Origin of the sequence: Scytonema hankhaensis NUACC26 (assembly GCF_045865695.1) — a bacterium.
Taxonomy (GTDB): Bacteria; Cyanobacteriota; Cyanobacteriia; order Cyanobacteriales; family Nostocaceae; genus Scytonema.
In genome coordinates this window covers 1-57,671 of record NZ_BAACAP010000216.1, presented here as the reverse complement: position 1 = coordinate 57,671, position 57,671 = coordinate 1, and the positions used below count along the sequence as shown (strand labels likewise).

General features: G+C 41.4%; 54 protein-coding genes and 1 tRNA gene. 29 read left to right on the top strand and 26 right to left on the bottom strand.

Annotated elements, in window-relative coordinates:
* Window positions 1-59 precede the first annotated feature (59 nt).
* A complete protein-coding gene (locus tag ACKTT2_RS28825) occupies window positions 60-1,157 on the top strand; it encodes a DUF3239 domain-containing protein (RefSeq protein WP_407893086.1) in 1,098 nt (365 codons plus the stop codon).
* 149 nt (window positions 1,158-1,306) lie between these two features.
* On the top strand, window positions 1,307-1,657 hold the full coding sequence (locus ACKTT2_RS28820) for a hypothetical protein (RefSeq protein WP_407893084.1): 351 nt from the start codon (window positions 1,307-1,309) through the stop codon (window positions 1,655-1,657).
* Between the two features lie 57 nt (window positions 1,658-1,714).
* Here the strand turns inward: ACKTT2_RS28820 and ACKTT2_RS28815 are convergent, their stop codons facing one another.
* The 5 genes from ACKTT2_RS28815 to ACKTT2_RS28795 all read right to left on the bottom strand — a co-directional run bounded on the left by ACKTT2_RS28815 (window position 1,715) and on the right by ACKTT2_RS28795 (window position 11,756).
* Window positions 1,715-2,305 carry a hypothetical protein gene (locus ACKTT2_RS28815; protein WP_407893082.1) on the bottom strand — a complete coding sequence of 197 codons (591 nt, stop codon included), beginning with the start codon at window positions 2,303-2,305 and terminating at the stop codon, window positions 1,715-1,717.
* A 271-nt stretch (window positions 2,306-2,576) separates the two neighbouring features.
* Window positions 2,577-8,051 (bottom strand): M10 family metallopeptidase C-terminal domain-containing protein, encoded by a 5,475-nt coding sequence (locus ACKTT2_RS28810; protein ID WP_407893080.1) that lies wholly within the window; start codon window positions 8,049-8,051, stop codon window positions 2,577-2,579.
* A 194-nt stretch (window positions 8,052-8,245) separates the two neighbouring features.
* The gene (locus tag ACKTT2_RS28805; protein ID WP_407893078.1) at window positions 8,246-9,583 is read right to left on the bottom strand and encodes a hypothetical protein; all 1,338 of its coding nucleotides are present in this window, start codon (window positions 9,581-9,583) and stop codon (window positions 8,246-8,248) included.
* Between the two features lie 314 nt (window positions 9,584-9,897).
* On the bottom strand, window positions 9,898-10,914 hold the full coding sequence (locus ACKTT2_RS28800) for a trypsin-like serine peptidase (RefSeq protein ID WP_407893076.1): 1,017 nt from the start codon (window positions 10,912-10,914) through the stop codon (window positions 9,898-9,900).
* A gap of 380 nt (window positions 10,915-11,294) precedes the next feature.
* Complete coding sequence (locus tag ACKTT2_RS28795) at window positions 11,295-11,756, bottom strand: hypothetical protein (protein WP_407893074.1); 462 nt, start codon at window positions 11,754-11,756, stop codon at window positions 11,295-11,297.
* Window positions 11,757-12,117: 361 nt separating this feature from the next.
* Between ACKTT2_RS28795 and ACKTT2_RS28790 the strand changes: the two genes are divergently transcribed.
* Together ACKTT2_RS28790 and ACKTT2_RS28785 are read left to right on the top strand one after the other, a co-directional pair.
* Window positions 12,118-12,309 (top strand): helix-turn-helix domain-containing transcriptional regulator, encoded by a 192-nt coding sequence (locus ACKTT2_RS28790; RefSeq protein ID WP_407893072.1) that lies wholly within the window; start codon window positions 12,118-12,120, stop codon window positions 12,307-12,309.
* A 39-nt stretch (window positions 12,310-12,348) separates the two neighbouring features.
* Window positions 12,349-12,921 carry a Uma2 family endonuclease gene (locus ACKTT2_RS28785; RefSeq protein ID WP_407893070.1) on the top strand — a complete coding sequence of 191 codons (573 nt, stop codon included), beginning with the start codon at window positions 12,349-12,351 and terminating at the stop codon, window positions 12,919-12,921.
* A 444-nt stretch (window positions 12,922-13,365) separates the two neighbouring features.
* On the opposite strand, the gene ACKTT2_RS28780 is transcribed toward ACKTT2_RS28785, so the two are convergent.
* Window positions 13,366-13,812 carry a hypothetical protein gene (locus ACKTT2_RS28780; protein WP_407893068.1) on the bottom strand — a complete coding sequence of 149 codons (447 nt, stop codon included), beginning with the start codon at window positions 13,810-13,812 and terminating at the stop codon, window positions 13,366-13,368.
* A 567-nt stretch (window positions 13,813-14,379) separates the two neighbouring features.
* Between ACKTT2_RS28780 and ACKTT2_RS28775 the strand changes: the two genes are divergently transcribed.
* The 4 genes from ACKTT2_RS28775 (at window position 14,380) to ACKTT2_RS28760 (ending at window position 20,240) form a co-directional block, all read left to right on the top strand.
* On the top strand, window positions 14,380-15,438 hold the full coding sequence (locus ACKTT2_RS28775) for a CHAT domain-containing protein (RefSeq protein ID WP_407893066.1): 1,059 nt from the start codon (window positions 14,380-14,382) through the stop codon (window positions 15,436-15,438).
* Window positions 15,439-15,447: 9 nt separating this feature from the next.
* Window positions 15,448-16,449 carry a tetratricopeptide repeat protein gene (locus ACKTT2_RS28770; RefSeq protein WP_407893064.1) on the top strand — a complete coding sequence of 334 codons (1,002 nt, stop codon included), beginning with the start codon at window positions 15,448-15,450 and terminating at the stop codon, window positions 16,447-16,449.
* A complete protein-coding gene (locus ACKTT2_RS28765; RefSeq protein ID WP_407893062.1) occupies window positions 16,446-17,444 on the top strand; it encodes a tetratricopeptide repeat protein in 999 nt (332 codons plus the stop codon). The genes ACKTT2_RS28770 and ACKTT2_RS28765 overlap by 4 nt, the downstream gene beginning before the upstream one ends.
* Window positions 17,445-17,558: 114 nt before the next feature.
* Complete coding sequence (locus ACKTT2_RS28760; RefSeq protein WP_407893060.1) at window positions 17,559-20,240, top strand: CHAT domain-containing protein; 2,682 nt, start codon at window positions 17,559-17,561, stop codon at window positions 20,238-20,240.
* 307 nt (window positions 20,241-20,547) lie between these two features.
* Here the strand turns inward: ACKTT2_RS28760 and ACKTT2_RS28755 are convergent, their stop codons facing one another.
* Window positions 20,548-20,907, bottom strand: a complete 360-nt coding sequence (locus ACKTT2_RS28755; protein WP_407893058.1) for a hypothetical protein — start codon at window positions 20,905-20,907, stop codon at window positions 20,548-20,550.
* Between the two features lie 347 nt (window positions 20,908-21,254).
* Here ACKTT2_RS28755 and ACKTT2_RS28750 point away from each other — a divergent pair, with 347 nt between their 5' ends.
* The 8 genes from ACKTT2_RS28750 to ACKTT2_RS28715 all read left to right on the top strand — a co-directional run bounded on the left by ACKTT2_RS28750 (window position 21,255) and on the right by ACKTT2_RS28715 (window position 30,280).
* Window positions 21,255-21,554: a hypothetical protein gene (locus tag ACKTT2_RS28750; protein ID WP_407893056.1), complete on the top strand. Its 300-nt coding sequence runs from the start codon at window positions 21,255-21,257 to the stop codon at window positions 21,552-21,554.
* Complete coding sequence (locus ACKTT2_RS28745; protein WP_407893054.1) at window positions 21,555-21,710, top strand: hypothetical protein; 156 nt, start codon at window positions 21,555-21,557, stop codon at window positions 21,708-21,710. It abuts the gene before it with no gap.
* Between the two features lie 382 nt (window positions 21,711-22,092).
* On the top strand, window positions 22,093-22,287 hold the full coding sequence (locus ACKTT2_RS28740; protein ID WP_407893052.1) for a hypothetical protein: 195 nt from the start codon (window positions 22,093-22,095) through the stop codon (window positions 22,285-22,287).
* A gap of 9 nt (window positions 22,288-22,296) precedes the next feature.
* Window positions 22,297-22,857 carry a GNAT family N-acetyltransferase gene (locus tag ACKTT2_RS28735; RefSeq protein ID WP_407893050.1) on the top strand — a complete coding sequence of 187 codons (561 nt, stop codon included), beginning with the start codon at window positions 22,297-22,299 and terminating at the stop codon, window positions 22,855-22,857.
* Window positions 22,854-23,534 carry a hypothetical protein gene (locus tag ACKTT2_RS28730; RefSeq protein WP_407893048.1) on the top strand — a complete coding sequence of 227 codons (681 nt, stop codon included), beginning with the start codon at window positions 22,854-22,856 and terminating at the stop codon, window positions 23,532-23,534. The genes ACKTT2_RS28735 and ACKTT2_RS28730 overlap by 4 nt, the downstream gene beginning before the upstream one ends.
* Before the next feature lie 116 nt (window positions 23,535-23,650).
* Entirely contained in the window at window positions 23,651-27,208 is a 3,558-nt protein-coding gene (locus tag ACKTT2_RS28725) for a WD40 domain-containing protein (RefSeq protein ID WP_407893046.1), read from the top strand.
* A gap of 112 nt (window positions 27,209-27,320) precedes the next feature.
* Entirely contained in the window at window positions 27,321-29,495 is a 2,175-nt protein-coding gene (locus ACKTT2_RS28720; RefSeq protein WP_407893044.1) for a carotenoid oxygenase family protein, read from the top strand.
* 188 nt (window positions 29,496-29,683) lie between these two features.
* Window positions 29,684-30,280: a Uma2 family endonuclease gene (locus tag ACKTT2_RS28715; protein WP_407893042.1), complete on the top strand. Its 597-nt coding sequence runs from the start codon at window positions 29,684-29,686 to the stop codon at window positions 30,278-30,280.
* A gap of 13 nt (window positions 30,281-30,293) precedes the next feature.
* Here ACKTT2_RS28715 and ACKTT2_RS28710 read toward each other — a convergent pair whose 3' ends face one another.
* Both ACKTT2_RS28710 and ACKTT2_RS28705 read right to left on the bottom strand, forming a co-directional pair.
* The gene (locus ACKTT2_RS28710) at window positions 30,294-30,542 is read right to left on the bottom strand and encodes a hypothetical protein (RefSeq protein WP_407893040.1); all 249 of its coding nucleotides are present in this window, start codon (window positions 30,540-30,542) and stop codon (window positions 30,294-30,296) included.
* 161 nt (window positions 30,543-30,703) lie between these two features.
* Complete coding sequence (locus ACKTT2_RS28705) at window positions 30,704-30,904, bottom strand: hypothetical protein (protein ID WP_407893038.1); 201 nt, start codon at window positions 30,902-30,904, stop codon at window positions 30,704-30,706.
* Window positions 30,905-30,926: 22 nt separating this feature from the next.
* On the opposite strand from ACKTT2_RS28705, the gene ACKTT2_RS28700 reads away from it, so the two are divergent.
* Window positions 30,927-31,175: a tetratricopeptide repeat protein gene (locus tag ACKTT2_RS28700; protein WP_407893036.1), complete on the top strand. Its 249-nt coding sequence runs from the start codon at window positions 30,927-30,929 to the stop codon at window positions 31,173-31,175.
* 95 nt (window positions 31,176-31,270) lie between these two features.
* On the opposite strand, the gene dnaN is transcribed toward ACKTT2_RS28700, so the two are convergent.
* The 3 genes from dnaN to dnaA form a co-directional block, all read right to left on the bottom strand.
* On the bottom strand, window positions 31,271-32,437 hold the full coding sequence (gene dnaN / locus ACKTT2_RS28695) for a DNA polymerase III subunit beta (RefSeq protein ID WP_407893034.1): 1,167 nt from the start codon (window positions 32,435-32,437) through the stop codon (window positions 31,271-31,273).
* 377 nt (window positions 32,438-32,814) lie between these two features.
* A complete protein-coding gene (locus tag ACKTT2_RS28690) occupies window positions 32,815-33,153 on the bottom strand; it encodes a hypothetical protein (protein ID WP_407893032.1) in 339 nt (112 codons plus the stop codon).
* A complete protein-coding gene (gene dnaA / locus ACKTT2_RS28685; protein WP_407893029.1) occupies window positions 33,150-34,511 on the bottom strand; it encodes a chromosomal replication initiator protein DnaA in 1,362 nt (453 codons plus the stop codon). Before dnaA ends, ACKTT2_RS28690 begins: the two co-directional genes overlap by 4 nt.
* Before the next feature lie 103 nt (window positions 34,512-34,614).
* On the opposite strand from dnaA, the gene ACKTT2_RS28680 reads away from it, so the two are divergent.
* Window positions 34,615-35,892, top strand: coding sequence for an HhoA/HhoB/HtrA family serine endopeptidase (locus tag ACKTT2_RS28680; RefSeq protein WP_407893147.1), 1,278 nt, complete (start codon window positions 34,615-34,617; stop codon window positions 35,890-35,892).
* 89 nt (window positions 35,893-35,981) lie between these two features.
* Window positions 35,982-36,509: a peptide deformylase gene (def, locus tag ACKTT2_RS28675; protein WP_407893027.1), complete on the top strand. Its 528-nt coding sequence runs from the start codon at window positions 35,982-35,984 to the stop codon at window positions 36,507-36,509.
* On the opposite strand, the gene ACKTT2_RS28670 is transcribed toward def, so the two are convergent.
* Window positions 36,506-37,807: a glycosyltransferase family 4 protein gene (locus ACKTT2_RS28670; protein ID WP_407893025.1), complete on the bottom strand. Its 1,302-nt coding sequence runs from the start codon at window positions 37,805-37,807 to the stop codon at window positions 36,506-36,508. The genes def and ACKTT2_RS28670 overlap by 4 nt on opposite strands.
* Window positions 37,808-38,767: 960 nt before the next feature.
* Between ACKTT2_RS28670 and ACKTT2_RS28665 the strand changes: the two genes are divergently transcribed.
* A complete protein-coding gene (locus ACKTT2_RS28665; RefSeq protein ID WP_407893023.1) occupies window positions 38,768-39,430 on the top strand; it encodes a hypothetical protein in 663 nt (220 codons plus the stop codon).
* 17 nt (window positions 39,431-39,447) lie between these two features.
* Here ACKTT2_RS28665 and ACKTT2_RS28660 read toward each other — a convergent pair whose 3' ends face one another.
* The gene (locus tag ACKTT2_RS28660; protein ID WP_407893021.1) at window positions 39,448-40,128 is read right to left on the bottom strand and encodes a hypothetical protein; all 681 of its coding nucleotides are present in this window, start codon (window positions 40,126-40,128) and stop codon (window positions 39,448-39,450) included.
* Here ACKTT2_RS28660 and ACKTT2_RS28655 point away from each other — a divergent pair.
* Window positions 40,076-42,463 carry a CHAT domain-containing protein gene (locus ACKTT2_RS28655; RefSeq protein ID WP_407893145.1) on the top strand — a complete coding sequence of 796 codons (2,388 nt, stop codon included), beginning with the start codon at window positions 40,076-40,078 and terminating at the stop codon, window positions 42,461-42,463. The two genes, ACKTT2_RS28660 and ACKTT2_RS28655, sit on opposite strands and share 53 nt — an antisense overlap.
* A 346-nt stretch (window positions 42,464-42,809) precedes the next feature.
* Here ACKTT2_RS28655 and ACKTT2_RS28650 read toward each other — a convergent pair whose 3' ends face one another.
* Entirely contained in the window at window positions 42,810-43,091 is a 282-nt protein-coding gene (locus ACKTT2_RS28650) for a type II toxin-antitoxin system Phd/YefM family antitoxin (RefSeq protein ID WP_407893019.1), read from the bottom strand.
* A gap of 284 nt (window positions 43,092-43,375) precedes the next feature.
* On the opposite strand from ACKTT2_RS28650, the gene ACKTT2_RS28645 reads away from it, so the two are divergent.
* A complete protein-coding gene (locus tag ACKTT2_RS28645; RefSeq protein WP_407893017.1) occupies window positions 43,376-43,708 on the top strand; it encodes a DUF433 domain-containing protein in 333 nt (110 codons plus the stop codon).
* Entirely contained in the window at window positions 43,708-44,067 is a 360-nt protein-coding gene (locus ACKTT2_RS28640) for a DUF5615 family PIN-like protein (protein ID WP_407893015.1), read from the top strand. Before ACKTT2_RS28645 ends, ACKTT2_RS28640 begins: the two co-directional genes overlap by 1 nt.
* 31 nt (window positions 44,068-44,098) lie before the next feature.
* Here ACKTT2_RS28640 and ACKTT2_RS28635 read toward each other — a convergent pair whose 3' ends face one another.
* Together ACKTT2_RS28635 and ACKTT2_RS28630 are read right to left on the bottom strand one after the other, a co-directional pair.
* Window positions 44,099-44,974, bottom strand: coding sequence for a CPBP family intramembrane glutamic endopeptidase (locus ACKTT2_RS28635; protein ID WP_407893013.1), 876 nt, complete (start codon window positions 44,972-44,974; stop codon window positions 44,099-44,101).
* A gap of 303 nt (window positions 44,975-45,277) precedes the next feature.
* Window positions 45,278-45,748 (bottom strand): AbrB family transcriptional regulator, encoded by a 471-nt coding sequence (locus ACKTT2_RS28630; RefSeq protein WP_407893011.1) that lies wholly within the window; start codon window positions 45,746-45,748, stop codon window positions 45,278-45,280.
* A 1,126-nt stretch (window positions 45,749-46,874) separates the two neighbouring features.
* Between ACKTT2_RS28630 and ACKTT2_RS28625 the strand changes: the two genes are divergently transcribed.
* Entirely contained in the window at window positions 46,875-47,882 is a 1,008-nt protein-coding gene (locus ACKTT2_RS28625) for a succinate dehydrogenase/fumarate reductase iron-sulfur subunit (RefSeq protein WP_407893009.1), read from the top strand.
* Window positions 47,883-47,972: 90 nt separating this feature from the next.
* Here the strand turns inward: ACKTT2_RS28625 and ACKTT2_RS28620 are convergent, their stop codons facing one another.
* The 4 genes from ACKTT2_RS28620 to psbX form a co-directional block, all read right to left on the bottom strand.
* Entirely contained in the window at window positions 47,973-48,482 is a 510-nt protein-coding gene (locus tag ACKTT2_RS28620) for a TolB family protein (protein WP_407893007.1), read from the bottom strand.
* Between the two features lie 45 nt (window positions 48,483-48,527).
* On the bottom strand, window positions 48,528-49,085 hold the full coding sequence (locus ACKTT2_RS28615) for a TolB family protein (RefSeq protein WP_407893004.1): 558 nt from the start codon (window positions 49,083-49,085) through the stop codon (window positions 48,528-48,530).
* 48 nt (window positions 49,086-49,133) lie between these two features.
* The gene (locus tag ACKTT2_RS28610; RefSeq protein ID WP_407893002.1) at window positions 49,134-50,069 is read right to left on the bottom strand and encodes a Ycf66 family protein; all 936 of its coding nucleotides are present in this window, start codon (window positions 50,067-50,069) and stop codon (window positions 49,134-49,136) included.
* A 235-nt stretch (window positions 50,070-50,304) separates the two neighbouring features.
* Window positions 50,305-50,424, bottom strand: coding sequence for a photosystem II reaction center protein PsbX (gene psbX / locus ACKTT2_RS28605; protein WP_407893000.1), 120 nt, complete (start codon window positions 50,422-50,424; stop codon window positions 50,305-50,307).
* 192 nt (window positions 50,425-50,616) lie between these two features.
* Here psbX and ACKTT2_RS28600 point away from each other — a divergent pair, with 192 nt between their 5' ends.
* Window positions 50,617-50,898: a YggT family protein gene (locus tag ACKTT2_RS28600; RefSeq protein ID WP_407892998.1), complete on the top strand. Its 282-nt coding sequence runs from the start codon at window positions 50,617-50,619 to the stop codon at window positions 50,896-50,898.
* Window positions 50,899-50,990: 92 nt separating this feature from the next.
* Here the strand turns inward: ACKTT2_RS28600 and accC are convergent, their stop codons facing one another.
* Window positions 50,991-52,340 (bottom strand): acetyl-CoA carboxylase biotin carboxylase subunit, encoded by a 1,350-nt coding sequence (accC, locus tag ACKTT2_RS28595; protein ID WP_407892996.1) that lies wholly within the window; start codon window positions 52,338-52,340, stop codon window positions 50,991-50,993.
* Between the two features lie 349 nt (window positions 52,341-52,689).
* Between accC and ACKTT2_RS28590 the strand changes: the two genes are divergently transcribed.
* Window positions 52,690-52,770, top strand: a tRNA-Leu gene (locus tag ACKTT2_RS28590).
* Window positions 52,771-52,853: 83 nt separating this feature from the next.
* Here ACKTT2_RS28590 and ACKTT2_RS28585 read toward each other — a convergent pair.
* The gene (locus ACKTT2_RS28585) at window positions 52,854-52,985 is read right to left on the bottom strand and encodes a hypothetical protein (RefSeq protein WP_407892994.1); all 132 of its coding nucleotides are present in this window, start codon (window positions 52,983-52,985) and stop codon (window positions 52,854-52,856) included.
* Window positions 52,986-53,027: 42 nt separating this feature from the next.
* On the opposite strand from ACKTT2_RS28585, the gene ACKTT2_RS28580 reads away from it, so the two are divergent.
* The 3 genes from ACKTT2_RS28580 (at window position 53,028) to ccsB (ending at window position 56,677) form a co-directional block, all read left to right on the top strand.
* A complete protein-coding gene (locus ACKTT2_RS28580; RefSeq protein WP_407892992.1) occupies window positions 53,028-53,657 on the top strand; it encodes a chorismate lyase in 630 nt (209 codons plus the stop codon).
* Between the two features lie 107 nt (window positions 53,658-53,764).
* Window positions 53,765-55,504 (top strand): DUF3352 domain-containing protein, encoded by a 1,740-nt coding sequence (locus ACKTT2_RS28575; protein WP_407892990.1) that lies wholly within the window; start codon window positions 53,765-53,767, stop codon window positions 55,502-55,504.
* Between the two features lie 123 nt (window positions 55,505-55,627).
* Window positions 55,628-56,677 carry a c-type cytochrome biogenesis protein CcsB gene (ccsB, locus tag ACKTT2_RS28570; RefSeq protein WP_407892988.1) on the top strand — a complete coding sequence of 350 codons (1,050 nt, stop codon included), beginning with the start codon at window positions 55,628-55,630 and terminating at the stop codon, window positions 56,675-56,677.
* A gap of 21 nt (window positions 56,678-56,698) precedes the next feature.
* Here the strand turns inward: ccsB and ACKTT2_RS28565 are convergent, their stop codons facing one another.
* The 3 genes from ACKTT2_RS28565 to ACKTT2_RS28555 all read right to left on the bottom strand — a co-directional run.
* Window positions 56,699-57,001, bottom strand: coding sequence for an SDR family NAD(P)-dependent oxidoreductase (locus tag ACKTT2_RS28565; RefSeq protein WP_407893143.1), 303 nt, complete (start codon window positions 56,999-57,001; stop codon window positions 56,699-56,701).
* A complete protein-coding gene (locus ACKTT2_RS28560) occupies window positions 56,907-57,248 on the bottom strand; it encodes a Rossmann-fold NAD(P)-binding domain-containing protein (protein WP_407892986.1) in 342 nt (113 codons plus the stop codon). Before ACKTT2_RS28560 ends, ACKTT2_RS28565 begins: the two co-directional genes overlap by 95 nt.
* 73 nt (window positions 57,249-57,321) lie before the next feature.
* The coding region (locus ACKTT2_RS28555) for a Rossmann-fold NAD(P)-binding domain-containing protein (protein WP_500691405.1) at window positions 57,322-57,671 on the bottom strand (350 nt) is incomplete at its 5' end.

The following is a 57,671-nucleotide window of genomic DNA, read 5'->3' as shown; positions in this document are numbered from 1 at the left end:
AGTTTAAAGTACATCGTCTCAAGAGTCAGAAAGTAGAAAATAAGTAGCTGAGTACAACAATGGTAAAGAAACCACAACGCCCTTTGACTGTAGATGGCAGTACCCACGCCTCAAATCCTGGTAATCTGCTTGTTAATTATTTTTATTGGATTCGTTCATTTCCTAGGAAACCAATTCAATTGATTCTTCCGCTTGCCATTCTGGTTGTCTTAGCTTTTCTTACCAACTGGATTTTTGGGTTTGCCTTGTTTGCAGTACTGCGTGAAGGCAAAAGTTTACATCTTATACCATCTGCATTATTTGGAATTGCCGTATTTAATATTTTTTTCGGCATTGGAATATTTTGGTTTCTTAAAAAACTTATATTTCTAGCAATCCGTATCCGCGAACATTTCTTCTATGGTTGTGTTAATCCTGGTGTTGTTGTTGCATTAAAGCCACCTCTAATTGCAGTATTCACCGATCTCACTACTGGTAAAACACCACATTATACGATCAAAATTCTGCCTCAACCACTTAAGTGGATGAAGAATGGAGTACCACCAGTAGGTACAAGGTTAGCTACAGTTGCTCTGTATGAGGGTAACCTTCGTAAAGGTTACTGGGACGACTTTTACCCAGTGGTGGTTGATTGTGTAACTGGTAATCAAACCGATATACAAAGAGTCTTACAGAGTATTCCGGATTGGGAATGGGAGCACCTAGAAGTTGGGCTTGGATATCTCAGGACAACTAAGCCAGGACTGTACACCATACCTTTTGTTCGTTGTGCATTCTGCCACCAGCTCGTTTTCCTTCCGCTTTACCCCATGCACAAAGACAAGCACACAAAACTGGGAGCAGATGGTCAAATGACAGACCATGTGACTATCCATCCAGAACGCCGTTATCAGGGAGTGCTTGATGTAGTTCCCCAAGCTTACATCCATCCGAATTGTGGTGGTATAACAAGGATGCCAGAGGAAATAATTCGTAGCTATTTAGTTAACCCATTTCTATACAATGAGTACACTTTTTGCTGTGAATGCAATAATTACATTCATCAGAAGGAACTTTATTGGTGTGAAACAGGGCAATGCTTGGCAGATTATTTCCAAGAGTTGCAACAGGATTACATCCGTCAACACGGCGATCGCCCTCCCAATCCATTCGTATAATCTTACAGATACAGAGCTACAGATTTATATTCACTAGTGGAGTTTAAGCTCCAAAATGAGAATTCTTTTGAAAACGACTACATAAAAGGTAGATATGGGGCTATTCCTTGGGGAAAATGTTATCATAAGGCTTTATGATAGTTAAACGTATGACTACAAATATATCTACATTTACCCTACCCCAGTCTGAAACTTTAAAGCTGCATATTGTATTAGAGCGTAAAAATATAGACTTGGTAAAAGCTTCCTTTTTGGAATTTCCTAGTATTCAAATTGAAGCTCCTACTGAAAAACAAGCTCTAGAAGAACTGAATCAGTTACTGTATGCGCGTCTAGAAAATCTAGAAATTATTCCTGTAGAAATAAAATTGTCTCAAGGTGAAACAGGCAATCACTGGATGAAGTTTGCAGGAGTGTTTAAGGACGATCCGGATTTCACGCTTTGCAGATCCCCCCAACCCCCCTTAAAAAGGGGGGCTTTGCGTAAGTTTTGTTCTTGAAGACACCGAGATTCTATATACTATGAGAGGTCTTCTATTTCATGACACCTACATACTTTATGTTGCTTTGAATGTAAACAGTCCGCCCTTTTGAACGGGTAAAGCATAGGCAATCTGATCGCGTCCCGCCGATCCATCACCTGTAAGATTGCTAAAAAATGTGCCTCGATGTTCTGGAGTTACTTGAATAGTTACATCATTTACTCCAGATGGAAAAGAAGGAAGGGAGACTTCTACAAACCCTCTAACTTCAAAATTAGCGTCTTTAAGCAATTCAGGTTTCGAGACGAAATCAGGTTGTAAGAGAAATAAAGCAGTATTTTGTGACACAAGGGGAAGCGGAGAATATATGAATTTATTAGAGTCTGGAACGGGTTGAAGTCTTCCAGGTAGATCGGGTACGTCCCCTCCAGTTGTGTCTAAAAAAGTAATTAAATCATTGATGGACATACCGGAAGGAAGTTTGACTGTGAAGGTTAATGTTAGAAAAATATCGACGGGACTCAGATTTGCAATCGTTAAGAAGTATCCTTGAGTCACTGTACGTCGCAACCTTTCTATTTCTTCCTTGATGGCATTTGGCAAATCTCCTGGTAAATTTTTAGGAAGTTGAGGCTTAACCAAAAGCTCAAAAGTAGAAACGATCATCGGTTATCTCCTTGTAAAGTTCAGTACCTATTTCTTGAAACTTAAGTAAAAAGATGAACAACAGATTGTTGTATTTTTCAAAATGGTTCTCGGCGTCTGCATTTCATCATTTTTTCTAGAATCTGCTTAGAGGATGTTTGAAAAGTGGTTGACTGTGATTTTAGGTACTCATTGATCCCTCCTAGCCCCCCTTAAAAAGGGGGGAAATACTCTTTTTGAGGGGGAAGGCATAATTTCTTCCCCTTGTAAATAAACGAATGAGCAGTAGTTGCTACCCTAGAGGAGTAACGTCCCAGAAACTAAGGGTGTTAGCTTCTATCCCCTTAAGTGTGGCTAGGAGTTCACCACACTTCTGATTGGTGATGAATGTATCGCTAGCATTATTGCCAGTACCTTGTGCAATGGTGAGTTGTTCAAAAGTTAGACCGTTCATCAATCCCAAGTAGTCGCTACCGACTTCAAAGTTGAAAATGGTGTCGCTTCCTGCAGCAACAGCAAGCACAAACATATCGCGACCGCTACCACTGTATAATGTGTCTTGACCGATTCCACCATTCAGAACACTGTCACCGTCGCCACCTGTGAGATAGTCGTTACCAGCACCACCCTCTAAAGAGTTGTTACCAGCGCCCCCGTATAGCTGGTCGTTACCGTCATTACCAAAGAGGTAATCGTCACCATCCTGACCTTGCAAAATATCGTCATTGTCACCACCCTGAAGATCGTCATTGCCATTACCTCCTTCAAGCGTGTCGTTACCTTGTTGACCAAAGAGTTGGTCGTCACCGTCACCGCCTGTGAGTTTGTCATCTCCAACTCCGCCTTCTAAGTAGTCATTACCAGCATCACCATTAAGGAGGTCATTGCCTTCCTCACCGTAGATCTTGTCATTGCCTAATCCAGCAGTCAGTTGGTCATTGCCAGAACCTCCTTTGAGATAGTCATCACCCGCACCGCCATCAAGCGTGTCATTGCCTTCTTGACCGGAAAGAAGATCGTTACCATCGCCTCCCAAGAGCTGGTCATCACCATTGCCACCGTAGAGATTGTCATTGTCCGCACCGCCATCAAGGGAGTCGCTACCTTCCTGACCGTAGAGGAAGTCATTACCATTGCTTCCAATCAACACATCGTTGCCGTTACCACCTTCAAGGTAATCATTACCAGCATTACCATCCAGGGTGTCATAGCCATCCCGACCGTAGAGTTGGTCATTGCCCTCGTTACCATAGAGCTGGTCATCACCAGTACCGCCATCTAAGTAGTCATTGCCAGCTTCTCCTAGTAGTCGATCGCTATCATCACCTCCATACAAGAAGTCATCGCCAGTCCCGCCATCTAAGTAGTCACGTCCCTGCTGTCCGAAGAGTTGGTCATCACCAGTACCGCCCTCAAGCCGATCGTCACCAGTACCTCCATCAAGGTAGTCTTGACCAACTTGACCGTAAAGGCGATCGCTACCTTCTTTTCCATAAAGCCAGTCATCATCCAATCCACCATCTAAGAAATCACTTCCTGCACCGCCATCTAAAATGTCGTAGCCTTGGTGACCGTAAATACGATCGTTGCCATCATCGCCATTAAGTTTGTCATTGTCTGCACCACCATCCAAGTAGTCATCACCAGCACTACCGGAAAGCTTATCATTTCCTTGCTGACCGTAGAGGCGATCGTTACCTTCGCCACCATCCAGTACGTCATTGTCTGCTCCGCCATCCAGGTAATCATCACCAGCTTGACCTAAAAGGGTATCTGCTTCAGTACCGCCATAGAGAGCATCATTTCCTGTGCCACCTTCAAGTTTGTCTTCACCAGCCTGACCGTAAAGTCGATCGTTGTCTTCAGCACCTAATAAATGGTCATTACCATCACCTCCATCTAAAAGGTCATCGCCAGTACCGCCATTCAAAGTGTCTTCACCGATTTGACCGTAAAGGCGATCGCTACCTTCACCACCCATAAGTTGGTCGTTACCGTCACCTCCATCCAAGAGATCGATACCCGTGTCACCATTAAGAGTATCTTCACCGACTTGACCATAAAGTTGGTCATCCCCGTCACCGCCATTGAGGGCGTCATTGCCTAACCCACCATCAAGAAGGTCATCACCTGTTCCTCCATTCAGGATGTCGTAGCCGTCTTGACCGTAGAGTTGGTCGTTGCCATCATTACCATTGAGGAGGTCATCGCCAGTTCCACCTTCGAGATAGTCATTGCCAGCATCTCCATTTAAGGTGTCATTGCCATCTTGACCGTAGAGTTGGTCGTTACCATCGTTACCATTGAGGAGGTCATTGCCAGCTTCACCTTTAAGGAGATCTTCACCAGCTTGACCATCTAACTTGTCGTTGCCATCTCCACCGTAGAGGCGATCGCTTCCCGTTCCGCCATCAAGCCAGTCGTCACCCGCTTCACCGTAGATTAAGTCATGACCGCCCAAGCCACTGAGGATATTATTTCCACTGTCGCCAATCAGCAGATCCTCAAATTGCGAACCTTCTAAGTTTTCAATAGCTTCAAGGCGATCGTCTTCAGCATCTCCAGTCCAACCCGTACCAGTTGTCAGGCTGACGGCTACAGCAGTTGATGAGGTGAAATAGGAAGCCGTATCGTTACCTGTACCACCATTGAGGCGATCGGCATCCGTACCCCCGACTAAGAAATCATCACCGTTCTCGCCGGAGAGAGTATCTTTGCCCCCTTCGCCAAAAATGATATCATTGCCATCTCTAGCTTGAACAATATCATTACCATTACCAGCATGGATGACATTGGCTTTAGCATCACCGACGATTTCATCATTGAAAGCAGAGCCGACAACATTTTCAACATTATATATTTGGTCATTACCAGCATAATTGTAGCTGCCATCATCGTTATAGCCGCCAACGCCAAAACCATCAGTAGCTTGGTTGTGCTCTAAGTTAACTTTAACTGAACCAGGATCGCGGCGATAACTAACAGTATCAGTGCCATCGCCTCCGTCAAAGTAGTCATTCCCCGCATTGCCAACGAACAGGTCATTCCCGGCTAAGCCCAAAATACGGTTATTTAGACCGTTACCAATCAAAACGTCATTAAATCCAGACCCAGTAATATTTTCCAGATTTCGTAGGGTATCTGTAGTGCCAAAACCATCTGTAGCCGTGCCTGCGTTAATGGTAAAGTTTGGTTCTGTATCAGTAGGTATGAGGCTGGTAGAAACTATGGTTGAGTGGAGAGAGCCACCGGGATTTTGATAGTTTTGTGCCTCATCAATATTGACAACTACACCATTTAGTGAATTGTCGTAGCTAACCGTATCAACTTCAGTACCACCGTCAATTAGATCGTTGCCTGCTTCTCCCAGCAATAGATCGTTACCAGCATCCCCAGACAGTTTATCATCGCCAGCCCCGCCGTATAGAGTGTCAGCACCAGTGCCACCTGCTAGCTCGTCATTATTAGCCTCACCTTTGAGAATATCATCGCCGTCTTCACCAAAGAGTTGGTCATTTCCTTCACCGCCATTGAGAGTGTCATTGCCCAAACCGCCGTAGAGTTGGTCAATACCGTCACCACCTACTAGCTCGTCATCGCCAGCCTTTCCATAGAGGAAGTCATTTCCTTCGCCACCTTTTAAGATGTTTGCTCGCTCGTTACCAGTTAAACGATCTCCAAATCTAGAACCAGTGATGTTCTCGATGCTTTTTAGGATGTCTTTTCCTCCGAAACCGTCGGTGGCAGTGTTAGTTTCTAGAGAAACAGATACGGCACTCGGATCGTTAAGATAACCAACTGTGTCAATACCATTACCACCATCTAAGGTGTCATTCCCAGCATTACCAACGAGCACATCATTCCCGTTCAATGCTGAAATTTCATTATTTGAGGCATTGCCAACCAAGATGTCATTAAAGTTGGAACCAATGATATTTTCAAACCCTGCTAGAGTATCCGTAGAGCCAAACCCATCCTCTGCCGAACTTGTTCCATCCTCGGTCGAATTTACAATGCTGACAATAACTCCTTTAGGTGAATTGTCGTAGCTTACAGTATCAACACCAAAACCACCATCTAGTTTGTCATTTCCTGCATTCCCTTGAAGGAAATCATTACCATCTAAACCTCTGCTCTCGTTATCTTTCTCATTGCCGATGAGGATGTCACGATATTTAGAACCTTCTATATTTTCGATTTCTACAAGGGTATCGCCTTGAGCGTAACCTCCAGATGCTGCACCTGTTGCCAGATTAACAGTAACTCCGGCTGTGGAAGCAGAATATGAAGCTGTATCATTACCAGCACCACCTCGAAGGATGTTGCCGACTGGATTAGAAATGAGTATGTCATTTCCACTGCCTCCAATAGCGTTTTCAATCGTGACTCCAAAGGCAATAGCCAAATTATATTTGGCTTGGGGATCTTCGGTTAGCTTCCCTTGAGCGTCCTGTAGATAATCTCCTTTCTTTCCCTCAGAGTTCAATTTCGTAGAGTCGAAAAAGTAGTTATAACCCCGGAAACCAATTGAACTAAATGTCCCTGCATTCAGATTAATCTCAGCCGAAATTGTTTGATTTGAAGCATCAATGGTGTCAGTTCCACCGGCATCCCAAATCGTTGCCATAAAAGGACGACTTGCATCCCATTTATAGTTATCATTACCACTTCGAGTTTTGAAATTAGCTCCATAAAGCGCTTGAATTGCAGCAATATCGTAAAGCATTGGAGTTTGGGGAGCGTATAACTCTCCCTCTTTAACCAATTTTCCTTTTTTATCATATTCTGGAAGTTTAGCAAATCTATGACGTTTAATGTCTTTGTTGCTATCCTTATAGTCGTAAGACATGATACTGTACAAAACAGAATCCTTTTCTTTAGGCAAATATGGTCCAGGGCTAGGAGCACCTCCTGCATCATAGTTGCCTGGGTGCTTTAATCCCAAAGCATGTCCAATTTCATGTAGCAATGTAGCAAAACCATCAAGACCTTTAATTCCAATCTTTTCTGGAGAATTATTGACAGATTGATTATTTATCCAAACATCACCATAAACATCTAGCTTTGCAGTTGCCAAAGGTCCCGTCACCAATCCCCCAGGGGTTAGTGCTATTAGAGAAGCTACTAAATTTTCTCCAGATACTTTAGGAAGATTTGGCGTGAAGGGAGCATCGTTATATTCTTGGATGAGATTATTTATTGGTGAAGTAAGTTCATTGATTTCTTCAATTAAATTTTGTCTGAGTTCATTAAATTTGTTGAATACGTTATTTGGTGGTTCATAAGCTGCACCTGCTGTACCGTCTCCTTGAGCATCTGTACCAAAGCGGATATCGGCTCCTGCTACTAGAGCAAACTTGTCTAAAATTTTATTCAAACCATCTGTTAAATCTTTGGTAAGATTAGTTTTCAAGAAGTAATCGACTATTTTTAATTTATCCGTGATTGGTGAAATATCAATGAAATCAGTAAGTACTAATCCTTTATCATCTCGCCTTTCAAACCTAATGTTTGCAACATCATCCCATAAATCTAAAGCTGCCTGTGCTGCTGCTTTCTGGGAGTTATCAAAAGGTTTAAATTTCTTCCCATTCTCTAGAAAATCATGCCCAACTGCCTCTGTAGCTCTGTCTAATAAATATGCTTCAGGAAGTTTAGGCATGAAGTTATAAGTAATAGTATTTGAAGACCAGCGAAGCTTTCCGGGAAGGAATAAAGCCTGCACGTCACTTGTATTTGCTTGAGGTGGTTTTGAGTTGTTGTCCATTTCTTGCATTCCTTATAGATTTGTTTTTTAAACTCTCAACAGCAATCTGTAATGTATCACTTGCTAAATGTGGCGTTCAAAGCTCCAAAATTTTCATTGCAATGACCAGAATCAAGACGATCGCACTTTCACTGAAAAAGACTTTCTTTGTAGTTAATGGGGAGAATAATAAATTCTCACAGAAGTTTCTTGTATCAAGTCTTCTTCAACTTGATAGCAAAACCGATTCTAGGTTCGGGAATAGGTGGACTACATTTATCTGTACCTGCAACACACATGATTCGATTGACAGGAACATTAACGACGTTAAATTCAACAGAACTGAAACCAGGAATACTTAAACTTCTTGTCGTAGCTAGTTCAAGAAACTTTTCTAACCCAATCTCTGCGCCCGTTTGTACTGCAAACTGAGAGAAAAAGACGAACTCGGATCTAAGCTTTTCCTCAAGTTCTAGCATCAGTTGGCTAGAGAGTGCCCCACCAGTGACAGCAGACAGTACGATATTAGCCGCTAAATTTTTAGTAGAAGCCCACTCAACAAAGGAACGGGATGAGAAATAAGTGAAGGTTTGAGATCCGGTTTCTGCTCCAGATTGCTGAGAGCGAATTTGATCGTAGGTGTCATCCAATTTCTCAGTCACGCCTGGTGGTGTCGTATTGACCGCAAGAAGCACAGAACCCAGCGATGGTATCTCGCCATTGAGTACTCTGGCGATCGCACTAGCATTGATTGTTAAGTTTCCTAATCCACCTTGACCACAACTGAGTGTTGGTGTGGACTCATTTGTGCTCAGGTTGTAGATGTAAGTGAAATTGCAAGTAGCAGACAATGGCGGCGGTTGAACGGTTTTCCATTGCATTTCCACCCCTGGATACGGAACATCTTTCCACTGCATCTCTACGGCTGGATATGGAACATCTTTCCATTGGATTTCCACCACGGGTACTTTAACCTTCACGTCTCGCCACTTATCTACTGGCACGTTTGCTTTTTGAAGACATCTACCTCTGAAACTAGCTACACACCTAGATTCCATCTCAACATACGGTACCCTTTTAGTTTGGGTTTTCATGACTGTAACGGGAACTTTTTCCCTCCGATATTTTGTGACTGTGACAGGAACTTGCTCCTTCCGGTATTTTGTAACTGGAACTGGAATTTGTTCCTTGATCTCACCAAAGACATGCCGTGCTTGAATTAATCCCTCAACTTTGATTTCTTTCCCCGGAATGCTATAGGTTACACGGCTCAACTCATACTTGCCCTCATTCCCAATTTCAGCACCAGACAGGGTAGACAGAGCAGCATTAATTCTTGATGCTACACGAGAAGACAGGTCATTAACTTTTTTCAACTCAGGTATGCAAGCTTCTAGAGTTGAGTCAACAGGTTTCAGCAAATCTAAAGTATCTGGCACTTTTAAGTTGACGCATGAAGCAACATCAAATGCTTCTGCCGATTTGGAGAACATAATTGCAGCGCTAAACACGAAAAAAGAGGTAGCAAAAATGCTCGGGTAAACTTTATTCATGGGTTTCCTTTAGTTTCAGTAATCAGTCGGGAGAAATCAGGAAAAAAAGTCAGAGCCAATCCATTAATAACCTTGTAATACGCCTTTGCTGAGGACTCATAGCTAATTGACGATCGCACCTTTTTTCAAGAAACTTTTTTCTTTACGATCGCCTCTTTCATACCCTGATAATTTTAATAAGAGAGAATCATGATTCAAAGCCATAACTCTCTCCTCCAGATTCAAAAAATTAGTAAGAAAAAACTAATGAACGAATAAGTACCGTTGTTCATAACTGCTATGGCTTAATTAAATGAAAAATTCACCACAATCCTCTAAATTCCTAAGCTTTGCATACGCTCGCGAATGATTGCAGCAGGTACAGCATAATTCTCCACCATAAACTTGCCACCAAAGTGTAATCCCACGGCAGATCCCGATTGCAAGTCTATTACTACCGACCCAGAGTTTCCTCCTAAGGTAGAGCAGTCATGAGTTATCAAGTCAGGACGCACAGATTTTATCTGTCCGGGTTGCAGCCGTTTAACATCGTAAATGTCGCCAAATATTTTGTTCATATCAGGATCGGGAAGTGGGTTCCGTCGGCTATCTTCTGCAGGATACCCAATAGCTGCAACTTCACTTTCATCCTGAACGAGAGTGTTAGTAAGGGGAATCGGAGTAGACGACAAATTTACAACTGCACCACGGACAAGGGCTTTTGTACTGACTTTAAGAAAAGCAATGTCTGGTTTGTCATCTAAATCCTCTTCAATATACAGAACCTCTAAGACCTCAAAGTGCTCTTGGGCATTAACTTGAAATTCTTCACGAAAATCAATATTCACTCCGATGTTCATTCCTGTAGTTGAATTTCTTTTAATCACAAAGCTACCGTCTTGTTTTCTAGCAAAAGCTTCTGCTATATGCCGATTTGTGACAATCACATCAGGAGCAACTAGCCACCCAGTACCTAAATATGACAATCCCCTTGGATGATTAGTCACTTCAATACGTCCTACTGAACGAATTGCTTTCTCAACGTTTGCTCTGGCTGCTTCAAGCCGCTTTGCCCACTCATCAGATACATCAACTTCAAATGTATTATTTTTAATAAGAATAGCAGGACGACCAATTGTCAAAATTATAGCTTCGGCAAGTCTTGCTTTATCCTCGGGAAATTTGTCTAATGCGCTCTTTGAACCTTCTTCACCGGAAACCTTCAAAAACTCTTGAACCTCTGAGGCATTCAGTTTGTGTTGAGGAACTTGCTTTTTTTCAAAAATTGTCGTGGCTCTGTCGAAAATTTCTTCTATTAGTTTTTTATCTTGAAGTAAATTCTTTGGCAGCATAAATTCAAAAATCTCCCAAGGATAGTGGACATCGGTATAAAAGCTTCATCTACACTTTCATACTGTAATCTAGAAGTTTAATACTCCTGTTTGCTGTTCAGATATCAGGCTTACACTATTGCCCAAAAATGAATTGACTCACAATTAAATTCACAAAATTACCCTGAGCAGTGACTAAACCAAACTATTAAGAAATAGCTACTCAAGCCGAGTTCCATTAAATTGGTGTAGACACTTAGCAAGAAATTTTTTCTACTGCTGAGTTAGATGCAATTGCAAATTTTGTAAGTTGAATGCAGCAGACCGAAAACCAAGATTCCGAGCGGTAAATATTACATTGCTACCTTGTAGGAAGCTACCGCTGATGCCTAACGCTTAATTCACCGCGCATTCTGACAGGCTTGAGCAGCAGTAGCTTCGCTGATTTCAGTACGTTTTTGACCATTACCCCACTCATAACAATATCCTGATGGAGTAGCACGTGTACATACTTTTGCTGGTCTATACAATAGTCTTTGAATACAACTAGTGATTCCTTCTGCCGTACCACCACTATTTGGATTTGAATAGGGATAAGGAGGTAAATAAGGAACAGGAGGTTGTTGTACAGGTTGCTGTACGGGTTGTTGCAGTTGAGGTTGAGACGATGATGGACAACCAAACGGTGTACACGCTTCTCCCATTGGTGCTTGAGGACAACCAAATGGATTGCATTCCGCAACACTAGATTGCGAACATCCAAAAGGATTACAACCAGCAATGGCTCGTTCACTATCGATACCAATACAAGTCGCAACAATCGATACAACTCCAACTGTTGCAAGAGCCTTTAATAATTTCATACACTTGTTGTTTAACAAATACTCTAAATTACTGCAGTTTATTGAGTCACTCACAACTGCTAAAATTTGTTGTACGCGACACCTTTGTTTAACTGAGGATTCGAGTAAACACTTTCCCTGTGTTTAATCATCGGGTAGATTGCTGCGTTAAAATCGAATCTTGTAAAGACTCTAACAGATGGTATAGAGTTTCACGGTCGGAAAAGGTCGGAAAAAAAGTCGGCTCTTGTTAGTAAATTTACGTAAACTAAAAAAATAAAGTTATGATGTGAAAATACTGTAGTTAACCGGGAAAGTCTAGCAAACGAACGAAAAATAGGTTAAAGCTCAAAACTGTTATTATGTAAGGATAGTATCAAATATGCGGTTGAAAGATTTGAGCGAGACTTTTCGTGATGAACTTAGAGACCCTGAGTTTGCCGCAGGGTATCTTCACGCAGCAATGGAAGAGAATGATTTGAATACCTTTCTTATAGCACTTAGAGATGTTATACAAGCGAATATAGATAGAATCGATTTGCAAGTTGCAGAAGTAGAGAAGCGAAAACCTTAAATTATTTGTTCGCTAGGATTGTTTCGGGAGTAATTGCTTATGGCACTTTCAACTCAGGTATCTTTCAACAAGACATTAGAGGAGTTTCTGAAACTACCAGAAACCAAACCAGCTAGTGAGTATCTCGACGGTCACATCTATCAAAAACCAATGCCCCAAGGAAAACATAGCATTCTCCAAACAGAGTCAGCATCGGCAATCAATCAGCTTGGTAAACCAAAAAAGTTAGCTTTAGCATTAACTGAGTTACGCTGCACCTTTGGCGGACGATCGTTAGTTCCAGATATTGCGGTATTTGAGTGGTCGCGCATCCCGACTGATGAAGATGGGGAAATTGCCAACAGATTTGAAAGCTACCCTGATTGGACTATTGAAATCCTATCACCTGACCAATCTCCTAACCGTGTCATTAATAAAATTATTTTTTGTGTCAATCAAGGGACAAAACTGGGTTGGTTCATTGACCCTGATGATAAGTCGGTGATGGTATTTCAACCGAATCAATTACCGGAAGTAAAATATGATACTAGTATATTACCCGTTCTTGATGTCTTGAGGGATTGGCAGGTTTCGCCCGCCGATATATTTGCTTGGCTAAAGGTAGTAAAATAACTTTCCTTGGCTCTGTTGAAGCATTTTGTTGATTGAGCTTTTACTGTATGCATGGTAAGACTCACAACTATGGAAATAACAGTACCCGTGTTAAGGTGAACTAAAAAAGAGTACACCCTAACACGGGTAGTGCCATCCCACCTACCTTCTCCCACAAACTGTTGCTAATCCCATCTCTATCAAATCAACAATCGCTCCTAAGCGATTGTTTTTAGTATTTGTAGCCGCATAATTCAGAATTTGATTAAACACTTCATTCGGGATTCCTAGCGTTACCGACTCTAACGCATATGGACAAGGGTGTTTTTGCCATATCTAACAGTACCTAACATTGACTAACACATCGACCTTACCATACAATTAAAAAACTTTTTAAGTGTTACTTTGAATCGACTTTAAAATAGTAATGATTAAGTATTAAATTTAGATGACTCATCCACATGATTAGCGACTAAAACAAACTTTGAGAACCCCTGAATTGTCTCCCAGTGCAACATCACTATCGTTGATTCGTATAGAAGTCCGAGTAATAGGTTTTGGCAGTTGTTGACTTCCTTGCACCCATATATATCCATGCCCATCTGTTGGAATGTCTACAAACAGGGCACCAAAAGGGAAGTTTTGGTCATATTTGTATTGATTATAAGGCTCTAGTCCAGGTTCTGAGTGACCTTTAGGACCAACAGGAAGGTAATTGCGACCGTCTACAGACCAACCCCCAATAACACGAGCTACGCGAGTATATGGACCACCAAGGTCGAAGTATTGCCAACCATCTCTAGAACTGACATTGAAGCATTTTGTTGATTGAGCTTTTACTTCATGTGTAGTTAAACTCGTAACTAGGGTAATAACGGATAAAAACAAAATAGATTTTAGAGTGAGTTTCATCTGTGTGACTTCCAATGCTTATGCATAAGTGAGTGTTTTTCTGTTAGGTTTCGCTTTGTTTTGTGGGGAATCTTACTACCCATCAAGTCGCTCACAATTACTAAAATTTATTGCACTTGACATCTTTATTTGATTAAGGATTCGAGTAAATACTTTTCCTGTGTTTAATCATTGGATAAATTGCTGCGTTCAAACCGAATCTTGTAAAGACTCTAACAGATGGTGTGGAGTTTTACGGTCGGAAAAGGTCGGAAAAAAGTCGGCTCTTGTTAGTAAATTAACATCAATTAGAAAATATAGAGTTATAATGCGAAAATACAGTATTTAACCTATTGTTGCTACAGAAATCAATGACGGTTGAAGAGGCGATCGCGCTAGTCGAGCAATTATTGGAACCAGGGTGCTAACACTAAAGCTTGGATGTGGAGAAAGTTTGCCTGTGAATCTAAAATTTCTCTCTTAACAAGAAATTTTATTGACGAAATTCTTTCAAAATTCTGGAAAATAGTATGCTCAGCCTGTATTAGAGGTTAAATGCCAGCCTAATTCCTAGAAGCAGCAAAAACTGTGAAAAGAATATTAATACTATCAGCAAATCCTAAAGATACAAACAAGCTACGCTTAGATGAAGAGGCCCGGAAAATTCAAGAGGCGCTGAAACTATCTAAAAATCGAGATAAGTTTGAAATTTTTGTAGAATGGGCGGTACGAGTTGAAGACTTGCGTCGTTCGCTGTTAGACCACCAGCCGAATATTGTTCACTTTTCTGGACATGGGGTGGGATCTGACGGTTTAGCATTTGAGGATAATTCTGGGATAACGCAACTGGTATGTAGCGAAGCCCTTGCTAGTATATTCGAGTTGTTTCGTGGGACAGTTGAGTGTATCTTTCTCAACGCTTGCTATAGCGAAGTTCAAGCACAGGCGATTCACCAACATATTAACTGTGTAATTGGCATGAATCAGTCAGTTGGGGATGTCGCTGCAATTGAGTTTGCCACTGGATTTTATGATGCATTGGGTGCTCTTGAAAGCTACGACTATGCTTTTAGAATGGGGCAAGCTTCTATTCACTTAAAGGGTAGCGTGGAATATTTAACTCCTGTACTTAAATCTAGACCGTCTTCTGTTTTTAGTAAAAATTCTATGGAAGCTAGTGGTAAGTCAGCAAAAAGTTCACAACCAAGGTACAGTGGCAAACTTTCCCAAAATATTAGCAGATCGATCGTGTATGGCGGGGGCGGAATGCAAGCTGCACAAGGAAACAACAACCAACAGAGAATGAGTACTGTCAGTACTGCATCAGGCAACGAAAAACAGCTAACTCAAGAAGAAGTCATTGAGCTGCTAGTGCAGATTGAGCAATTGATTCAAAAAGCAAAAGAACTGCCAGCAGCAACAAAAGAAAAATCACTCAAATATTTGGGAGCGGCTAAGGAAGAAGCTGAATTCATCGAACCCGATAAACAGCTAGTTTCCGGAAATTTAAAACGGATGGCAGAAATATTAAGAAATGCTAGCGAAACTGTAATAACTACTAAATCTCTGTGGGAATATGTAAAATTGATACTAGTAGAATTATCAGCTTGGCTAAGTGTTGCTAAGACTTTCTTTGGTTTTTTGTAAAACTTGTTTATGAGCCAGCAAAGTCCTCCTGAGAACAATTTACTACCTCCGCCTGAACCAATCCTTCAACAGGAAGTAAGCAATTCTACTGTAAGCGGTGGAATGCAAGCTTTACAGGGAGATGGGAATACACAGATTCAAGGTCAGGTTATCAATTTTAACCAAACTCAGATTCTGCAAATTCCTGTTGACGACATTAAAACACTTCAGTTGATAGAATCCTCGCTTTATAAACATTCAAAGAAATTCCACCTGGTAGATGGTGAAGCATTAACAAAAGCGTGGCGAATGGGAATTGAGCGCATACTCTCGCGTCTAAATATTCCCAAACGTTTCTGGAAAGAGGCAAGCTTTAGTTTAGCCTTTGTACTTTTGCTTAGTCTATGGGGATTTCATAATTATTCACTGCCTTGGATTGCCACGTTTTACAACAAGTGGGGATGGGAAAATTATCGCGAGCGTGAATATAATAGTGCCCAAGGAAACTACGAGATGGCACTGAAGCTTAACCCCAACTATGCGGAAGCTCACTTTAATCTTGGACGGCTTTACGAAGATTTACAAGATTCTGAGCGTGCTCGTAGTGAATATCACTTAGCAATAAAAGGTAATTTAGACAAAGCGTATAATAACCTAGCTCGCTTGTATATTACAAATAAAAAGAACCCAAAATACGACGAAGCTGTTGCGCTTCTTCAAAAGGGTTTACAGGTGGTCAAAAATGATAGTATAAAGTATAACCTTAATAAAAATCTTGGCTGGGTACGATTTGAGCAAAAGCGCTATACCGACGCTAAGGCTCCGCTTCAAGAAGCTATTTCTTTGGGAAGTAAGCGAGCTGCTGCTTACTGCTTGCTTGCAAAAGTTTTAGATGCACAGGAAGCGAAAAAAAACGCACTTACTCAATGGGAAAATTGCTTGAAGTACGCCTCCTCTGGCAGAAGCCATGAGGAAGACAGGTGGATTGATGAAGCACGTAAGCGCCTAAATACAGAAGGAGATAAGCGATGAGTGATGCTGCCAGTATAATCATTAAATTTAGTGGTCAAGTAAAATACAAACGAGATAGATGGCTTGATTATCAACCCGTAAAGCCTTATACAGAACTTTTTCCAGGTGATTTAATACAGGTGCCACCAGGAGCTACAGCCCTTATTGAATGTGCCATCGGAAATTTGTGGAGGGTACCTGAGGGAGTGTCAGGCTTAAACAATGGCTGTCAACCTATGGATGACAACGGCGGCGGTGGTACTCGTCCTGTTAATGACGACTTGACTCCTATACCTTTTGTGATTAGTCCACGTAGCACACTCTTACTTGCTGATAAACCAGCACTGCGTTGGAATGCAGTATCAGGTGCTAGCAGTTATATTGTCAGTGTGAGCGATGAGACTAATGGCAGCGAGATTTGGAAAGCTGAAGTTAGTAGTACAGAGATTGTTTATCCGGGTACATCATCTTTGGAACCAGGAGTTGATTATTTAGTAATTGTCAAGGCTGACAATGCTAAATCTTCTGAAGAAGACAAAGAAGTGGACTTGGCATTTAGATTAATTGATAAAAACGAATCCCAGCGGATTTTAGCTCATGTTGAACAAATCCAACAGGAGTTAAGCGGTGAAGCAGCAGATTTGGCAGTAGTTCATCTGTATGGGACATCAAAGTTGAAAGCTGAGGCGATTGAAATGCTGGAAGTCTTAGCGCAGAAAGGAAGCCAAACAACAGCTATTTATCGTATGCTCGGCGATTTATATTGGCAAGTGAAGCTGCATCACCTATCTGAAAGCCCTTATAAAAAGGCAATTCAACTGGCAGAAGTAAATCAGGATATAGAAGTTAAAGCAGTAGCTCAAGCTAGGTTAGCAGAATTATATGAAGCGCGTGGACAGTGGATTGAAGCTATCAGTTGGGGAACAGCAGCTAAGCTTGATTATGAAACCTTGGGGGATACACAAAGAGTTAGTGAACTGACGCAAAAGTTGGAGCAGTGGAACAAACGAATTTAAGGAAATACGGACACCTGAAAGAGAAGCACGAGCTATGCCGCTTTGCTGGTAAGAACCTATCGGTCAATCTAAAAGGGTGACAAAAAGATGTAAGACCTTCGGGAGGTTTAAATTATGTCCAGTCCACAAGAACAAGCTGAGCAGTTAGATAGAGATGCTTACAGTTTATATCTCAATGGTGATAGCCAAGGTGCATTAGAAAAACTTAACCAAGCACTCGTAATCTACCGCAAAATCCCAGATCCTTCAGGCGAAGGAAGAATTTTAAGCAATATTGGAACAATTTATCGCGGTCTTAGCCAATACTCTCAAGCTTTGAATTTTTTTCAAGAGGCTTTAGCCATTGCTCAGGAAATACCTGACCGTGTAAGCCAGGGTGTCATTCTTGGAAATATTGGTGTAGTTTACGATCGCTGGGGCAGTTATTTCCAAGCGTTAGATTTTTATAACCAAGCGTTGACAATCGCACAAGACTTAGGTAATCGTGAGGATGTCAGTAATAATCTCAATAAAATTGGTTTAGTTTACAGCTACCTTGGTCAGTATTCTCACGCTTTGGAGTTAATGCAACAAGCATTGGCTGTTGTTCGGGAACCTATCGTTCAGGAAGTGAGCGAACGCAGACTGGAAGGAATAATTCTTGCTAGCATTGGGTTAGTCTACAACTATCAAGATGAGTACTTCCAAGCTTTAAAGTTTTACGAACAGGCGTTAGCTGTTGCCAGAGAGTTAGGCGATCTTGTGGGCGTGGGGACAAACTTGACTAACATTGGGGAAGTCTATCGCAATTTGGGTCAGTATCATCAAGCACTAAAGTTTTTAGAGCAAGCTTTATTAATTCTGCGTCAAGCTAGAGATCTAGCTGGTGAAGCAACAACGCTCAACAACATAGGAAATGTGTACTCCCTGCAAAAGCAGTATCCTCAGGCGTTGGAGTCGTATCAGCAGTCATTAAGTATTAGCAGGGAAATAGGCGATCGCTCAGGTGAAGCAACAACACTCAATAACATCGGAGGAACTTATGATAAATTAGGCGATCGCTCTCAAGCCTTGATATCTTATCAACAGGCACTCATAATTCGGCGTCAGTTGGGCGATCGTGCTGGTGTTGGAGAAACCTTAAATAATATTGGATTACTGTATACCTATTTGAAGCAACATCCTCAAGCTTTAGAATCATACCAGCAGGCGCTAGAGATTCAACGTCAGTTAGGCGATCGTGGAGGAGAAGGAACAACTCTGACCAATGTTGGATTTTTATACGAACAATTGGGTAATGTTGCCGAAGCGATCGCTTTTCATCAACAGGCTATTGACGTTTTTGAATCTATTCAAGGCAATATTAGAGTTGAAGAATTAAAAGCATCTTTTGCTGTAGAACAAACAGATATTTACGATCGCCTCATTAATTTACTATGGACAGCTGGTCGCTTTGAAGAAGCCTTTAACTATGTTGAACGATCGCGAGCAAGGGCTTTTCTCGACCAACTAGCTAGTTGCCGGTGCGAAACTGTTGAACAAATTAGTGAAAAAACTTGTGGGAGGATAGACATTCGTGCTGGAACAGATGCGAAGCTTTTAGAACGGGAACAACAACTTAAGCTAGAAATTCCAGCACTCCGCAAGCAACTAATTGGGCTTCAAAGCCGCAGTGAATCAAATCAAGATGCTATTGCTGCTTTAAAAAAGCAGATCGATGAGCGAGAACAAGACTATATAAACTTGCTCACTCAAATAAAAATTCACAGTTCCGAAGTGGCTTCTCTGGTGAGCGTGAATGTCTCCCACTTGGCAGAAATTCAGAAACTATTGGATGCAGACACTACTTTAGTGGAATACTTTGTTAGTAATGAGCATACATTGGTTTTCCTTGTAACTACTAACTCCTTCAAACATAATATCCTCAGTTGCAACCGCAAGGAATTAACGGACAAGATAAACCTCTTCCGCCGTTTTTCCAGCCTAAATAATGCCCACCCGAAGAGTTTGCAAGAACTGTACAAGTGGCTAATAGCTCCTGTGCAACCTGATTTAACTACCAAAAAACTTGGCATTGTTCCTCACAATATACTGCACTACCTGCCCTTTGCGGCTTTGACAGATGGCACGAACTATTTGAGTCAAGAGTATATTTTATTTGGTCTTCCAAGTGCGAGTGTCTTGCCATTTATTAAGTCTAAGAAAAAGCCAAAACTTGATACTATACTTGCTCTAGGAAACCCAATTACTACAGAACCACTAGAAGATCTAAAATTTGCTCAACAGGAGGCTGAGACTATTGCCAAGTTGTACGGTACTCAAGCGCTGGTGGGTAAAGACGCGACTGAAAGCGCTTTGCGTTCCGCTATGGACCAAACTAATATTTTGCATTTAGCTTCCCATGGTCAGTACAATCCTAACAAACCTCTCTTCAGTACTCTCTATCTCGCTAGTACCTCCCAAGACGATGGACGATTAGAAGTTCATGAGATTTACGGATTGGATTTGACAAAAGCGACCAATTTAGTTGTGCTCAGCGCCTGCGAAACGCAAGAGGGAAAATTAAGTGCAGGTGATGAAGTCGTGGGAATGACAAGAGCTTTTTTATATGCAGGAACGCCGAGTGTAATAGCTAGCTTATGGCGTGTAAACGATAAAGCAACTGGTATACTGATGGAACGATTTTACAATCATTTGCGACAAGGAATGGCGAAAGCAGAGGCTTTACAACAGGCGCAGATAGAGACGCTTTCAGTGTACCCTCATCCCTACTATTGGGCAGCATTTGTGTTAACTGGAGATGCAGGAGCAGCATAGAGAGCAAGCACGCTGTTTGCTCTTCTGCAATATATCCTGATAAATTACTGATTTTTGCATAACATTCTCCTATAAAAATTGCCAAATTAAATCTTTCTCAAAATCCAAATAACAAAAAAGGTCAGAGTTATTATCTCCGACCTTATAAGATTTAATAATCTGAAGTTAATTGCTTTCCTGCTGGTCTAACCAAGCCACTAAATCAAGTAGTGATGAAATTCTGAGAATAGCTCTACCTAAAAAAACTTCATTCCTCATCTTGATTTTCTTGACAGTACAAATACTTATCGAACTGTGTTGACCTAAACTACGTTGTTGGTTCTAACAACAAACTTGACATATCCAATACACGTCCAGAGTATGTTTCTGCCGTTGTAGCTAGTTCTCCGCGTTTTTTATCGTCTGACCAAATATTGTCCCAAGTTCTCTCCCACAATGCTAGTTGAATTTGAATATTGACTAATTCCTCGGCAAGTTCTGGCTCAATTTCTGCTGCCGTCCATTCGATAAAATCTTTTGTCTGGGCGATTACACCTAATACCCCTTTCTCATAATTATTGTGGCAAAATGTTCTCAAGCGTGCAAAATTTGAAGCTATATGTCCTAAGCGCAAGGAAATATTGTCACGTTGAAAATGTATTTGTTCTTCACTTGTATTCGATTTCATAACCACCTATTAAATATTGAATAATTTGTTTAACTCGCTCGCGAATATCTGGGTCTTGAAATTATTAAGGTTTGCAGCATTTGCTCAACTTGTTCAAAAGTTGCTCGCTCCTTAATTATAAGTATCAACTCCTCGCCCCGTGTAATAGCTTAAATTTTATCATCTCTATTGTCAACTCTCTGCATACATTTGTCATTAAAGAGTCTATGAGGGTAGCAATCAAAGATTGGTAAAAGTGTTTATAGCAGATGTGCCGAAGGGTAAAATGGCAATCAAAATATCTGTTGTTAATTAAAAAAGTAAAAATTGAGTTATAATTATTGAAGGATGTTTTAAAGACTTTAACAATGATAATTACCGATCAAAACTTTTCTGTAATTAAAAAGGCTATTTTAGCAAATGAGCAAGGTGACTTAACATTAGGAGAAGCAGCCACGGCAAAAGTTTATCGAGTACTGAGGAACAATGCAGGACAAATTCTACTAGATCCTGTGGAGATCGAAAAAATTCCTGAAGACCGAAGATGGTTGTGGCAAAATCCAGAAGCCTTGGCAATGGTGCTACAGGGGCTGCAAGAAGCCAAAGAAGGCAAGGGACGTTCCCTCGGCTCGTTTGCTCAATATGCGGACTTGGAGATCGATGATTAAATGCAATTCGAGCTTATCTATCAGCCTTCGGCAGAAGCAACTTTAGCCAATATCGAGCGAACTGACCTCAAAAAGTACCGAAAAATTTTGAAAACATTGGCATTGATGGAAACTAATCTCCGTCATCCCAGTTTGCAAACTCACAAAGCGCGATGATTTATCTGGTCCCAACGGCGAAGAAGTATTTGAGGCATATGTAGAAAATAAAACGCCTGCTGCATTTAGAGTTTTTTGGTACTACAGTCCCGCTCAAGGTATGATAACAATCTTAGCGATCGTTCCTCATCCTTAAAATTTCAATCTAATTCTTTCCTAATTATTTTAAATTTTAATGAAGTTAGTCAAATTGCACTCGGTATTTTTAAGTCGTTATGCATACACATAAAAGACGAGCGCACTTTCACTGACAAATACTTTCGCTTTTAAATATGTTTTTACATCAATAGCATTCAATAACTGTTAACTGAAATCAACTAACATCAGTAAGTTTACTAGAAAACTTTTTAAAGTTTGTAAAGATTAATACCGAGTGTATTTTGTGCGTTCCGGCAAAACACTCATTGTACTTGTGGCGGGAGGGGATAAAAAGAGTCAGTCAAAAGAACATAATGTCAATTTTGGCCAATCACAGTTTGCTAAATCCGTCTTCAAACAAATCTTTGGTGCTGTTTTATGCTTGGCATTTAGTGGTTTTGTTTTATTCTATAATTTATCTGAATTTTATTATGCCTAAGACAAAATTTTGACTCGCTCTATTTCTCTGTTTCGGGCTGCTGACAACCAATTTGTAGAAGCAACTCTCATGCCAGTAACTGATAAACACTTAGAAGATGCCAAGAACTATTGGGAGCCTCAACTTCTGGGAACTGGAGCAGAAGATGAATATTGGGACTGGCAGCGAAAGAGCCGTTGGGCAACTATACTCCCTGGTGGAGAACTCTACGCGATTGAATGCCTTGGCATGACTCAAGGATTGCTCACCATTAATGTGTTGAAAAAACGTTGTCAAATTGACTCTCAGTATAGAAAAAGACTAGTTTACATTGAAGCAATAGCGAGCGCTCCGTGGAATAGACCCAAGATTGTTAATCCTCCACAATATAAAGGTGTTGGTACCATCCTGGTGAACTTTGCTATTCTCCGCAGTGAAGAATTAGGCTATAAAGGTAGGATAGGATTACATTCCTTACCAGGGGCGCTGGATTTCTACCGTAAGCTTAGAATAGGTCTAGTAGACTGCGATCCAGATCCTGATGAACCTGATAACCTTATCTATTTTGAAACCATCAGATACGACTCATGACCCAAGCTATTCCTCCCCAAACTAATCCTTTTATCAGCAGCTTTATGACCCAGGAGCAATTAATGGAAGGTATTGCAGCTGAAGATGCTTCTAATGGTGAAATTGGCTGTGGTCGGGATTGGGGTAATAAACTTGCAGTTTACCTAAATACTTGTGAAATTAATGTTTCTGATGAAAAGTTGAGGGGATTACTGCGGGAGTATTTAGGAGGAGTGCTGATGGAAACAGATTTTGATTCCATTATCGAGCGTGTCACCCGATTTATTCAGCCACTAGTTGTAGAAGCCCACATTAAATACCATTATCCCCAGCCAGCAGCTAAACCAGCTGTAGTGGAGAAAGTTGCTGAACATATTCCTAGTGAGAAGTTAAGAGAACTTCTGGTAACAGATTTAGGAGATTGTTTAGACACTACTGAACTTGAGAGTATCATTCAGTTTTCTCATCAAGCCATTCACAAATCTGTTTTAAGTCCCCGACATACCTGGCCCGATCCTATTTGGGTGATGACGACTTCAACTAAGGTGTATGTAGTTCAAGCAAAAACAAGTGATACCGCGATCGCCTTTGTTAAGGAACAGCACCCTCAAGAACAGGGAGAATTGCAATTGATAGCAGTTAGCGGAGTTTTAGCACCCAACCAAGTAATTGTGGTAGATAAAGCTTGCTTTAGCTGAAAAGCAGTTACCTTAATAGCCATATCAGAAAAGTCGGCTCTTCTTAGTAAATTTACGTAAACAAAAAATAATGATGTGAAGATACAGTAGTAAACAAAGTGCTGCTACCAAAATCAATGACAGTTGAAGAAGCGATCGCGCTAGTCGAGCAATTATTGGAACGAGGACGCTTAACAAAAGTTCAAGAGATAGTGTTCCGCAACTCCTGGGATGGGAAAACATACCAGGAAATGGCGGAAGAACTCACATACGATCCCGGTCATATTAAGGACGTTGGTTCCGAACTTTGGCAATTGCTCTCTAAAGCTTTGGGCGAAAAAGTGACTAAGAATAATTTGCATGGAGTGCTACAGCGAAACGCAGCAAGGCAACAAAACAGTACAATCGTCTCACCCACTCCAAACGATCCAATCGTTACTTCTCAAACAGATTGGGGAGAAGCAATTGAGGTTTCTCACTTCTACGGACGTACTACTGAATTAGAAACCCTACACCAATGGATTGTGAACTATCGCTGTCGTATCGTAGCACTGCTGGGTATGGGTGGTATGGGAAAAACCGCACTCTCAGTCAAGCTAACAGAACAATTGCAAAAAGAATTTGAATATGTTGTCTGGCGATCGCTTCAAAACGCTCCCCCAGTAGAAGAAATTGTGTCGGATCTCATTCATTTTTTCTCCGAGCAACAGGAAATCAATCTCCCGCATAAACTCGAACCACAAGTCTCTCGCGTGCTGCATTACTTATGCTCTTCACGTTGTTTGATAATACTAGATAACTTGGAAACCATATTGCAAGATGGTATTAGTGCCGGAAAATACCAGCAAGGTTATGAAGGTTATGGTTACTTACTTAAGTGTGTGGGAGAAGTCAACCATCAAAGTTGTTTGATTCTTACGAGTCGCGAGAAACCCAAAGAAGTCGCATTACTCGAAGGACCAACTTTAAAAGTACGTTCTCTACTCTTACAAGGATTAACATCACTTGAAGGACATAAAATCTTTTATACCAAGGGTTGCTTTGGAGTCAACGAGCAAGAGCTGCAAGAAGTATGCGACCATTTTGCAGGCAATCCATTGGCATTAAAAATCGCTGCTTCAGCAGTGCAAGAAGTCTATAGAGGTGACTTAGGACAGCTGATACCTTTCCTACAGCAGGGAAAGTTACAGTTTGAAGATATCAACGACTTGCTCCAACAACAATTTAACCGTCTGTCACCATTAGAACAGCAAGTTATGTGCTGGTTAGCAATCAATCGAGAACCTGTTTCCCTAGCCGAATTAGAAGCAGATTTTGTCTCGGAAACAGTTGTGGGACAGTTGCTGGATGCAGTACAGTCACTGAGACGCCGTGCATTTGTCGAACAACAGGAACAGCAACTCGCATTGCAACCTGTATTACTGGAATACGTTACGCATCGAATAATTACTGGAGTGTGTGAAGAGATCGCAAATCAACGCTATCCATTCCTCAACGATTACGCTCTAACTAAAGCCCAAAGTAAAGAGTATATTCGACAAGCTCAAATACGTTTGATTGTGCGACCTATTATCAATAGATTAGTTGAAATGTTGGGTAGTATCAACGCTATTGAGCATCAACTCAAACAGATGTTAGCCCTTCTGCAACAAGAAATGCCTTTAAAACCAGGATATGCAGCAGGTAACATTCTCAATATATTATGCGAAATCAATGCCGACTTGAGCCATCTTGATTGTTCGCATCTAGCGATTTGGCAAGCATATTTAGCGGATGCAACTCTACATAACGTCAATTTTGCCCGATCGCAGTTTGCTAAATCTGTCTTCAAACAAACGTTTGGTGCTGTTTTATGCTTGGCATTTAGTCCGGACGGTGAGGTACTTGCAAGCAGCGATGCTAAAGGCGAGATTAATCTGTGGCGAGTTGCAGATGAACAATGTCTTTTAACGATGCGCGGACACACTAACTGGGTACGACGAATCGCTTTTAGTCCTGACGGTTGTAGCATAGCAAGTACTAGCACGGATGGTACGATTAGAATCTGGGATGTACGGGATGGCAGATGCTTACAAATTATTCAAGAATATTCTTGTATCTCGTATTCAGTCTGTTTTAGTCCAGATGGCAAGTTGCTTGCTAGCAGTAGCGAGGATTGTAAGGTTCGGATTTGGGATGTAGAAAATCGCAAGTGCTTGCAAGTCATGGAAGGACACGCTCATTGGGCTTTGTCTGCAAGTTTTAGTCCAGATGGCAAGTTACTTGCTAGTGGTAGCAGTGACAAAACGATTCGGATTTGGGATGTTGAGAATGGCAAATGTGTAAGAGCGATCGCAGGACATGAAGGTTGGGTAGTTCCTGTCAGTTTTAGCCCAGATGGTCGGCAAATTGCCAGTGGTAGTTTTGACTCCACTGTAAGGATTTGGAACGTTGATGATGGTAAATGTTTGACTATTTTACAAGGACATACCAAGTGGGTGTGGTCTGTAGCCTGGAGTCCTGATGGACAACAAATTGCCAGTGCTGGGATAGACCAAACAATCCGATTTTGGGAAGTAAAAAGTGGCAAGTGTCTCCACGCTATTCCAGGACATACATCACAAATTTGGTCTGTGGCATTTCATCCTGATGGTACAAAAGTTGCAAGTGGTGGTGAGGACCAAACAATTCGATTTTGGGATGCACGCAATGGCAAGTGTTTGGGTTTTATAGGCGGACACACCAACTGGGTTAGATCTGTGGCATTTAGCGCGGACGGTCAAACACTGATTAGCGCTCATAAAGATTGTAGTGTGAGGATTTGGGATGTTAGCAGCCGTAACTGTTTGTATACTTTGAACAAACATAAAGATTCAGTACTGACCGTAGCAGTTGCGCCAAACAACCAAATCTTTGCTAGTGGTAGCACAGATAAAGCTGTGAAAATTTGGAATTTATTACATCGTAGTTGTCTGCATACCCTTACAGGACACACAGACTCAGTTTGGTCTGTGGCTTTTAGCCCAAACGGTCAACTCCTCGCCAGTTGTAGTTTAGACCGAACAGTCCGAATTTGGGATGTAAGCAATGGGAACTGCTTGCATATACTGGTAGGGCATAGCGATCGCATTGGATGTGTGAGGTTTAGTCCTGATGGTTCCAAAATAGCCAGTGCAAGTGAAGACCAAACCGTAAAACTTTGGAATGTGAATAGTGGGGAGTGTCTGAAAACTTTGCAGCATCAGCAGCGAATATGGTCAGTTGCGTTTAGCCCTGATGGGAAAAGCATTGCTAGTGGTTGTATGAACAACACAATTCAAATTTGGAATGCACAAAGTAGTGAACGCTTACAAACTTTAGTTGGACATACTGGCTGGGTACTGTCAGTTAGTTTCAGTCATGACAGCCATCAGTTGATTAGTGGTAGTTCCGACCAAACTGTCAAAGTTTGGGATGTCAAGAGCGGTCGGTGCTTGTATAATTTGCAGCAACACAAGAATTGGGTGTGGTCTGTTGTATTGAGCAACAATCATCATGCGATCGCGAGTGCTAGCGAAGACGAAGCCATTCATCTATGGAATAGGGAAACAGGAGAATGGGAAGCAACGCTACAAGTACAAAGACCCTATGAAGGTACAAATATCACGGATGTTACGGGTTTAACTAATGCACAAGAAGCCGCACTCCGAGCATTGGGAGCAGTTGAAATATCTTAAATAAAACTAAAGAATGACATCTTTATCCTGCGTCGAAATTTATACAATGTAAAATTAATCAACTCCAGTAACCGTAAGAACCCTAGTTAACAGCATTCACTATTAAAAATTTATGGCAAAATATAAGTCTGAGGATCGCAATTCTTCCAGAGCGATTCCCCAATCGGTTGTAGCGCCTATTAACGAGCAATCTCGCGCAATTCCACCAGAACCAAAAATTGATACGAGTCGAGCAGAAATTGAAATTGATGAACTCGATATTCAGATTTATAAGCCAAGGAGCCAAGAAGGACAAACAGATTCATTTAATGTAGAACAGCCCCATAGCGAAAAAATCCAGTTACCACAAGATTTATACGGTTATGCTTTTATTTGTGCGCCATTGTCTCCTGGTGATGGAACTCAAGTTTATAACGGCGATGGCATGATTTATCGTTTGGGATTTGAAGCAGGACTCGCAAACATTAAAACTCGAATTGCTAAAACTCCCTGTTATTATGCCGACCAAGCCACAAAAAATGATTCGCTACTCTACAAGTTTCATGATGGCGGAGTTGCTCGTACCAGCTTAGTGCTAGGTTCTCGCAATCAATTAAATACTGCCTTTGCTCAAACAAAAGAACGTCTCGTGGTTACTTTTGATGCAGGACGTCCGTATGAAATCGATCCAGATACAATGGAGTTGCTAGAACCTGTGGGAAGCACAAAAGATTGGTTATCTATATTTCCTATCATTCCTTGGATTTTTCCAACTTACTCCAATCCCGCACATCCAGTGGCAGATGTGACTAAGGATTCTGAGTTCTTGTATTCAGTTAACTATTCAACAGGCTATAACGGTAAATTTCAAAAAATAGTTAATCAAAGTTTGAATATTATTTACTGGATAGGTTGTTTCAAGCAAATTTGGAAAAAATTAGAGAAGATTCAGCTAACTTATGAAGATTTTTTTGGGAGTTTTACCGATTTAGTTCGATATAACTTTACAACTAAAAAAATGGAACGATGGCGGCTTACCCTTGATGGTAAACCTCTGTACATATCACAAGCCGTTCATCAAATTGCAATTACCCAAGATTACATTATTATTCCAGATGTTCCATTCATGGTGGAATTATCACAAATCTTCTCGCCTTTTCTTATTGATGTGATTAGAAAAAATGAACTTATAGGAAATATGGGAAAGTGGATTTCTTCAGTTTTTCTTCAATTAATTAAACAAAAGTCATTTACAAATTTTTATATTGTTCGTCGTCAAGAGTTAGCTAATTCGGATAATCAGTGCAATGAACCGATAAACGAGCTACCAGTTACAAAATTCAGCGTTCCATATGGAGTGTCACATTTTACTGTTGATTACGACAATCCAAAAAATAAAATTACTCTTCACGTAGGACATCGAAATGGTTGGGATGTGACAGAGTGGATTAGCCGCTTTGATGAACCTGTCCCAGAGCAGGGTAAAAACCAATTGCGCCAAGATTTGGAAGGTATGGTAGTCGGACCAATGGATTTAGGTTTATTAGGTCGCTACGTTATTGATGGAGAAACCGGAGCCTTACTGGATGCAAAACTTGTGAGCGATCCTGAGAGTACATGGTCGTTATCTGTCTATACTCACCGCGAATTGTGTCGCGATCGTCAGAGTGAAACAGAAACAAGAATAAAAAATATTTACTGGATGTCATGGGGATTTTCTTGGGAACTTATACCCAAGCGTATTTACGATGCTTATAAAGAAAGCGATTATCGCACAATATCAAATCAAGAGTTACTTCAGAATAAACCCTCCACATTGCTACGTTTAGATACAGAGTCTATGAAGATTGTTGATTCATTTCAGTTTCCAAATGGTTATTTAGGTTGTTCCCCACAATTCATACCAAGTTCTCAACCTCTCCCAGAAGGAAAAGATAAATCAACACATGGATATATTGTTTGCGTTGTTTTATCTGATGATAAGCCTAAAGGTGAGTTCTGGATATTTGATGCTGATGATTTCAATGAGAAACCTATATATCGCCTGAGTCATTCAAAACTTCACTTGAGATTTACCATTCATTCGACGTGGTTACCAAGCATAAAAACAGAAAAGTATTCAGAAACCGCATACAGGGAAAAAAGGAGAAAAGAGTCTTTAGAATTAGATTGCGATCGCTTAATCCGAAATGGAAGTGCAAAGCTCCAGAAAATCTTCGATGATGTAGTTTCCCCACATTTTATTCAGCAGACTCCCGAAGATGAACTACTAAAATCTTTAAGAGAAGCAGATAAAAATAACTTATAAATTTTCTATAAGTCCGTACCGGCTGACTTTGTTTGTATAGCTACAAATTCCATTCGTTAGGTAAAATAGTGTAACCTCAACTAGACAGATTAATCCTATCTAAGAGAGTCGCACAGAGAATTGTAAAACCTTCTCACTGTTAGACTATACAAATTATAATAGAGTTAGTGCTATGAATAATTAGTTGTATGAGTATTTCACTTTTAAATCGTGCTACAGAAGAAAAACTAGTAACCCTAAGAGATGTAACTTGGGAGCAATTTAAAGGAATTGAGGCACAGCTAATCGATAACCGTAGTGTCCGGCTATCTTATTTATCAGGAATTTTAGAAATTATGTCTCCAGTTGGTCTGTTGCATGAGCGTGTAAAAAGGACTCTCGGTTTGCTGCTAGAAGCATACATGAGAGTATTAGGTATCAAATTTTACGCAACAGGTGGCTTTACCATAGAAAAAACAGGCTATGCTTCTGGAACACCTGATGAATCTTACTGCATTGGCACTGATAAAGACACTCCCGATATCTTAATTGAGGTTATTATTACCAGTGGCACTATTGACAGAAAGGAATTATACAAACCCAAGCAAGTTCCTGAAGTTTGGTTTTGGAAATCAGACACTATTAGAATATTCCATTTAAATGAAAAAGGTGAATATGAGGAAGTTAATCATAGCAGTTTCTTTCCCAATTTAGACATAAATGTATTGCTACAGTATATAGCTATGCCCGACCAGTATGATGCTGTTCTGGAATTTGAGCAATTTCTCAGAGACCAAGCTAGGTGAATTTTTTCAGCTTTTAGCGTGCATAGGGTTGTCTTAACTTGCGAGCATATGCTTGACTATCAGTAATGTCTGGTCGGGAACCAATTACCCCTTCACTTTGCCAGTAAGCAACCAGTTCTGCTCCAGTTTTTGGCGCATTTTCTAAAATTTGTCTTTTAGATAGAATACGTAGAATGTATTCAGACAATGATAAATTTAGCCGAGAAGCCTCAGAAGAAAGAGCGTGCTCTAACTCTGGCTGTAAACTAAGAGTAATGGTCATCTCTACTTTCCTATCTTGCTTTTCAATCTGTTATTTCCTTTGGTTCTTCAATTTCTGAAATACCAACTAGGGTAATTGGTCTTTGATTAGGAAACTCGACAACAAGTCGTAACTTACCTCCCATTACTTCTACATGTTTTTGTAAAGTTGAGAGCCTTAAATCAGTACGTTGTTCTAGTAGAGAAACATTCCCTCGATCGATTTGAAGAAGTTCTGCTATCTGCTCTTGAGTAAGTTTGAGTGCAAGTCTTACGTTGTTGTCGTATCATTTCCTCTGCTATAAGTTCGGCTGAACGCTCTTTAATCGCTTTTTGCTGCTCCAATGGTAACTGCTGTATTTTTTCCCTCAAAGTTTTACCCATATTTAATCTCTCTTTTCCTCTATTGCTACTAAATTCTGAACGTTACGAACAAGCCATTGCTGCCTATGATAAAGCGATTGCTCTCAAACCTAACTTTGCTCTTGCTTGGCATTCTAAAGGTTATGTTCTAGGTGAGTTGCAACGCTACGAAGAAGCTATCGCATCATATGACAAAGCGATTGCTCTCAAGCCGGACGACGCTAATATTTGGTTTAATCGAGGCAATAATCTGATTTACCTGCAACGCTACGAAGCAGCGCTTACATCTTAGGTACTGTAGGTAGGAGGGCTATGCCACACAATAGACTTGGTGGTGGGCAATGCCCACCCTACGTGTATTTTATAAATCAAATAGGATTGTTATAGTTAATTCCTAATCTGAACTGGCATAGCTAAATAAGTCATCTTCACACCACTGATAGGTGTAAAAATCACTGGTGTCAGATTTGAATTCAGTTGCATTTGAATTTCTGTAGAGGGCAATGCTTTTAAACCTTCCATAAGATACTTAATATTAAAAGCAATATCTATTTCCTCACCCAATATTTGTGCTGGTAAAGACTCTCTCCCACTCCCCACATCTTGAGCTTCACAAGATAAGGTAATCTCTTGCGCTTCACTATCTATACTAACTTTCACTATATTATTCTTCTGGTCTGCCAATACTGCAATTCTCTCTAAAGTACTTATAAATTGCTTTCTATCTAAAGTTAATTCGCGCTCGAATTGTCGGGGAATAAGCTGACGGTAAGACGGATATTGTCCTTCCAACGTCCGGCTAGTCAAGCGCTGATTTTGCCATTCAAAAATAACTTGTCCTTGGTCGAGAGACATAACGATCGCTTCATCTGATGATGCACTATGGGCTAGCATCCGTTCGAGTTCTCGCAAAGCTCTAGCTGGTAATGTGACTTCTAAACTCGTTTCACTACTTGTATCCGTACTTTCATTTGTCGTTTGTACCACAGCTAAACGATGTCCATCGGTAGCCGCAAATTCGAGAGAGTCTTGTTGAACTGTGAGATGAACTCCCGTCAAGACTTGTTTGGTTTCATCGCTACTTGTTGCAAATAAAGAACCCTTCAATCCATCAATTAGTGAACTAGCAGTAATCTGAATCGAGCTGTCATTTTCAATCGCAGGTAGTTCTGGAAAATCTTCTGCTCCCATGGCTCGCACTTCATAACGCCCGTTTTTTGGCGTTAGGGAAACAATTAAGCCTTCCCCACTGATACGATCTCCTTTAGCAGCTGATTCTTCCTCTAGAGTGATTTCTCCTTCTGGAAGACGAGCAGTAATATCATTCAATAACTTAGCAGGAATTGCGATCGCTCCCCCCTGCAACACCTCAGCGTTAAAGCTGGTACGGATACCCAAATTGAGGTCAAAAGCTGTCAGGCTAACTTGATTAGTTTCCGCATCTGCTTGTAAAAGCACGTTAGCAAGTACCGGATGAGTTGGACGCGAAGGTACAGCGCGGCTTGTTAATGAGAGGTTAGTACTCAGATCGCTTTGGGTGCAAACTAGTTTCATGGTCAAAAATGGCAAGTGTGTTGGATATCGTAACACCTTGTTGCAAATGTGAGGAGCGGGAAAAAAAGAAATTAATTTATTATTCAAATCCTCCACTTTTTAAGTATAAGGATTCATCTGTCACTGATTACTGGTTACTGGTTACTGGTCACTGGTCACTGGTCACTGGTCACTGGTTAAAGACAGCCTGTGGATAACTTGTGGAAAACACCCCTATATTTTCCACAGGGTAGTTATACTTAAAATGAAGTTTTCCACTGAAGGTGTGAAGTTTTCCACAGATTTTGTGTTAGTTTTCCACAAAAAATAATAAACTTTCCACAAGCTAATATTAGCTTAAAGATTTTTTAGACTTGGCTTAACATTTACAACAGTTTTCAAGTAAATGAACCACACTCTGCTCTTGTGGTACAACATTCTGCTCTTGTGGTACAACACTCTGCTCTTGTGGTACAACACTCTGCTCTTGTGGTACAACACTCTGCTCTTGTGGTACGGGCGTCTCGCCCGTCTTCCATAATCTTCTTCTGGAGAAATTGTCTAACAACAGAAGAAACTTGTGGTACGGGCGTCTCGCCCGTCTTCCATAATGTACGGGCGAGGACGCCCGTACCACATTTACCAGATGATAGCGCTCCACGTTCACCAGATAATTGAATTCTACATTCACTAGACAATTGATTTTTTAGAAATACCTCATGTACCTGAATTGTCATTTCGCTCCACGAAGACGATCGCTTAATTGACGTAGAGTTTGTGTCAAATTATGGTCGGTTTCTTTGAGTTGAGCAATTTTTTCACAGCTATAGATCACTGTTGTATGGTCTTTACCGCCAAACTCTTCTCCTATTCTCGGCAAACTCAAATCAGTATGCTGACGCATTAAATACATTCCAATCTGACGCGCCCAGCTAATTTCTCGCCGTCGCGAATTTCCTTTTAAGTCCTCTATTGATATATCAAAAGTATCTGCAATAACTGATAAAATGACTTCTGGTGTTGTTTCTACCTTCTGAGTTGGTGGTTCTAAAACGGGAGTAATACTTTCTACTGTCATAGGTAAACCCCAAATAGAAATATACGCCACTGCACGAATTAATGCTCCTTCTAATTCTCGAATGTTAGAAGTGTAGTGGGAGGCAATATACTCAATCACGTCTCTTGGAAGGCGAATATTTTCATACTCAGCTTTTTTTTGTAAAATCGCCATCCGCGTCTCTAAGTCTGGCGGTTGGATATCAGCTATCAATCCCATAGAGAATCGGGAACACAATCGTTCTTGCAAACGAGGGATTTGGTTGGGAGGGCGATCGGATGCTAGGACAACTTGTTTGCCTGCTTCGTGTAAAGTATTAAAGGTGTGGAAAAACTCTTCTTGGGTGTACTCCTTACCCTCAATAAACTGAATATCATCGACTAAAAGTACATCTGCGGCGCGATAATGCTCGCGAAAACTCTGCATGCTATCTTTACGGATAGCAGTGATGAGATCGTTTGTAAATTGTTCCGTAGAAACATAGAATATACTTGAATCGGGATGAATCTCCAATCGGTAATGTCCGATCGCTTGCATAAGATGCGTTTTCCCCAAGCCCACTCCCCCACATAAAAATAAGGGGTTAAATTCTCTCCCCGGAGATTCAGCAACTGCTAGAGAAGCTGCGTGCGCCATGCGATTGTTAGCACCAACAACAAATCGCGAAAAGACGTACTTTGGATTTAATTCTGCTGTTTTGGTTCGTCGAGTGACTGTTTCAGGGTTTGGAGTTTGGGTTGGTAGTTCCCAAGCACTCTCCGTGTCTTCAAGATTGGGAACTTCTTCTCCGTTACCAACCGTTATATAGATATCTACGCGATAACCAAGAATATCTTGTACCACATTAGCTATCGTTTTTATGTAATATTTTTGTAGCCGATTGCGAGCAAATGGGTTGGGGGTGCGAATCACCAAGCAATTATTTTCAAATTGCTCTGCACTGGCAGTCTTAATCCAGGTTTCAAACGTGGGACCAGATAGCTCTAGTTGTAAACGTTCCAGTACCTGTTTCCACAGATTGTCTATGGGCATTTCCATAATTTACCACCAATAATGACCAGCGAACAGTGACCAGTGACCAGTGACCAGTGACCAGTAACCAATGATACACTCCCCCTCTCCCAGGAGACAAAAAGAACAGATGACAACAAAAGACTGTGAATCTCAATCCCAAAACAGCGACAAGCAACACTTGCCGTCTCAACTTTCCTCGATCGCTAAAATCGGGTTTATGCTATTATGCAGCATAACAGTAGCATCTCTTACTGGTTGTTCCATACCATCTGTAAGTTTTGAGGCACAAAAACCTGATGCCGAGGCACAAGCTCGAGGTGAAAATATAGCCCAAAGTACCAACGAGAAAACTACCCCAGTTATCGCACCAATATTTTCGGGGTCTGATAATCCCAACTTTGTTGTTGGAGTGGTCAAAAGGGTGGGACCAGCCGTGGTTCGGATTAATGCAGCTAGGACAATTTCAGAGCAATTACCAGATGAGTTTGACGATCCATTTTTCCGAAGATTTTTTGGGGATATGCGACCATCAGAACCAAGACAAAGAGTAGAACAGGGAAGTGGTTCTGGATTTATTATTAACTCTGGAGGGCAAATTCTGACCAACTCTCACGTGGTGAATGGAGCCGATCGCGTCATAGTAAAATTAAAGGATGGTCGTGAATTAGAAGGGCGCGTACTTGGTGAAGATCCGGTAACGGATGTGGCAGTTATCAAAATAGATGCTGGAAAATTACCCACAGTCCCTCTTGGTAACTCAGAGAACTTGCAACCGGGAGAAGCGGTAATTGCCATTGGTAATCCTTTGGGTTTAGACAACACTGTTACTTCGGGAATTCTCAGTGCTACGGGACGTTCTAGTAGTGATATTGGCGCTACCGATAAGCGAGTGGATTACATTCAAACCGATGCAGCTATTAATCCCGGTAACTCTGGCGGACCACTATTAAATGTTCGCGGTGAAGTCATTGGTATGAATACTGCTATTATCCGGGGTGCTCAAGGGTTAGGATTTGCTATTCCCATCAACACAGCACAGCGAATTGCTCAAGAATTGATTTCCAAAGGAAAAGTAGACCATCCTTACTTGGGTATTAAGATGGTAACTCTGACACCAGAACTTAAAGACACAATCAACTCTGGCTCTGAGGTGAATATTACCGCTAGCAAAGGAGTTCTGTTACTTGGTATTGTTCCCCGTTCTCCAGCCGCCACTGCAGGTCTTAAACAAGGCGATATTATTCAAGGTATTAACAACCAATCTGTTACGAAAATAGAAGAAGTCCAAAAAATAGTGGAAGCTAGCAAGATAGGAGAATCGATACAGTTACAAGTACAGCGTGAAGGACAAACCTTACGAGTATCAATCCGTCCCGAACCATTGCCAGTTCGTCGTTATAGTTAATAATAGAGTATTGGGCATTGGGGAGCCACTGCGTTGCGGTGGAACCCGTCCAACGCAGTAGCTCCAAAATCTCAAATCCAAAATCTGAAATGGTCTCACTTCCAATCACTCAATTAGGCGATCGCATTCTCCGTCAGAAAGCTTTAGAAATTAAAAATATCCATGACGATCGCATTCAAAAACTGATAGATGATTTAATAGCAACAGTGGCTCAAGCCAATGGAGTAGGAATTGCTGCACCCCAAGTTGCAGAATCCTTACGTTTATTTATTGTTGCATCTCATCCCAATCCTAGATACCCAAATGCTCCAGAAATGGAACCAACGGCTATGATAAATCCCAAAATCATTGCACATTCTACTGAGGTCGTAAAGGGTTGGGAGGGTTGTTTGTGCGTTCCGGGAATTCGAGGTTTAGTTCCTAGATATCAAGCAATTGAAGTAGAGTATATGGATAGAAATGGCAAACTTCACAAAGCAGAATTCACAGATTTTATAGCTCGAATTTTTCAACACGAGTACGATCACCTTGATGGTATAGTCTTTCTAGACAGACTTGAAAGCACCCTGGATATCATGAGCGAGCAAGAATATCAAAAACAAATCGTTAAAAATTAAAATCTTTCCTTCTGCCATCTGCCATCTGCCATCTGCCTTTCTTCGGGCAATATGCTTAAATTCTGTTCTTGGCTTGCAATAACTCTAGAGAACAGAATTTCATAATTTCTTAAAGCTTGCTCAAAAGAATAACGCTCTATAGCAAATTGTCTGCCTTTCTCCCCAAGTTGAGTCGCAACGTCAGGATTTTTATACAAGTTGAGGACTGCTTTCGCTAAAGCCTCTGGTGACTCTGGAGCGACAACTATACCTCCACCACTTTCTAGTACAGATCTGGCTGCTGTACCTGTAGCAGGAACGCTAGCTAATATCGGACGACCGGAAGCTAACAGAAGTGGAATTTTAGAAGGCATATTGAAAGAAATGACATTGCTCTTTTGCACGACTAACCCAACATCGGCGGCGGCTAACATTTCTGGTAGTTTTTCCCTGGGTTGTAACGGTACAAGTAAAACATTGTTTGCTTTAGATGCCAAACAGTATTTTTGCAGCCACTGGAGAGCTTTTGATTCACCTGCGATCGCAAAAACAATTTCTGGAATGTGGCGCAAAGAAATTGCTGCTTCGATGACTGTTTCTAAACCTTGCGTCAGTGCAATATTACCTGAGTACATCACCACAAATTTTCCTTCAAGCTGATGTTCAGCCCGAAAATAGTTCTTCTCTTTTGGTAATGGACGGATGAAATTTACATTCACCCAATTGGGAATACAAACTATTTTTTGGATAGGGACTTCCTTACTGACTAAATTCTCTAAAAAGCCCTGAGCAATTACGCTAATGGTGTGGGCGCGTCTGTACGCAAACTTTTCTAAAGCTTCTAAAGCCCGAATCATCAGTTTGTTTTTCAGTAGCCCAACCCGTACACCCGCCTCTGGAAGAATATCTTGTACGTTCAGTACTACCGGACAGTTATACAGCCAGCTCAAGAAACTAGCTGGTAACGATACCATTAACGGAGGTACTGTTAGAAGAATAACATCAGGTCGCCAGCCGTTCAATGCTTGTGGTATACTAGTGAACACAAAACTTAATTCTAGGAACAGTCGATCCAGCACATTTGGTTTGGATTTAATACGTAAATAGGAACGCTGGATAGTGACACCATTTTTCTCTTCTGTTACGTACCACTTTCCACGGTAACCCGGATAGATTTCTCTCTGTGGGTAATTCGGCATACCCGTAATCACCCTAACTTGATGACCTTGTTTGACAAGCCCCTCTGCTAGTTCAGTCATCAATGGAGCTATTCCAATCGGTTCTGGATAGTAGTTGTAGGAGTAAATCAGAATGTGCATTAGTTATGAGTCAGTTCTGTGTGTACTACAAAAAATCAATGTTCCACTTGATTACATTACGACGTCACCCTCACTGTAAATTGATGTCAGATCGTTTAGTTATGCACCTTGAGAAGTGTAATGGGAAATAGTGTTAGCACGCTATTCCCTTTCTACAGTACTACTCAGTACGTATTTATTAATCTACACAACGGTCTATTTTTAAAATACGTGAAGTTTGGGTTTTATCCGTACAATTTGCAAACGCTGAAAGGAAATTAAGTATAAATAAAGCTTAATTTCGATGATTTTTAATAATTTAGTTTTGTGTCCACACATTAGGTAGATACACGAGAAATAGTAACATCAATGTGGGAATTGCTTGTATAAAGAGAGCGCTTATTTCATTAAATCTTTATACTATATAGGTATCCTAAATTATTCATGAAAATTTTAAGTAGGTAGGACATTGTTCCACCATATCTAACTTTTGTTTGTCATAGCTCTACCGATAGAGATTTCACAAATTAATACAGTGTACCCATTGCTTTTATTAAAATTAAATGCCGATCCCAAATCAAACAGGTTTTATCTATATCTATAAAGAAGAACTCAGAATTTTTCAGTCTTACTTATGCAATTTACTCTTAGAGGATGTTTGAAAAGTATTGGCTGAGGTATCCAAAACTCTAGCTCCCCCATTATCCACGCCACTTGCTGTAGCCTGTGAAACCCCTATTTAAGGGGGGCTAGGGGGGGCTCTTGATACTACAGTAGACTTTACAAACATCCTCTTACCGCTTTATTTAGTGGGCTAACGCGAACTGGAAGTGGTAGCATAACAGATAAGTAACTGGACTAAAATAAATACACTTATAAAGGCTGGGCATGGGGCATAGGACAAAGCAAAAACATTATTGAAATTAATTGTGTCCAATGACTCATTACTTAGGCTAATTTAGGGACGTAGCACGGATCGCCATGTCCCTAGTCATTTGGTCAGAACAAGCATCCCAAGACCTTCAACGGCATTACGCAGAAAACACCATTCAAGGTATGAAAACTTTTTTTCAGGTATTAGTTGTAGCTGTATTAACAACGATCGCGGGACTGGAAAACTCTCATTGTGTCCCTGCTCGGGAAGTTGACAAAGGTCATTACTTGTCAGCACAGGCACAAATCGCAGCAGATCAATTGGTTGCGGTGGCGTTACCGGAACTTGCAGATGTTGTGCTGACAAAGGGTGAATCACGCAGTGGTCGGGTAATAGCAATCGATCCACAGAAGCAAACAATATCAATGCAGCGAGCAGGGGAAACAACTTCTATTCCACTCACACAAATTACAAAAGTAGTTTTCAGAGACGGTGCGCTAGCTTATAGAAGCAATGGGCGTCAGATTATTCGAGGTGAGCGAGAGCGTCCTGTTGGTAAGCCAGTCACTTGGAGTGGTATACCACTCAATACTTTGAATATAAAAAACCCTACCCAAGGTCAAGCAGTCGTCAACTTGAGACCACCCATAGTTTCCCCAGCGCGGTTGCGAGGTATTCTAGCAGTAGCCAGGGATCGGCAATATGTTGTGGATGAAATACAATTTAATGTCCAACAAAACACAATGACAATTCGGGTAACACCATATTAATCAAGTTATGAGGTAGTTTACGGAGATAGGGTTTTGGAAACTTCTGGACTGCGAATTATAAGATGTCCCTTATCACCTTCTTGAATAGCTAACACTAATGGACGGTCATTAAATTGTGCATTTGGGGGCAATGTTGGAAATACATAAATCCAACGCTCGCTTTCAAGGAGCAAACGCCAAACTCTAGGCTGGTTTGGATTGCTAATATCAGTATCTTCTTTTCCTCGCAAGTCATTAAATAGACCTCTATCTCCGATAATACGGTATTTTTCTAATGATGGATTGGTGAATGCATCGTTAAGTTTACGCCCCAAAGCAGATTTGTCTTCATGTGTAATAAATGCTATTACGGGCAAGGTGGAGTATTGACTCGCATCTCGTCTTGCATCTGCATTACCTTGCCATCGCGCTAGCCAAAATATAACGACTAACACCCAAGACACTATGACTATCTCATTGACTAGCGATCGCAAAAAATTAACTGAGCGCAGTTGGAAAAAACTAAAGACAGCTAGAGATCTTATCCATTTTGCTATCCATGAGCGTTTGCTTTCGGTAGCAGGGAGAATTCTATGTGAGATAAATTGATTAATGGTATCAGTTACGGCATCTGCGATCGCATTAATTAACCATAAAGTTATTTGAATAGCGATCGCAGCCAAGAAGAAGGCAGAGGAAGCTAAAGTTTTTAACAACATAGGTAGAATATACTCTGATTTAGGACAAAACCACAAAGCACTCGAGTATTACAACTCTTCACTGCCTTTGTCTCAAACAGTAAGAGATCGCGCACAAGAAGCTGTTACCCTCAATAACATTGGTGCAGCCTACTTCAAGTTGGGAGAAAAACATAAAGCACTTGAGTACTTCAACTTGACATTGCCAGTACTACAGGCTATTGGCGATAAAGCGACCGAAGGCAAAATCCTCAATAACATTGGACTCCTCTACTCTGAGTTAGGACAGAAGCAGAAAGCACTCGAGTACTTCAACTCGGCATTGCTGCTTAAACATGCAACTAATGACAAGGCAGACGAAGCTGTTACACTTAATAATATTGGTAAAGTCTACTTTGATTTAGGACAACACCAGAAAGCAAACGAGTACTTCAAATCTGCACTGCCGCTATTTCAAGCTGTAGGTGACAAGGCAAGGGAAGCCGGGATTTTTAACAACATTGGTCAAGTCTACTCCAATTTAGGACAGAAGCACAAAGCACTTGAATACGTCAAATCTGCACTGCCCTTATTGCAGGCTTTAGGTGACCGCCCAAAGGAAGCTACCATCCTCAATAACATGGGTGTACTCTACTTTGATTTAAGACAAAACCATAAAGCACTTGAGTACTTTAACTCGGCATTGCTTCTTAGACAGGCAGTCAATGATAAGGCAGGCGAAGCTGTCACTCTTAATAACATGGGTGTACTCTACTCAGATTTCGGACAAAACCACAAAGCACTTGAGTACTATAATTTAGCATTACCCCTATTTCAAGCAGTAAACGATACAGCAGGCGAAGCTACAAGTTTGGGTAATCTTGGTACATTGTACCGTGATATAAATCAACCAACTCAAGCTATTCCTCATTTAAAACAATCGGTTCAAATCACCTTGAAAATACGCTCCGGTTTACAAAAGCAAAATCGCCAACAGTTTCTTGTAGTTAATGATGAAAATATAAGTACTCTTGTCGATCTTCTTATTGACCAAAGACAAGACGAGCAAGCCTTTGAGTGGGTAAACTTATTTACTACAGCTGAGCTTGCTGACTACACTCGACTGATTAACGTCAAAGTTGCCAATCTACAAGCACAGCAAGCACTGGACAGGTGGAATCAAAAAAATCAACTCCTCGAATCTTTACGCCAACAACTGCAAGACCAGTATTTCGAGGATTTATCCCGACAAATTAGACAATTAGAAGCACAAGTTTACAAGGAAGCAGAAAACATATCCCAACGTTTTCCTGAAGTAGCGGAACTATTTGAAACCAAGCCCACAGATATAGAAAAGCTTAAATCCTCCATTCCAAGCAGAACAGTTGTAATTCAACCAGTCTTACTGAAAAATACCATCGCCATTTTTGTCTTAACTAAAAACCAACTAAACGTAGTAAAAACACAAATTGACTCTGTGGTGTATGACAACCTCCTCACCAAATACCTGAAACAGTTACAAAATGATGGTGATGATAGCTATATCGAAACTGGTAGCCAACAGATTTATGACATCCTTATTCGTCCTGTGGAAGATAAAATTCAGTCCTTATCCCCTAAACAACTAAGTATTATCGCTACTGGCAAATTGCGCTACTTACCCTTTGAAACCCTTTACGACAGCAAAACCAACAAATTTCTCATTGAAAAATATCCTATTAACTATTTAACACGTATTTCTACTAAGTCTTTAGAATCAGTTAGAATACAAGACCTTGCACGTAGAAGACAACAAAAGGTTTTAGCATTTGGAAATCCCGTACCTCGTGATGTAAAAAATTTACCTGGAGCAGAAGAAGAAGTTAAAAAGATTACCCAATTACTCCCAGGAAGTGAGGCTTATCTCGGCACAAATGCCACTCTCGATAAGTTCAAAATCCAAGCCCTACGCTTTCCCTTACTGCACTTAGCCACTCATGGTTGCTTTCAAGAAGATGACTGTAAACAATTGAACTTGAAAAAAAATACTTTGCTCTTCGCCGATACTCAATTCGATATTGCTGACGCTACTCTTTTAGGGCTGAAAGGTACACAATTGTTGACCCTAAGCGCCTGTCAAACCGCTCAACAAACCAACTTTAATGGAGAAGGAGTTACTGGTGTTGCTTATATTTTTGAGCGTGCTGGTGCAGAAGCTGTAATGGCAAGTTTGTGGACAGTTGAGGATAAAGCCACTCAAGAACTCACGATCGAGTTCTATCACAACCTTAAGCAAGGGATGAGCAAAACAGAAGCACTGCAAAAAGCCAAGCTTAAGCAAATTCACCGCCACCCCTACTACTGGTCGCCTTTTGTCTTGATTGGCGACGGGCGTTAAACAGAAAGACGCTCGAAAATATCCCATACATCAACTAAAAAATTCTTTCCGCAGCCAACAAATAACACTAGCCACACCAGCTAAAGGTTTTTTCTTCTTACCTTTCTCCCATTCAGATACACAACCAGTAGGAGGGATAAGTTGCGCTGTATCCAAACAATACATTATTTCTTACTATTCCTATTAAACAAACCAATTTTCTATTTTAAGCTCTTGAAAAAATACATAATCTGATACATTGTTTGTTACTAAAATCAGTCCATTTACTTTTGCGATCGCTGCAATTTACCCATCTAGATAAGCAGGTAGTTTTCTAATAGCTATCAATTATTCTCTTTACTAAAACTCACAGGTTAACCTCACGTCCAGGAGAGCGATCGCGCACATCTTTCCAGACTTCATCAGGATTAATTTCGATTCCCTCTTTAATCATTTCTTGCCGAAATTGCTGTAAAGATTCCCCAAAATTTGGCTTTTCTGACAACAGACGCTCGTATTCAGCTACAGATAGGATAACAGCAACTTGCTGTCCCTGCCGTGTAATTTGCACTGATTCACCTTGTTCGACCTCCTGAAAAATCCTATCCAGATTTGTAGAAATTTGCTCAATTGAATACTGTTGAGACATAGCGCTTTTACTCTTTTATGTGAGAATTATCTTGATGTTATACTCCATATTTGATTTTAGAGGAAATTTTGAATTAAGATAAGCACAGATATCTCTTGGTTTCAGTCTTACTTACTAAGACAACCCTGGTGTTATTCTAGCTCTAAGCGTTGTAGCTCTGGGCTTTGCTAAGAACTGTCAAGACTCATATCGGTAATTTTGGAGTGCGAAGGAAGCATATAAGAAGCAGCTGGTATACTAAAGCAGTTCAAAATTTGTTAAGTTAAAATAAAAGTTGATGTTTTATGCAATTAGAAGACTATTTTGAATTTATTTCGGCTGATGATATCCGGGTTAAAGGAACGCGAATTGGGATTGAGCATATTCTTGATGAATATATTTATAGTGCTAAAGCCCCTGAAGAGATTGCTAAGGAATTTTACACAGTAACACTAGAGCAAATTTATGCTACTATTCTCTACTATTTACATAATCGAGAATCTGTAGGAAAGTATATGGGAGATTGGTTAGATTTTACTCTCAAGGCTGAGGCAGAGTATGATAAAAATCCTTCCTCTACAATCATTAGATTAAAAAAGTTAAAGCAACAGCAGAAAGCAAAACCAGTGAGTAACTAATGTCTATTCGATACTTACTGGATGAAAATTTACCGCCTACTTTCCGCGACCAGTTACTGCGTTTACAACCAGATTTAACTGTTTTAATGGTTGGCGATCCGGATGCACCACCCAAGGGAACTCTCGATCCAGAAATTTTATGTTGGTGTGAGGAACGAAGTTTTCTATTGGTCACAAGAAATCGCCGCTCTATGCCTGTACATCTAGCAGAGCACTTAGCTGCTAATCGCCATATTCCGGGGATTCTGGTAATACGCAGAAAAGCAACAATCGCTCAGGTGATTAACGATTTAATTTTGATTGCTGCCGCTTCAAATGAAGATGAGTATCGGGATCTCATTGATTACATACCCTTGTAAAGGGTGTAGTATTTTTCCCAAAGAAAGAGCATTAGAACCTTAACCAAAGAATCCCTCCTGTCAGCAACAAGCAAACAACACCCGCCACACCAGCCAAGGGCTTTTTATTCTTACCCGTCACCCACTCAGATACACAATCCGTAGGATTGACGAGTTGTGCGGTATCCAAACAAGCGATCGCCCAAACCCATCCCGCATGCAGTCCCCAAGCCAAGCCGATACTACCCTTATCCGTAAACCGTGCTAATACCAACACCATTCCCATCAACCAAAGTCCGGGTAATTGCGGAATTGTTTCTTGCTGCTCCCAAACCAGGTGTAGTAAAGCAAAAATCAAGCTGGATGCGATCGCTGCTGTCCAAATAGAGCTATTCTTACCTAATTCGGTTAAGAGAAAACCGCGAAAAATTAACTCCTCCACACCACCTACCAATAAAGCCACTAACAATATAGGTAGTAAAATAGGTCTCACTTGCTTGAGGTTTGTTTCTTGAAAAGCGCACCACCCCAACCATATTTGACCTGAAAAGATCGCTGCAATACCCAAAACTCCCAAGGATAAGCCTAAAGCTAAAGAAGAAAAAGTTGAGATATTTCCAGAAAATCCATATTCAGAAAAAGATGTTTTTGTCAACCAACTCGTCCCCCAAAGTATGAGGGGAGCTAAGAGGTAGAGAGGAATAAGTAGGGGTAACTTTTGTTCTGGCTGTAGCGGTTGAAAGGGTTTCCATTTAATAGCGATGGCGGAGATCGCTGCTAACGGTACCCAACCAAGAATCCACGAAAGAAAAAAAGCCATCACAACAACTAATGCTGGAGCATCTTGTAATGATGACAGCGATATGTTGGCTGATGGCTCAAATAATGGTATGACATCGCGCAAAAAAATACGACAGACTTGTTGCATATCAGATATCTCGCTCAGTAGAACAAAAACTTTTCAATGTTTGAGTGCAAACTATAAGGTGAAGTATGAAGTATTTCATACTTTCGTATCATACTTCATCTTTCTTTTACCCTTTACACCTCATCTTTTTGAGCCTTTGCCTATTCTTAACTAAGCTTTTATCAAAATTTCTTATACCTGCAACAGTCTCATCGCTTTATTTTGTACGAAGTTTTTTATCTTTGTCAGGAAAATTTACATTTTTTCGATCTTAAGACAAGTCATCAAGTTTTTTCTCTAAACTTGCCTATACGATAAAAAAATTTAATCTTCCTCTTCATCCTCATCTTCATCCTCATCAAAGTCCTCTTCGTCTTCGATGTCTTCTTCGTCTAAATCTGAATCATCTGAGGAGAGCAACTTCTTATCAGCGTCGATTTGAATTAAGTGAATATGCTTGTATCCTAACTTAATTTCAAACTCATCACCTGACTTTAAGCCCATTGCTTTGGTGTAAGTTGCACCAATAACAATCTGACCATTTTGGTGTACGCTGACTCTGTATGTTGGTTCGCGTCCTCGACCATCTTTTGGTGCTTCTGGGCTTAAGGGAATTCCCCTAGCTGACAGTAAAGCATCATAAAAATCAGTAAGATTGACACGAACTTGGTTATTTTTGGTAACTGTGTAGTAACCGCACTGCTTGGCTCTTTCTCGCCGTGGTAAACTGGACAATTCTTTAACCTTTGCAAGCAGTGCTTTACCGGTTAATGGGGCGGTTGCAGTTTCAGTCATTATGCTCCCAAGATCCTCACTTTCTCCGAATTGATAAAATTTGTCTTTTTGCCAGTATCTGGCTCTCTTACATCTGCACAGCGCTACTCAAAACCTTTACACGGGTAGCCTAAGAACCTTTATTATGGGTTATCCCCAACACTTATCATGTCGTGGTTGTCACAGGCATTTATTTTGGTAGTTTTACGGCACTTTTAGCCATCATTTGCCATCAGAAAAGAGATCGATCTTTCTTTTGGCACTGCTGTAGCGGTGTCACTTCCGACCACCTTTACAAATTGGGGAGGCAAAACGCGGTGAGGAATTTCTTCCTACTTTATTGCCACGCTCGTTTGACCCCTAATAAGTCATCAACCCAAGAAAAAGCGGTATTTCCACTTTTCTAGCTTTGCTTTTTTGGCTCTCTTGACGAAAGGTTTTGTCCATTCGTACTTTCAAGCTTTTAACAGCATAAGTAGCTTTTGGGAGATTGTGCAGATGTACACCCTTTTATCCTGCCAGTAGAGACAAGAATTTTCCGATCTCTACAATATTACTAAGAAACAAAGCAGTAACAGCCGCACATCTATGGCGATTGATACTGGTTTTGTTGCTTTGTAATTTCATATTAAATACTAGCATGGTTTAATAATAGCAAAATAGTTGTTTAATTTTGAATTAAACTTACCGATCTACTTTTATCTTAATCCCTACCCTTGGGATGAGTATTCCTGTACGAGTTTTATAAAAATTCATTGAATTTAGACATACAGTTTTGTGCAGCGAGTGAAAACCAAGAGTTTCTTGATGAAGAGGTCACAATGTTCATATAATGTCGTTTAACAATTCTAAATAACCAAAAAAGTACTTGCATACCATTGTAAAGTACGTTTTTTTAGGTTACCGTTGTCCCCTTACCCCTCTCCCTATGACCCAATAGCTTAACCTATTCGGGGAAGTTACAATTCAAAGTTTCGCGGTTATCCTTATTATTGTAGAGAGCGAAAATTGCTTGTCTCTACAATCGTCAACCTATTAACAGCTAGCTATGAATCAAGGACGCCTTGGTATAGCTCACTTGTAGAAGTAGCACCATTGGGTCAGAAAAAATTCATCAGCTAGGTAGAGTTCTTTATTAATAGTGGTAATGGAAGTTCTTTTTAAGGTCATACGGCAGCAACAAAATTCCTCCCCTGTGGTAAAAACTTACGTTTTGGATGTTGAACCGGGAAATACCATCCTCGATTGCCTGAATCGGATTAAGTGGGAGCAAGATGGAACTCTAGCATTTCGCAAAAATTGCCGCAATACAATTTGTGGAAGCTGTGCTATAAGAATAAATGGGCGCTCGGCTTTGGCTTGTAAGGAAAATGTTGGAGGCGAAATTTCCAACAAGCAATCAGCCCAAACATCAGGTAGCCCTACAAATGTTATCCCAGAAATAACAATAGCACCACTGGGTAATATGCCTGTTATCAAGGATTTAGTGGTGGATATGACAAGTTTTTGGGACAACTTAGAAGCGGTCACTCCTTATGTGAGTACAGCAGGACGAAACGTACCAGAAAGAGAGTTCTTACAAACACCAGAAGAGCGATCGCGTCTTGATGAAACCGGAAATTGTATCATGTGTGGAGCGTGTTACTCGGAATGTAACGCTCGTGAAGTAGATTCAGATTTTGTTGGACCCCATGCTCTAGCCAAAGCATACCGCATGGTAGCAGATTCTCGCGATAGCAAGACCGAAACTCGGTTACAAGAATATAACGAAGGAACTAAAGGAGTTTGGGGTTGTACTCGCTGTCTTTACTGCAATTCTGTTTGTCCAATGAGTGTTGCACCATTAGATCGAATTACTAAAATCAAACAAGAACTTCTCGATCGCAAAGAAGCAACTGATAGTCGTTCTATTCGTCACCGCAAAGTACTTATAGATTTAGTCAAAGAAGGCGGTTGGATCGATGAGCGATCCTTTGGTTTACAAGTTGTTGGGAATTACCTGAGAGACTTAAAAGGATTGTTAAGTATTGTCCCACTCGGTTTACGAATGCTTGCTCGAAGAAAATTCCCACTATCATTTGAACCCTCAGAAGGAACTCAACAAGTTAGATCTTTGATTGAAGCTGTGCAGAAATCAGTGACCAGTGACCAGTGACCAGTGACCAGTGACCAGTGACCAGTGATTAGGGATATGGGAGAAGAATTCATCCCAATTCCCAATCCCTAATCGTCAATCGCCCATCCCCTAATTCTTTAAAAGCTGCCCGGAACGGTTATAAACTAAAATATCCCATTGACCATTTACGCTAGACTCAAAAGCAATCCGACTACCATCAGCACTAATAGTTGGATTGCGAACTTCTGCTTGCAAATTAGCAGTTAAATTGCGTAATTGACGGGTTTCGCGATTGTACAGAAAAATTCCCGACCGTCCCTGACGGTTAGCACAGAAAACAATATAGCGACCATTTTCAGCTACAGAGGGATGAGATGCGATCGTATCAAAAGAATTTAACCCAGGCAAATCAACTAAAGTATTCGTTAGCCTATCAAGCATATACACATCTTGAGTACCCCTACGGTCAGTTGTAAAAACAACATAGCGTTTGGAAATTTGTGGATTTAACTCCGATCCCAAGCTGTTAAGACTGCGCCCACCAGGATCGACAGGATAATTCAACAAACGAGGGTAGCCAACACAGCCACCCAACAAACTTATAACAAATACAGGTAGAACAATAAACCGTTTAGCCATTGGTCACTGGTCACTGGTCACTGGTCACTGGTCCCTGGTCACTGGTCACTGGTCACTGATTACCGCTCCATTATCAATATCTAACTCAACATCCGGTCCTCGGTCTAGGACTTCAATATCCCATTGACCGCGACTTGCGGATTCAAAGACAACATAGCGCCCATCGGGGCTGATACTCGGGTTTCTCACCCAACCGCGATAGATTGGTGTAAGAATTTGTGACTGTTGCGTCGTGCGATCGTAAAGCGCTACAACTGGTCTTCCTTGGTCGCTGGTAATGTAACTAATATAACGCCCCGTGTAGCTGAGACTCGGGCTTTCTACAATAGTTTCAGGTCGATTTAAGCCCGGTGTATTTGTAAACTGTTGTTGTTGCAAGTCATATAACAGCAATTGATGACTGCCATTGCGATTGGATACCAATGCCAAAAAACGACCATTTCCACTCAATGCTGGTTGCTGTTCGGTATAACGGCTGTTGAGAGAAGTTGGTTCTGTAGGAAGATCGCTGTAACCGCAGGATATAAGCATACCTGCTAATGTTAAACAAAGACTCCAACGAATTTGTCTTTGGAGCCAAAATTTAGGTGTAATTTTTTTCACCTTAACTATTTTCTGTTGCTGGTGTTTGCAACTTTTCCCCAGATGTATTTAAACATCATCATCAAAATTTACTGAATTATCTTCGTCATTCGAGCGATTAGGGCGGTCAAGCGGACGCTCAAGCGGTTTGTAGTCTACGTAATCGGTTGCGATCGCGTCATCTTCTTGACCTTCTACTCGGTAAGTTGAATCGCTAGGGGGACGACGCCTTCTTGGTCTTGGAGGAACATCGTCTTCTGTTGATGTTGGTCGAACAGGTCCGTTGGTACTGCGTCGAGAAGGTCTTCTTTCTTCACTTCTTTCTTCAGAAGGAGAGCTATCCCAATCGTCCACCGCCGGTCTGGAAGAAGAATTCCAATCGTCCTCTTCAAACCGTTCGGATGTACGTGATGGACGAGAGCTGCTCCGACGGCGAGGTTTATCTGTACTCGATCTTTCGCTACTACTGCGACGTTCTATGCGACGTGGCGCTTCATCATCGTAGTAATCATCTCGAGACGAGCGAGAATCCCTACTTCCTGGAATTCGTCTTGGTGGCGCTTCGTCTTCTTCATAATAAGGCAGGGGTTCTAAATCGGCTTCCATTTCTGCCTTGTATTTTGGTCTTCTCGTATATGAAGGGCGATCGCTCACCTCTCGTTCGTCATCCACAATTGGAGTGTTACGCTTAGCTTGCTGAGTAGCGATCCCTCGCAAGCGAATACTTTCAACTGCAAAAAATACAGTCGAGCCCGCTAAAAGCAACTGACCAAATTGTAGAATTGGGTCGAGACGCCATCCTTGGAATATAAGAATAAAGCCGCACAGCAAACCTACAGCCGCGAAAAAGATATCTTGGTCGCGGGAAAGCTCTGGGCGCACTGAGCGAAGAAAATAGAGTGCTGCTCCCGCCACAGCTAGGACGATTCCCAGAACACTGGCTGAGTTCGCCCCAAAATTTACCTGAGCCAGAACACTGGCTGAGTTCAGCCCGAACATTAGCATTGCTGTTTACCTAATAACAAATCTATGTTAACGAGTTAAAACTTAAAACTCTACTGTAACTGGTTACTATATATTATTGCTATGTCCAAGCGAAATTAACTCATTCAGTGAAAATTTTTCCCGTATCAGCTTCACTATAATTAGGGCTTATTTGAATAAGAGACGCAGTTACCTGCGTCTCCCAAACCATTTGCTCGCTTGAACGAGCGAGTGTTTCACGGTCTGTTGAAATTTTCTATGAACGCTCGATTTTATCTTTTTGGCTAACAAAAACTAATCCTACTATAACGGGGATAACGACAATAGCAGTACCCCAAACCAGACTCCAAAGAAAATTTGATAAAGAGGGTGTCATAGATTTCAACCTTTGTTTACATTAATCTACTTCAATTTTAATACTGTAGCAGATTCTTGAGAAGCTATACGTTAGGGAATGGGGCATTGGACATGGGGTATTGGAAAAACGGAAGTAAAAGAATTAGAATTATAGAGAGAGCTTTACAAAGCTTAAAATTAGTCTAAGGTTTTCATAGTTCCCCAAGATTTTATGACTGGTGCTACCCTTGCTGTTTGGATTCTCGGTCCGGTGTTAGGGCTGATGACGTTTTTGTTTATTATTCGCATTGTTCTGACTTGGTATCCTCAAGCAGAACTGAATCGTTTTCCTTTTAACGTGGTAGCTTGGCCCACTGAACCTTTTTTAGCGCCATTGCGAAAGATAGTACCACCTTTAGGTGGAGTGGACATCACTCCTATCATTTGGGTTGGGATTTGCAGCTTCCTACGAGAAATTTTGTTAGGTCAACAAGGGCTGCTAATGATGGGATAGGGACTAGGGATTAGGGACTAGAGACTAGGCATGCGAGAAAGAAATGACAAACTCTTCCCTAAACTCCAATCCCCAATCGCCAATCCCCTTAATTATCCAAGCCCTTTCATTTCCTGTACAAAGTTGGTATAGACATTTCCCTGTAGAAATTGGGGATATTCCATAATTTTTTGATGGAAACCAATTGTAGTAGGCAATCCCGTAATAGCGCATTCTCGCAATGCACGCTTCATGCGTTTGATAGCAGTAGAACGGTCGGGACCCCAAACAACTAACTTACCAATTAGAGAATCGTAGTAAGGGGGAATTTGATAATCGGTATAGACATGGGAGTCAATACGGACACCGGGACCTCCGGGAGGAAGGTAACCACTGATACGTCCAGCCGAGGGACGAAAATCGTGTTCTGGATCTTCAGCATTAATACGGCATTCGATCGCATGCCCTCTCAAGATCACTTGTTCTTGTTTGAGCGAGAGTCTTTCTCCTTGAGCGATACGGATTTGTTCGGCTACTAAGTCCATACCCGTAATCATCTCCGTAACGGGATGTTCGACTTGAATCCGGGTATTCATTTCCATAAAGTAAAACTGACCCGATCTATCCAAGAGAAACTCGATAGTACCCGCACCACTATAATTAATAAACTGAGATGCTCTAACAGCTGCTTGTCCCATTTTTTCTCGTAGGTCTGAGTCCAAAGCAGGGCTAGGCGCTTCTTCTAAAAGTTTCTGATTGCGACGCTGAATTGAGCAATCGCGTTCGCCCAAATGAATTACATTACCATAGTTATCAGCCAATATTTGAAATTCAATATGGCGGGGACGCTCAATAAATTTTTCTAAATAAACGCCGGAATTACCAAATGCAGCCCCAGCTTCACCTTGCGCTGCTTGAAAAGATTTGATAAATTCACTCTCAGAACGTACCAAGCGCATCCCCCTACCACCGCCTCCGGCTGTGGCTTTGATCATGATAGGGTAGCCAATTTTTTGAGCAATAGCTAGTCCTTGTTCTTCCGACTCTAGCAAGCCATCACTACCAGGTACTGTAGGAACTCCCGCTCTTTGCATGGTATCTTTTGCAGTGGACTTATCACCCATTAACCGGATTGCGTCGGGAGAAGGTCCGATGAAAGCAATGTGATGATCGGCACAAATTTCCGCAAATCGAGCATTTTCTGCCAAAAAGCCATAACCTGGATGAATAGCAGTCGCATTACGTGTCAAAGCAGCAGCAATAATGTTGGGAATATTCAAATAACTTTTACTGCTAGCCGCTTCTCCAATGCAAACCGCTTCATCAGCTAATTGAACGTGCAGAGCATTTCGGTCAACGGTGGAATGTACCGCAACCGTCGCAATCCCCATTTCCTCACAGGCGCGGAGAATGCGAAGAGCAATTTCTCCCCGATTGGCAATTAATATTTTATCAAACTTCATCTTTTAGCAATGATATAAGTTCGGTAGATTGACATCAATCTGCCGTCAAAGTTGAAATTACGCAGAGCCTCATCTCACTCTTTCGGCAGCAGAAAACCAGATCGCATCTCCCAGTACAGAAAGGATTCGGCTTTTTGCCTCAATGGGCTAGAAACGGTCAGTTACAAGAGAAGTGCGTTTTCAGTCTCCCAGTATAGTGTTTATAAGTGTAAGAGTATTGTGCGTCTTATGGCACTTACACACATAACATGAAACTTAATTCATTTCCCGACAAAAATTTTCTGGATTTTGGGCAGCATCTCGAGGGAATTCATTGAATGTTTATGCTATACTCATTACGATGAACCTTGCGGATGTGGCGGAATTGGTATACGCGCACGTTTGAGGGGCGTGTGGGCTTCCCTTGCGAGTTCGAGTCTCGCCATCCGCATTAACCAGTGACCAGTGACCAGTGACCAGTGACCAGTGACCGGAACTGATTAAGTATTACAACTGGAATTCATAAGTTTAGTGTTATGCTTCTGAGAGAAGTTGCAAGAGGACTTTCCCTTCAGTCAAATTTGGGCTTGAATTAGCAAGCAGTCCCCAATCGCCAATCGCCAATCGCCAATCGCTAATCGCCAATCCCCAATCGCCAATCGCCAACTTTTATGCGATTATAAAATAAGTGAAGTTTTGTAAAGAACCTTGACAGCGACTTTTACACCGACAAACAACTTAACATTACCATCGGGGTGGCATCGTCTCACCCCAATTTGGCAGGGTGGAGAGGAAGTCATTCAACAGGGTTTGCCTCACGCTCAACTTGCACCTGCTTGGCAACTCCTTTTGTTAGGTGACGGGTCTCCGACTCGACACTTACAATTGCTAACAGGTGAACCCACAGAAGTGGACGTTATTGATATGTCATTGGTTGGTGTGGATTTAGATAATGCACCTGACCTAATTAAAGCTGTTCCAGGGCCAAGATTACGACGACAGGTTTGGTTGCGTACCGCCTCTGGACAAAGATTGGCATATGCGACTTCTTGGTGGGAAGCAATTCAAGTGGATGAGTATCTACAAAACCGTGCATTACCTATTTGGGCTAGTTTGGCACGTCTCCGCACGGAATTATACCGAGATGTGCAGGGAATTTATTATGGTGATTCTACAGCACTAGAGTCAGGTTTTAATGAGACTGGACCTTTTTGGGGTCGCCACTACTTGTTTTGGCATCACGGACAGCCTCTGACTCTGATTTATGAGGTGTTTTCACCTTACTTAACAAAATATTTGGGACCAATGGCATTGCATACTCATAATGGGAAAGTCTAGTACAATAAGATAGAACTACGAGAGCAGAAGATTAGAAGGCGCATAAGCTGACAATACAAGCCCAAGCTTACAAAGTGTTATCATGCACGCAAGTAATGTAGGTTTCAATGAAACTGCCTGTTGTGTCTTTGTGGATGAAAAAAGATAAGAAACCATCCTTAGTGTTAACGCTCTCATCAGCTGGATTGCTGATTGGTGGAGGCGCAGCAGCATATTGGCTGTTGACTCAAGGCAAACCACTCTCTAGAGATTTGCTACCTGGAGCAAATATTATTCCTCAAGATGCTCTGTTTGCAGTTTCCTTTACGACAGATTCCAGTCAATGGCAAAAGTTGCGAGAGTTTGGAACTAAAGAAACACAAGCAGAACTCAATACCAATATCATGCAGTTTCAGGAACGCTTTCTGAGAAGTAACGGCTATGATTTTCAGAAAGATATTCGTCCTTGGGTGGGCGAGCAAATTGCGATCGCAGTTCTTGCTCCTGAAATGAGCAGAGCCACGTCTAAACCAGTGACGACTAACGCAAGTGTTATTGGTAACGAACAGTCGCTTGTGATGGTTTTGCCTATTAAAAATAAGGAAGCTGCTAAAAGTATACTGTCACAACCCAAAGCACCCAAAGGTGGTCAATGGATTAACCGTTCTTACGAGAATATTGCTATCAAAGAAACAGAAGGACAAGCAAGGGAAAAATTTTCAGTCGCTGTAGTCGATGAGAATTTTGTAGTTATTACTGACAACCCGAAAGCAACAGAAAAGGCAATTACTGCGTATAAACGGAAGATATCTTTGGCAGATTCTCCTGGTTTTACAGAAAATTATCCAAAAATAGCCACTTACCAGCCTTTTGCTCAGTTTTATATTAATGTGCCTTTCTCTGCCAAAATAGCTGCTTCTGGCGATCGCTCTTTACCCGCACCTGTTCTCTCTCAACTTCAAAATAACCAAGGTTTAGCGGGAAGTCTTTCTTTGGAACCAGAAGGCGTCAGGATAAAGGGCATTTCTTGGTTACATCCCAACTCTCAGAGAGTTTTGGCAACAGACAACAATGCAGGCAAAATGCAAAATCGTCTCCCCGCAGAAACATTGTTGATGCTGTCAGGAGGAAATTTAAAGCAATTGTGGACGGATTATGCTTTAACGGCTCAAGGGAATCCGCGATCGCCAATGACACCAGAACAATTGCAAGAAGGTGTCAAATCTCTAACGAATCTCGATTTAGAGCGAGATCTTCTCAGTTGGATGGGGGGAGAATTTTCTGTCTCCATCGTTCCCAATGTTACCAAAGAAGATTCGCCAGAAGACTTTAGGGCTGCTTTTGTGTTTATGGTAGAAGCAAGCGATCGCGATCGTGCCGAAATTGCTCTCAAACAGCTAGATGAAGTGATAAAAAATCAATACCAGTTTCAAATTAAATATACAACAGTAGCAAATAGACCTGTTGTCAATTGGCTTGGACCTTTTGGAACCCCAACTGCTACACGCGGGTGGTTAGATGGAAATGTTGCTTTTTTAGCATTGGGTGCTCCTGTCAGCGGAAGAATACTGCCCAAACCAAATTATCCCCTCAGTAGCACGACAATGTTCCAAACAACTGTACCCAAAGAACCCAATTCTACAAATGGTCAGTTTTTCATAGATGTCGAACGAACAGCTAAAAATTTTCCATTAGCATCCTTTGTACCTGTCAAACAAAGTTGGATAGACGCAACACGTTCAATGGGGGTAACATCAGCCGTCAACGATAACCGCAGTACTCGATATGATGTTTTTTTGACATTGAAAAAAGTCGAAAAATCAGACCCACGTCCAACTCCCACAACTAGTACCTCACCCGGTACATGAAAGTAAAGTTAATTGGTCAGGTGGTCAGGTGGTTACTGTTCAGGTGATTAGTCACTGGTCACTGAAAAAAGACTAGGATCTAAGAAATTAAAATACAGACTTAATTGGGAGTCAAATTAAATTATGAATTTGGTTGCACTCCAGAATTGGCTAGACAATGCCTCTTTTGCTGTCTTATTTATAACAATGCTTGTGTATTGGTTTGGGGCAGCATTTCCAAATATTCCTGCCCTTCCTACTTTGGGAACAACCGGAATGGCTGTTGCTAACTTGTGCATTGCTACCCTTTTAGGAGCAAGATGGTTGGAAGCAGGATATTTTCCCCTCAGTAATTTGTATGAATCGCTATTTTTCCTGGTGTGGGGAATTACCACCGTCCATCTTATTGCAGAAAACACAAGTCGGAGTCATCTGGTGGGAGTTGTGACTGCACCCGTAGCTATGGGTATCGCAGCTTTTGCGACTTTATCACTACCATCAGAAATGCAATCCTCAGCACCCTTGGTTCCTGCACTCAAGTCCAATTGGCTGATGATGCACGTAAGCGTTATGATGTTGAGTTATTCCGCTTTGATGGTAGGTTCGCTACTAGCGATCGCTTTTCTGTTAGTCACTCGCGGTCAAGACATTCAACTACAGGGTAGTTCTGTAGGAACTGGTGGTTATCGTACCAATGGTTATAAATTACACAAAGTTGGTGAAGCAGTCTCGCAAGCACAAGCATTGACTGGTGATAACAATGGAGTCACCCGTGTTGAGAGTAATGGTAACGGAAAAACTGTAGTTTTAGACTTAGTGACCGTTCCGCAGTCATCAATTATGACAACAACCGAAACGCTTTCACCCCAACGCCTTAGCCTTGCGGAAACCCTTGATAATATTAGCTATCGCGTCATTGGGTTAGGCTTTCCCTTACTAACTATTGGTATTATTGCTGGTGGAGTTTGGGCGAATGAAGCATGGGGTTCTTACTGGAGTTGGGACCCCAAAGAAACTTGGGCGCTTATCACTTGGTTAGTCTTTGCTGCTTACCTGCACTCCCGCATCACTCGCGGTTGGCAAGGTCGTCGCCCTGCAATTTTAGCAGCTAGCGGCTTCGTTGTCGTTTGGATTTGTTACTTAGGGGTTAATCTTTTAGGTAAAGGTTTACACTCATACGGTTGGTTCTTTTAGGAATTTGCCATAGATAAATTATTACTTATTGTGGGATGGGCGTCCTCGCCCGTCCCTTGTTATCTCAAGAATTACAGGTAGACCACTAAGTGCATATTGTTGATAAATGGCTCTATCCGAAGTCGTCAGCACAATCCGTCCGTAGTTTTGTCGCTTCATAATCGGAAAGGCGGCTTGAGCCAGCCATGTTGGTGCCTCTAAATTAATGCTGATGGCACGCTGTAGAAAATCAGGCGTTGGTTCTTGCACTGACTGATAGACAACCCATCCCGCATTGTGGATCGAGATGTCGAGGCGACCAAACTTCAAGAGCGTAGTTTCCACTCTTTCTTTGGCAGTTATCTCTAGTATCCAGGATGACGTTGCTTGGGAAAGCAACTCCACCTGCTTCTTGAATCCTGCTTACAGCATCAGCCGCCACGTTCGGATCGAATCCGGTTCCATCTTTGTTGACGCCTGCGTCATGCACAACGACATGCACTCCTCTTTCCGCCAGCAGACGGGCATAGGCTGCTCCTAAACCGCGTCCACTGCCCGTAATAATGGCTACTCGATCGTTAAGGCGAATCATTTGCCTCTCTCCTGAGTGAAATCCTGAACTTGAGTGCATGTATGTGCCGTCTCATAACTCGCTCGAAGTGTGGCTACCCAGCGATCGCCTCAGTGTGACTATCGGCATAATCCGTACTGACACTCACCTGCTGCCAAGTAGCCAAATTCGTTTTGACCCATTCCAGTTTTTCCTGAATCAGGCTTATGGCATCGGTGCCTAATACCAGTCGCATCGGTGGATGAGGACTTTCCACAGCAAGAATGATGGCTTGCGCTGCTTTCGCTGGATTGCCAAGCTGCTGACCATCCATCTCTTTGAACCACTGCAACGAGGCACCGCTCACGGTCGCATAGGCATCAATGGATTGTTCGGCGGCTGCCAGAGAGCGTCCGTTGAAGTCTGTGCGAAATGCCCCAGGTTCAATTAAAGTGACTTTAATTC

Excerpts from the sequence above, each read along its gene's own strand:
- ACKTT2_RS28825 (WP_407893086.1), top strand. The coding sequence starts at position 60 with ATGGTAAAGAAACCACAACGCCCTTTGACTGTAGATGGCAGTACCCAC.
- ACKTT2_RS28820 (WP_407893084.1), top strand. The coding sequence starts at position 1,307 with ATGACTACAAATATATCTACATTTACCCTACCCCAGTCTGAAACTTTA.
- ACKTT2_RS28815 (WP_407893082.1), bottom strand. The coding sequence starts at position 2,305 with ATGATCGTTTCTACTTTTGAGCTTTTGGTTAAGCCTCAACTTCCTAAA.
- ACKTT2_RS28810 (WP_407893080.1), bottom strand. The coding sequence starts at position 8,051 with ATGGACAACAACTCAAAACCACCTCAAGCAAATACAAGTGACGTGCAG.
- ACKTT2_RS28805 (WP_407893078.1), bottom strand. The coding sequence starts at position 9,583 with ATGAATAAAGTTTACCCGAGCATTTTTGCTACCTCTTTTTTCGTGTTT.
- ACKTT2_RS28800 (WP_407893076.1), bottom strand. The coding sequence starts at position 10,914 with ATGCTGCCAAAGAATTTACTTCAAGATAAAAAACTAATAGAAGAAATT.
- ACKTT2_RS28795 (WP_407893074.1), bottom strand. The coding sequence starts at position 11,756 with ATGAAATTATTAAAGGCTCTTGCAACAGTTGGAGTTGTATCGATTGTT.
- ACKTT2_RS28790 (WP_407893072.1), top strand. The coding sequence starts at position 12,118 with ATGCGGTTGAAAGATTTGAGCGAGACTTTTCGTGATGAACTTAGAGAC.
- ACKTT2_RS28785 (WP_407893070.1), top strand. The coding sequence starts at position 12,349 with ATGGCACTTTCAACTCAGGTATCTTTCAACAAGACATTAGAGGAGTTT.
- ACKTT2_RS28780 (WP_407893068.1), bottom strand. The coding sequence starts at position 13,812 with ATGAAACTCACTCTAAAATCTATTTTGTTTTTATCCGTTATTACCCTA.
- ACKTT2_RS28770 (WP_407893064.1), top strand. The coding sequence starts at position 15,448 with ATGAGCCAGCAAAGTCCTCCTGAGAACAATTTACTACCTCCGCCTGAA.
- ACKTT2_RS28765 (WP_407893062.1), top strand. The coding sequence starts at position 16,446 with ATGAGTGATGCTGCCAGTATAATCATTAAATTTAGTGGTCAAGTAAAA.
- ACKTT2_RS28760 (WP_407893060.1), top strand. The coding sequence starts at position 17,559 with ATGTCCAGTCCACAAGAACAAGCTGAGCAGTTAGATAGAGATGCTTAC.
- ACKTT2_RS28755 (WP_407893058.1), bottom strand. The coding sequence starts at position 20,907 with ATGAAATCGAATACAAGTGAAGAACAAATACATTTTCAACGTGACAAT.
- ACKTT2_RS28750 (WP_407893056.1), top strand. The coding sequence starts at position 21,255 with ATGATAATTACCGATCAAAACTTTTCTGTAATTAAAAAGGCTATTTTA.
- ACKTT2_RS28745 (WP_407893054.1), top strand. The coding sequence starts at position 21,555 with ATGCAATTCGAGCTTATCTATCAGCCTTCGGCAGAAGCAACTTTAGCC.
- ACKTT2_RS28730 (WP_407893048.1), top strand. The coding sequence starts at position 22,854 with ATGACCCAAGCTATTCCTCCCCAAACTAATCCTTTTATCAGCAGCTTT.
- ACKTT2_RS28725 (WP_407893046.1), top strand. The coding sequence starts at position 23,651 with ATGACAGTTGAAGAAGCGATCGCGCTAGTCGAGCAATTATTGGAACGA.
- ACKTT2_RS28720 (WP_407893044.1), top strand. The coding sequence starts at position 27,321 with ATGGCAAAATATAAGTCTGAGGATCGCAATTCTTCCAGAGCGATTCCC.
- ACKTT2_RS28715 (WP_407893042.1), top strand. The coding sequence starts at position 29,684 with ATGAGTATTTCACTTTTAAATCGTGCTACAGAAGAAAAACTAGTAACC.
- ACKTT2_RS28710 (WP_407893040.1), bottom strand. The coding sequence starts at position 30,542 with ATGACCATTACTCTTAGTTTACAGCCAGAGTTAGAGCACGCTCTTTCT.
- ACKTT2_RS28705 (WP_407893038.1), bottom strand. The coding sequence starts at position 30,904 with ATGGGTAAAACTTTGAGGGAAAAAATACAGCAGTTACCATTGGAGCAG.
- dnaN (WP_407893034.1), bottom strand. The coding sequence starts at position 32,437 with ATGAAACTAGTTTGCACCCAAAGCGATCTGAGTACTAACCTCTCATTA.
- ACKTT2_RS28690 (WP_407893032.1), bottom strand. The coding sequence starts at position 33,153 with ATGACAATTCAGGTACATGAGGTATTTCTAAAAAATCAATTGTCTAGT.
- dnaA (WP_407893029.1), bottom strand. The coding sequence starts at position 34,511 with ATGGAAATGCCCATAGACAATCTGTGGAAACAGGTACTGGAACGTTTA.
- ACKTT2_RS28680 (WP_407893147.1), top strand. The coding sequence starts at position 34,615 with ATGACAACAAAAGACTGTGAATCTCAATCCCAAAACAGCGACAAGCAA.
- def (WP_407893027.1), top strand. The coding sequence starts at position 35,982 with ATGGTCTCACTTCCAATCACTCAATTAGGCGATCGCATTCTCCGTCAG.
- ACKTT2_RS28670 (WP_407893025.1), bottom strand. The coding sequence starts at position 37,807 with ATGCACATTCTGATTTACTCCTACAACTACTATCCAGAACCGATTGGA.
- ACKTT2_RS28665 (WP_407893023.1), top strand. The coding sequence starts at position 38,768 with ATGTCCCTAGTCATTTGGTCAGAACAAGCATCCCAAGACCTTCAACGG.
- ACKTT2_RS28660 (WP_407893021.1), bottom strand. The coding sequence starts at position 40,128 with ATGTTGTTAAAAACTTTAGCTTCCTCTGCCTTCTTCTTGGCTGCGATC.
- ACKTT2_RS28650 (WP_407893019.1), bottom strand. The coding sequence starts at position 43,091 with ATGTCTCAACAGTATTCAATTGAGCAAATTTCTACAAATCTGGATAGG.
- ACKTT2_RS28645 (WP_407893017.1), top strand. The coding sequence starts at position 43,376 with ATGCAATTAGAAGACTATTTTGAATTTATTTCGGCTGATGATATCCGG.
- ACKTT2_RS28640 (WP_407893015.1), top strand. The coding sequence starts at position 43,708 with ATGTCTATTCGATACTTACTGGATGAAAATTTACCGCCTACTTTCCGC.
- ACKTT2_RS28635 (WP_407893013.1), bottom strand. The coding sequence starts at position 44,974 with ATGCAACAAGTCTGTCGTATTTTTTTGCGCGATGTCATACCATTATTT.
- ACKTT2_RS28630 (WP_407893011.1), bottom strand. The coding sequence starts at position 45,748 with ATGACTGAAACTGCAACCGCCCCATTAACCGGTAAAGCACTGCTTGCA.
- ACKTT2_RS28625 (WP_407893009.1), top strand. The coding sequence starts at position 46,875 with ATGGAAGTTCTTTTTAAGGTCATACGGCAGCAACAAAATTCCTCCCCT.
- ACKTT2_RS28620 (WP_407893007.1), bottom strand. The coding sequence starts at position 48,482 with ATGGCTAAACGGTTTATTGTTCTACCTGTATTTGTTATAAGTTTGTTG.
- ACKTT2_RS28610 (WP_407893002.1), bottom strand. The coding sequence starts at position 50,069 with ATGCTAATGTTCGGGCTGAACTCAGCCAGTGTTCTGGCTCAGGTAAAT.
- psbX (WP_407893000.1), bottom strand. The coding sequence starts at position 50,424 with ATGACACCCTCTTTATCAAATTTTCTTTGGAGTCTGGTTTGGGGTACT.
- ACKTT2_RS28600 (WP_407892998.1), top strand. The coding sequence starts at position 50,617 with ATGACTGGTGCTACCCTTGCTGTTTGGATTCTCGGTCCGGTGTTAGGG.
- accC (WP_407892996.1), bottom strand. The coding sequence starts at position 52,340 with ATGAAGTTTGATAAAATATTAATTGCCAATCGGGGAGAAATTGCTCTT.
- ACKTT2_RS28575 (WP_407892990.1), top strand. The coding sequence starts at position 53,765 with ATGAAACTGCCTGTTGTGTCTTTGTGGATGAAAAAAGATAAGAAACCA.
- ccsB (WP_407892988.1), top strand. The coding sequence starts at position 55,628 with ATGAATTTGGTTGCACTCCAGAATTGGCTAGACAATGCCTCTTTTGCT.
- ACKTT2_RS28560 (WP_407892986.1), bottom strand. The coding sequence starts at position 57,248 with ATGATTCGCCTTAACGATCGAGTAGCCATTATTACGGGCAGTGGACGC.